Raw genomic sequence first — 56,735 nt, forward strand, 5'->3', positions numbered from 1 at the left:
GGAATGACGCGGGCAGCGAACAGATACTTGCCCGATGCGTGCGTCTTGCCGCGATCGTGGTCGAACAGGACGCCCGGCGAACGGTGCATCTGGCTGACGATGACGCGCTCGGTGCCATTGATGAAGAACGTGCCGTTCTCGGTCATGAGCGGCATGTCGCCCATGTACACGTCCTGCTCCTTGATATCGATGACCGACTTGGCCTCGGTATCGGGATCGACCTCGAACGCGGTCAGACGCAGCGTGACGCGCATTGGCGCGGCATAGGTGATCCCGCGCTGGCGGCATTCCTCGACGTCGAATTTCGGCGGCTCAAGAACGTAATCGTCGAAATCGAGATAGGCCGTGCCGGCGAAATCCTGGATCGGGAACACGCTGCGCAGCGTCTTCTCGAGACCCGAGACATGGCCGATCGACTTGTCGGAGCGCAGGAACTGCTCGTAGCTCTCGCGCTGGACTTCGATCAGGTTCGGCATCTGCACGACTTCGTGGATGTTGCCGAAGACCTTGCGGATGCGACGCTTTGCGGTGCCGCCGTCGCGACGCTGCTTGGCAGCGCCCTCGTTGATCGCCTTGGAAGCCATAGGTTATTTGCCCTCAATAAACTGACGGGTCAGCCGTAAATGCGTGCCCGGGAACCCCCGGACGGGGCGTGCAGTAACGCAAAAAGGCCGCGCGCAATCACATGCGGCGGCTTTCGGCGAATGAAACCCCGGCATCCAATACGATCGACATGCTGCGCGACGGCCTGTCATTTCCCGGATGCTGTGGTGAGTGGCTCATATAGGACGGTGGCCGGCGCTTGTCAAAGCGGTCCGGTCTCGCGCGGTAAATGTCGAAGACGGGATGCCCTCGCGGCCAGGCGAGCGCGGCGCAGCGGCCCGTGGAAAAATATTTGTAATAAAATCACAATGCCACGCAACGGCTTATTGGGCGACGAGCGACCTGGTGCGGGTGCGGCGCTGTTCGCGGGGATGACAGTCCTGATCAGGATTAGTAGATACCAATTGGCTACCGGGATTGAATCCGCCGCACGGCGGGGCCTTGCCGGTGTCGTTCAGCCGTCATTCGTCAGCGTCCACCCTATTGCCGAGTTCACGCCCATGTCGATAGCCGCCCGGTCGGACCCGTCCGCGTGAGCGCCGATCCCAGTCTGGCGCCCCCACCGGGTGCGGCAGCAGGTTTCGGCCTGGGGCTGGCAAGCCCGGCCTCTGCTTGTCTGCCTGTGGCGGGCGCTTGTCTGCCTGTGGCGGGGGAGGCACGCGCGGTTCTGCCGCGACTGCTGTTCGTCCATGCCGCCGACGCGGCATCGTGCCAGGCGCATGCCGAGCTTCGATCGCGGGGCTACTCCGTCGCCTGGATCGGCCATGCGGCGGAGATCGCGGCGGGGACCGCGTTCGCGCCCGACGTCGTGATCGCCGACGCGCAATCGCGGGGCGACGATCTGATCACCGTGCTCGATCAGATCGGGCACGAGGGCCGGATCTGCCCGGTGATCGAGTTGCGGCCGCCGGGCGAATATCCGTCCGCCGTCCTCGGCGAGGCGATGATCGGCGAGCATCCGCTCGTCGGGTCGCTCGAGCGGACCTACAAGATCGGCGCACTCACCGCGATCCTCGCGTCGCTCGCGACCGGAACGGGCCGGTCGGAAGACGCTGCGGGCGACCGGCGCATGATCGCGGCGCTGCTTGCAGGATCGCGGCTGCTGCCCAACCTGCATTACGAGTTCCTGCCCAAAATTGACCTGACCACCGATCAGGTTGTTGGCTATGAAGCGCTCGCCCGGCTGCGCAACATTCCGGGGGTGAATCCCGAATGGCTGTTCGCCGCGATGACCGATGCGGGGATCGAGGCGGCAGCGACGATGAAGGCGGTCACCGCCGCGCTCGACCTCTGGCTTGCGCTGAGCGTCGAGCAACGGTCCGCGCCGGTCGCGATCAACTGCAGCCAGGCGGTGCTGGCCGATCCGCTGTTCCAGGCGGCGCTGGGCGATGAACTGCGCCGACGCGGCGTCGCGTCGAACGGGCCGGGACGGGGCGTCCTGATCATCGAGATCACCGAGGATGCCCGGCCGGTCGATACCCAGCGGCTGGTCCGCGACATGAACGGGTTGCGCGATCTGGGCGTGGTGTTCTCGCTCGACGATTTCGGCAAGGGGGCGACGAATTTCGATCGCGTCTTCACGTTGCCGATCGCCGAGCTGAAGATCGACAAGGACTTTTTCGGCCATTGCGCACGGCACGTGCACGAACTCGGCATCCTGCGCGAGGTCGTCCGGTCCTGCCACGCGCGGGGGCTGAGCACGGTCGTCGAGGGGGTCGAGACCGAAGAGCATCTCGCGATCGCCCGTGACCTGGGCGCTCGCTGTGCACAGGGCTTCTACTGGGGCCGGCCGATGGCGGCGGGGAGCTTCGCGCACGTCCGCGTGATCTGAAGGCCAGCAGTTCGCGATGCGGACGATCATCTGGTCGCCCTCGCGGCGCGGCTCATCGCATGGCGGCTTGCCGCCGCGACCCGTTCGGCCTCCCCGCGCTAGCGTTGCAGGAGGGAATTTTCGACGATGAGCATACAATGGCGCCGCGCGCTTCTGATCGTGCCGGCTGGCCTGGCGCTGGCGCCGCCCGTGGTCGCGCAGGAGGCGGGCCAGACGTCGGACGCCGCGTCGCAGCAGTCGACCCCACCGGCGCCCGCCGGGACGGTTCGCGGGCTCGAGCCGCTTCAGGCCCGCGACACGGGGACGGCAGCGGTTCCCGTACCCGATACGCCGCGACTGGTTCTGCCGGCTCCGACGACTGCAGAGGCGCCGCCGCGCAGCCGTACCCCCGCTCGGGCGCCAGCGACGCGCACTGCAGACCCGGATACGCCGAGGGCCGGCCGGGTCGACGCCGGGACGACGTCCCGACGTGCAGCGGAGGCCGTGCCGTCCGCCGCACCGCGCGACGCGGCGGACGTTCGGCCGGATCCGGCGCCCGCATCGACCGCCACCACCGTGCCGACTGCTCCGGCATCAGCCGTTCCGGCAACCACCGCGAGCCCCGAAGTCGCCCCCGCCGTCGCGCCGTCCTCCGCCCCCGTCGAACGCACGATCGCCGCGCCCGAGCAGGGCAGGGCGATGCCGTTCTGGCTCTGGCTGGCGGTCATTCCGATCGTCGTCATCGCGCTGTGGTTGCTGCGCAGGGGGCCGCGTAAACGGCATGATCGGCTGGACTATCACGAGCCCGAACCGTTGATTGACGCCGAGGCACCGCCGGCAAGACCGCTTCCCCCGCTACCCACGCCGGCGCCGGTCCCGCCGAGCCCCGCGCGGGTGGTGACGCCGACCCCGGCGATCGCACCGCCGTCCCCGCCTGAGCCCGCGACGGCGGCAACCCCGCAATTTCTCGACCGGCGCGCGCGCGAGCCGGAGCGGGCGCGTCTGTCGGTCGAGCTGCGCCCGCTTCGTGCTGGACTGAACCTGCTCAGCGCGACGGCTGAATGTGAGCTCGTGGTGACGAACGTCGGCGCGGGCGTCGCGGAGGCGATCCGCGTCCAGGCGGTCTTGCTGAGCGCGCATGCCGGTCAGGACGCCGATCTGACGGCCGTGAATGCGGGTCAGGTCCCGCGTCCGGCGACCGCGCCGTTCACGCTCGCGCCGGGCGAGTCACGCACGATCCGGACGGTCTCGGCCATGTCGCGCGAGGCAATCCATAGCATGACCGCGGCCGACCGGCCGATGTTCGTGCCGATCGTCGCGGTCAACATCCGCTATGCCAGCGGGGCGATTGCCGGTCAGACCGCGCGTGCCTGGGCGATCGGTGTCGAGCGGGTCGATTCGGCCAAGCTTGCGCCGTTCTGGCTCGATATCCCCGCGCGCATGTATGACGGGATCGCCGCGCGTCCCCATGCGCCCGCGATCGAAGTCTAGGCGGGCTTAGGCGAGGGGCCGGGTATCATCGATCCGGCCCCGTCGTTTTCTATCAGGCACAAAAAAAGGGCGACCCCATCGCTGGGGCCGCCCTTTCTTTAGCTGCGGCCAGCAGGCGAAAGCCCCTGCTTCGTCGGTCGGTGCAAGCACCGCCGGCCGGCCTTGCGGGGAGTGCGCCTCAGCGTGGCTGAAGCGTCTCTCCCGCTGCGGCTTACTTGACCTCGACGGTCGCGCCAGCTGCTTCGAGCTGTGCCTTGATCTTGGCGGCTTCGTCCTTCGACACGCCTTCCTTGACGGCCTTGGGAGCCGACTCGACCAGCGTCTTTGCTTCGGTCAGGCCGAGCGACGTGATCGCGCGGACTTCCTTGATGACGTTGATCTTCTTGCCACCGTCGCCGGTCAGGATGACGTCGAATTCGGTCTGCTCTTCAGCGGCCGGTGCGGCTGCGCCGCCGCCAGCTGCCGGTGCTGCGACCGCTGCTGCGGCCGAAACGCCCCACTTCTCTTCGAGCAGCTTCGAAAGCTCAGCTGCTTCGAGAACGGTCAGTTCGCTCAGGCTCTCAACGAGCGCGTTCAGGTCTGCCATGATAAATCTCCATCTCGGGGCATGTGCCCCATCAGTTCAAAAAGTAACGAAAGAGCCTGCAAGATCAGGCGGCTTCCTTCTCCGCGTAGGCGGAAAGCACGCGCGCGAGCTGCGCTGCCGGAGCCTGCGTGATCGTCGCCAGCTTCGTGGCAGGTGCCACGATGAGGCCGAGGATCTTGGCACGCAGTTCATCCAGCGAGGGCAGCGTTGCGAGCGCCTTCACACCGTCGACGTCGAGGGTCGTCGCGCCCATCGCCCCACCCACGATTTCGAACTTGTCGTTCGTCTTCGCGAATTCCACGGCCACCTTGGCGGCCGCGACGGGATCGATGGAGCTGGCCAGACCGACCGGACCCGTGAGCATGTCGCCCAGCGAGCTGTAGTCGGTGCCGTCCATGGCGATCTTGGCAAGCTTGTTCTTCGAGACCTTGTAGGTCGCGCCGGCGTCGCGCATCTTGTTCCGCAGCACAGTGGACTGTGCGACGGTCAGGCCGAGGTTGCGCGTCACAACGACGACGCCGACCTCGGAGAAGGTGCGGTTCAGCTCGGCTACGGCCGCGGTCTTTTGATCACGATCCATGCCATTCTCCACGTTTTCAGGTTCACCATTTGCACGGTGGACCCGGTTACTAACCGGAGGCGCAGACAAGCCCGCGCTTCCGGGTGTCTCGTCGATGGGGCATGGGAGAGGGCAGGCGCCGGAAGCGCTCCGCAAAATCTCATTCCCCGTCTAGGTGGGAGATTAAGCGCCGGCAAACCCGGTGCACCCACTGTCTCGGACGGAGTTCGGCAGGCGGACCCGCCGAACGAAGCCGCCGCATAGCCGAATCGGTCGCGAAGTCAACCGCCCAGATGCGGTCCGGTGCGTGTCGCGGAACCGTCACGCTACTGACGCGAAGGTGTCTCCGTTCCTTCACCGCACTGCCGCTTTACCCGGCCAAAGCTCAGTCCAGCGGTCAGATCGGCCGATCCCGGGGGGACGTATGAAAATTCCGACGAACATGACGATGGCCTATCACGACGGCGATATCGACACGAACACCAGCGCCAATCCGCATCTGAACGATCTGATCGCGGTGCGCTATTCGCGTCGCCAGACGCTGATGGGCGGCCTGTCCGCCGCGACCGCCGCGGTGTTCGGCGGCATGCTGCTCGCAGGGTGCGACGAGGATGACCCGCGGCGTGCGGTCACCGTGCAGGCCGGTGCATCGGGCGCGACCTCGGCAGGCAAGACGGTCACGCTGACGGGCACGGTAGCGTCGGGCAGCGCGACGGGCGTCGCCTGGGCCCAGACCGGCGGCCCGGCCGTGACGCTCGCCAACGCGAACACCGCGACCGCGACCTTCACCGCACCCAGCGTCGCTGCCGACACCACGCTCACCTTCACCTTCACCGGCACCAGCACCGACGGCATCCGCAGCGAGACCTCGACCAGCGTCACGGTCAGCCCGGCGCGGCTCGACTTCACCGCGGTCCCCAAGAGTCTTGCCGACGTCGTCTCGGTGCCGGCCGGCTACAGCGTCACCGTGCTCTATCGCCTGGGCGATCCGATCGCGAGCGGCGTCGGCGCCTATGCCAATGACGGCAGCGACACGAACTTCGCACGCCGTGCGGGCGATCATCATGACGGCATGAGCTATTTCGGGCTGGCCGCGACCGGCAGCACCCCCGACGCCAACGGCAACACCCGCGGCCTGCTCGTGCTCAACCACGAGAATATCACCCAGGCCTATCTGCACCCCAACGGCGCGACCAGCACTGGCGGCGCGATCGGTGCGGGCGGTGTCCGCCCCGAGTCCGAGGCGCTGAAGGAGATGGAATGCCACGGCGTCTCGGTGATCGAGATCAGCCGGTCGGCCACCGCCTGGAGTTATGTCCCGGCCTCGGCGCTCAACCGCCGTATCACGCCGCTGACGCCGATGAGCTTCAGTGGTCCGGTCCGCGGCAATGCGCTGCTCAGGACGCGCTATTCGACCGACGGCACGGCGGGCCGCGGGACGATCAACAATTGCGCGAACGGCACGATGCCGTGGCACACCTATCTGACCAACGAAGAGAATTGGGCGGGCTATTTCCGCCGCCAGTTCGGTGACGTCGCCGCACGCGGCGGGTCGACCGCCAAGCAGAATGTCTCGCTCGCCCGCTATGGCATCCGCGAGACCGCCAACGCCACCACCTTCAACGGCAATTACGGCTGGGCGTCGGTTGTGCCCGCTGACGCCGCCAACACGCTCTATGCGCGCTGGAACGTCACCACGACCGCCGCGGCCGATGCCACCGGCGATTTCCGCAACGAGGCGTTCCAATATGGCTGGGTGGTCGAGATCGATCCGTTCGATCCCGCCTCGACGCCGCGCAAGCGCACCGCGCTCGGCCGCATGAACCATGAGGGTTGCGAGATCGGCCGCACGATCGCGGGCGTCAAGCCGGCCTTCTACATGGGCGACGATGCGCAGAACGAATATATCTACAAGTTCGTGTCCGCCACGCCCTGGTCGGCTGCAGACGCGACCGCGACCAACCGGCTCGCGATCGGCGACAAATATCTCGACTCGGGCACGCTCTATGTCGCCAAGCTCAACGCCGACGGTTCGGGCCAGTGGCTGCCGCTGGTGTTCGGGCAGGGGCCGCTGACCAGTGCCAACACGACCTATCCGTTTGCGGACCAGGCTGATGTGCTGATCAACGCGCGTCTGGCGGGCGATGTGCTCGGGGCGACCAAGATGGATCGTCCCGAATGGACCGCGGTGAACCCGGCGACGGGCGAGATGTACTGCACGCTGACCAACAACTCGTCGCGCACCGCGGCGAATGTCGATGCGTCGAACCCGCGGGCCTATACCGATCCCAAGACCACCGGTGGCCAGACCACGGGCAACGCCAACGGCCATGTCATCCGTCTGCGCGAGACCGGCGACACGTCGGAGGCGACCGCCTTTACGTGGGACATCTACGCATTCGGTGCGGGTAGCGATCTCGATGCGACCAACATCAACCTGTCGGGGCTCGACGCGACGAACGACTTCTCGTCGCCCGATGGCCTGTGGTTCGGCCTGCCGAGCAATCCGACCGGCAATGTCACCCCGGTGATGTGGATCGAGACCGATGACGGCGCCTATACCGACGTCACCAACTGCATGCTGCTCGCGGCAATCCCGGGCCGGGTCGGCGACGGCGGCACGCGCGCCGTAACGAGCACGCTCGGCGGGACCAGCAACACGGTCACGACGCGGATCGGCAAGGCACCGGCCACGACGCTCCGGCGCTTCCTGGTCGGACCGAAAGAATGCGAGATCACCGGCATCCATTCGACCCCGGATGGCCGCTCGCTGTTCGTCAACATCCAGCATCCCGGCGAGAATGGTGGTCCCACCAACATCACCAGCAGCTGGCCCGCGAACCAGGCCGGCGCGGTTGCGACCCCGTCGCGTCCGCGTTCGTCGACGATCGTCATCACCAAGAACGATGGCGGTATCATCGGGCTGTAAGCAGGGCAGGGGGCGGGTCGCATAACGGACCCGTCCCCGGCTTTCGGCGTTACCTCCTGCGAACGCATATCCAGCGTATCCGGAAAGGTTCGTCCATGACTCTCCCCGCATCGCCCGTCTGGTTCATCACGGGTTGCTCCACCGGCTTCGGCCGCGATCTCGCCAGGCTGGTCCTGGATCGCGGGTGGCGCGCCGTCGTCACCGCGCGGAATGCAGACCGGGTCGCCGACCTTGTCGAGGGGCATGACGACACCGCGCTCGCCCTCGCGCTCGACGTCAACGATCAGGCGCAGGTCGCGGCGGCGGTCGCGGTGGCCAAGGCGAAGTTCGGCCAGATCGACGTGCTCGTGAACAATGCTGGCTATGGCTATCAGGCGACCGCCGAAGAGGGGGGCGAGGCCGAGATTCGTGCCCAGTTCGACACCAATGTGTTCGGGCTGTTCGCGATCACCCGCGCGGTCCTGCCGATCATGCGCGCACAGGGCAGCGGCAACATCGTCAACTTCACCTCGGTCGCCGGGCTCATCGGGTTTCCGGGATCGGGCTATTATGCGGCATCGAAGCATGCGGTCGAGGGCTGGTCCGACGCACTGCTTGCCGAGGTGGGGCCACTCGGCATCGGCGTGACCTGTGTCGAACCGGGCCCGTTCCGCACCGACTGGGCGGGGCGATCACTCCGCCAGACGCCGAGCCAGATTGCCGATTATGCCGATACCGCGGGCGCGCGGATGGCGGGGACGAAGGACGTCAGCGGGACGCAGGCCGGGGATCCGGTCCGGGCGGGCGAGGCGATCATCGCCGCGGTCGGCGAGGACGTGCCGCCGCGCCATCTGGTGCTCGGCGCATTCGGCTATGAAGCCGTGACCGCAAAGCTGCGCGAACGGCTGGCCGCGATTGAGGCGGCGCGCGACATCAGCCTGGGTGCGGACTTTCCAGCCGATGCGACCTGAGCGCACCAGGCGGCCCTGATGCAAAATAGGGCCGGGAGATCGCTCTCCCGGCCCTTTTCCTAACACTCGAAAGCGCGAACGCCGATCAGGCGCCGGCGACTTCCGTCGTGTCGACCTTGATCCCGGCACCCATGGTGCTCGAAACCGCGATCTTGCGGACATACTTGCCCTTCGCGCCCGACGGCTTGGCCTTGACCACGGCGTCAACCAGCGCGTCGAAGTTCGCGCGCAGGTCTTCTGCCGGGAACGACGCCTTGCCGATGCCCGAATGGATGATGCCGGCCTTCTCGACGCGGTATTCGATCTGGCCGCCCTTGGCGTCCTTGACCGCCTGCGCGACGTTCATCGTCACCGTGCCGAGCTTCGGGTTCGGCATCAGGCCCTTGGGGCCCAGAACCTTACCGAGACGACCGACGATGCCCATCATGTCCGGGGTCGCGATGCAGCGATCGAAATCGATCGTGCCACCCTGGATGGTCTCCATCAGGTCTTCCGCACCGACGACGTCTGCGCCTGCTGCGAGAGCCTCTTCAGCCTTCGCGCCGCGGGCGAACACGCCGACGCGAACGGTCTTGCCGGTGCCCTTGGGCAGCGTCACCACGCCGCGGACCATCTGGTCTGCGTGACGCGGATCAACGCCCAGGTTCAGCGCGACTTCGATCGTCTCGTCGAACTTCGACGTGGCGCCGGAGCGTGCGAGCGCGATCGCCTCGTCAATTGCGTGCAGCTTGACGGTGTCGACCGTGACGGCCTTCTGCTTCTTGGTCAGCTTTGCCATGATATCAGCCCTCCACCACTTCGAGGCCCATTGCGCGGGCGCTGCCTTCGATGATCTTCGTCGCAGCGTCGATATCGTTGGCGTTGAGGTCCTTCATCTTCGTCGTGGCGATCTCGCTCAGCTGCGAGCGCTTGATCTTGCCAGCGACGACCTTGCCCGGCTCCTTCGAACCCGACTTGAGACCGGCGGCCTCCTTGATCAGGTACGATGCCGGCGGGGTCTTCGTCTCGAACGAGAACGAGCGATCCGCATAGACCGTGATGACGGTCGGGATCGGCATGCCCTTCTTCAGTTCGCTCGTGCCGGCGTTGAACGCCTTGCAGAACTCCATGATGTTCACGCCGCGCTGACCCAGCGCAGGCCCGATCGGCGGCGCGGGCTTTGCCTCGCCTGCAGGGACCTGCAGCTTGATGTATCCGGTAATCTTTTTAGCCATGTCACTCTCTTGATAGGGGCCGCCCGCATAAGCGCGTACGGCCCGGTTTCGAGTCTAGCGGTACGAACGACGCACGCTCGACGCGCGTCTCCCGCAGGTTCCATCATCAGATGTTGGAAGCTGGCGCGCATAGCCGAGGCGTGCCGCTGGTGCAAGCCTGTGCACTGACCATTGGCGATCGCGGCGCAGGCGCCGGCCATGTCCCGGCGTCGGGATCGCCCGACCGGTCACAGCAACGGCTGGCGCTGAGTATGCAACCGATTGCAGTCCGAAAGTCTTCACCTTCACCGCAATGATCCAGATCAGCAAATTTCAAGTTATTCGTACAAGATGATCTAAATCATGAGCGAAAAGACGGCAAATGTGGCAAGTCCTGCGCAAGGAGAGATTAGGACAGCCATGAGAGCGGCCTTTGATCATGAAAGCGGAACATTGAGATTCCTTACAATGGCGCTCGGGCTTGCGCTTGGTCTAATGATCCCGCTTGGATTCATATTGGCATGCTCGCTTATACTTGACCGACCGGTGACGATACTTGTCGTCGGAATTATCGTTGGAATATCCGCAACCTATGCCCTGTCAGTGATCCTGATGCGGCCGTCGAAGCATGACGAGGAGCATGTCGGGGACGCTGGTCCCAAGGTTTCGCTTGCCATGATCTGCCTCGCGACCGCGCTGATCGTCTGCGGGTTGAGCATCTATGTGTCCGACCGGCCGCATTATCTTCTCTACCGGGATATGCCGCATATCGCCGCGGCGATGCTGTTCCTGCCCGGCATGCTCGTCGGGTCTGGCTGTATCCTGTACCTGATCGCCGGGCGCGCCGTCTCGCGCTAGGCCGCGCGGTTCGTCGTCCGGACCGCGCCAAAAAAGCGCCGATGCGCCCGGGGCACTATGGTGCCGGCCTATAATGGAGGCCGGACGTGTCGTTGCACGCCCGTCACTCCGAGAGTTTCGGCATGGATACGATGATCAACGTCGCGGACGACGGCGGCAGATGGGATATGGCGAACGCCCCGTTCGTCGTCGACGCGCTGGCGCGGTCGATCCCGACGGTGCAATTCTCGATGGAAGGCGAGGTGCTGGCGGTCAATGATCGCTATCTGCGCATCTTCGGTCGCGAGGCGCAGGACCTGATCGGCGGCCATCACAGCAGCTTCGTCCGGCTGACCGCGGCGGGGACGGCGGACTATGCGACCGTCTGGAACACGCTGCGCAAGGGGCGTCTGATCCAGACCGAGTTCGGCAGCGTCGCCAAGGATGGTCGCGAAGTCTGGTTGCAGGCGACCTATATGCCCGTGCTGGACAGCAACGGCGTCCCGCAGCGCGTGTTCAAGCTCGCCAACGATATCACGCATGAGCATCAGCACGCCGCGGACAAAATCAAGATGCTCGAGGCGATCTCGCGATCGACCGCGATGATCGAATTCGCGCTCGACGGGACGATCCTGTCCGCCAATCCGCTCTATCTCGCAATTACCGGCTATACCGAGACCGACATTCGCGGTCGGCATCACCGCATGTTCGTGACCCCCGAGGACGCCTGTGATCCCAGTTATGAGCGGTTCTGGGAACGGCTGCGCGAGGGGGAGTTCATACGCTCCGAATTCCGCCGGATCGGGCGGGACGGGCGGCCGATCTGGCTGCAGGCCAGCTACAACCCCATCCTTGACGCGTGCGGCAAGCCGACACGGATCGTCAAGATCGCGACCGACATCACCGAATCGGTCGAGCTGCGCCTCGAAAACGCGCATCACGCGTTCAGCGACGCGCTGACCCAGCTCGCCAATCGGCGACGGTTCAACCGGACGCTGGCGGAGGAGGTACGCCGCGCGATCCGGTCGGGTGACGACCTGTCGCTGATCCTCATCGACATCGATCATTTCAAGCGGTTCAACGATAATCATGGTCATCAGCAGGGCGATGCGTGCCTGCGGATCGTCGCGACCGCCATCCGGTCAGCGGTGCGGCGCGCCAATGATCTGGTCGCGCGTTTCGGCGGCGAGGAATTCGCGGTGCTGCTGCCCAGTGCCGGTGCCGATGTTGCGGCGACCGCGGCGGAAACGATCCGTGCGGCGGTCGAGACGTTGCGCGTCGACCATCAGGACGGAACACGCCCGGTGCTGACCGTCAGCGTGGGTCACGCATCGCTTAGCCGGGATCACCGCAGCGCCGACGTCCTCGCCGATGATCTCGTCGAGCGCGCGGACCGTGCGCTCTACCGGGCCAAGGAAGCCGGCCGCAACACCGTGTGCGACGACCGCGCCATCCATCCCAGGGGCTCCGTGACGCCGCCGTCCCGCGCGCCATTTTCCCGCTCGATCTCTCCCAAAGGATAACCCGAATGCTATGGTTCAAAGCCGACGCGCCTATCCGCCTGAAACTGTTGATCGCCTTTTCCAGTTTCGTCATTCTGGTCGCCTGCACCGCAATTGCGGGATTGGTCCTTAAGGGCACCGCGCTGATCGGCGCGGGCGTCGCGGCAACGCTGATTGCGGTTGGGCTTGGCTATACGTATCGCGAAATGATCGCGGTGCCCTATGTCACCACCGTCGTTCGCATGGAGGCGCTGGCCGCGGGTGATCTCGAGAGCCCGATCGAGTTCACGAACTTTCGCGACTGCGTCGGCCGCATGACCAAGGCGATGGGAACGTTCCAGGAGAATGCGCGGGTGCAGATTGCGCTGAACGTCGAGGCGTCACGCAACGCCGATGTGGTCAACCGCATGGCGCAGAATTTCAAGCAGGTGGCCGAGGGCAATCTGACTGTCGACATCACCGAGGACTATCCGGCGATCTACGAGGACCTGAAAGCGAACTTCAATATCGCGCTTGCCAGCTTGCGCGACCTGATCCGCTCGGTCGCGCAGGGCGCCTCCAGGATCCAGATCGGCTCGGGCGAGATTGCGCAGGCGTCCGAGGATCTGGCGCGGCGAACCGAGAGCACCGCGGCGAGCCTGGAGGAGACGTCGGCGGCGATCCATCAGATGGACAATCGCCTGAAGGATACCGCGCAGGGCGCGACGCGGTCGGTGGCGACGTCCGAGCAGGCGCTGAGCGCGCTCGATCATGGACGCCACAAGACCGACACGGCGGTCCAGGCGATGGAGCGCGTCAGCGATAGCGCAAAGGGGATCGACAGCGTCATCGAGGGACTCGACAAGATCGCGTTCCAGACCCGCGTCCTGGCGATGAACGCGGCGGTCGAGGCGGGACGCGCGGGCGATGCCGGACGTGGCTTTGCGGTGGTCGCCGATCTGGTGTCCGCGCTGGCGATGCGCGCGGAGGAAGAGGCCAAGCGCGCGCGCAACCAGCTGACCGTGACGCAGGTCGATATCGGTGCGGCGGTCGACGCGGTGCAACTGGTCGATCAGGCGCTGTCGGGGATCGTCGCCTCGGGGCGTGAAGCGGCGGATATTTCGCGGCAGATCGCGACCGACAACCAGGCGCAGGCCCTCGCGATCACCGAGGTGAGCGCCGCGGTCGGCAGCATGGACCAGGCGACGCAGAAGAACGCGGCAATGGTCGAGCAGACGTCCGCCGCGGCGCGGCAGCTCGCGCAGGAGGTCCAGCTGCTCGCACAGCACGCGCAACGCTTCGTCGTCGATGGCGGCGGGGTCCGGCAGGCGGCACCGGCCTCGGCGGCGCAGCCGGCAACGGGCGAACGCGACCATTATACGCTGGCGAGCGATACCCGGCGGCTGCCCGCCTCCGCGATCACCGCGCTGACCCGGCCGAGCTGGTAGGACTGACCAGCCGGGTCGGGTGCGGGTCCTGGTCTAGAAGCGGGCGCGCATGCCGAGCCGGTAGATGCGGCCGAGCGTGTCGTAGAGCGCGGGGTTCACGTCGAGGCCGGTATTGGTCTGCGGCGCGGGTTCGGGATCGTGATCGAACAGGTTGTCGACCTTGAAGAACAGGCTGACCTGCTTGGACAGGTTCACCGACCCGCCGAGATCGACATAGAAGGCGCCCTTCATCGTGTTGTAATCGATCGTCGGGTTATTGGCGGTCGAAGCGGGGCAGGCGGTCGTGCACACGACATACTGGCTGCCGAAATTGCCGTCGGAGAACCAGCGTTCCTGCAACGTCAGGCTGAAGAGGTCATTGTCGTAGCTCTGCGTGGCGAGCCATTTCCAGTCGGGCGTCGCCCCATTGTTGGCGCCCGCCTGGTCGACCGTCGCGACGCCGGCGATGCCCGCCTTCACAAGGAACTCGCGGACATTGGTGCCGAGCGCGCGGAGGGTGAAATTGCCCGGCAGGCCGAGCGGCCGCTTCCACTGGTAGCTCGCTTCGATGTCGAACCCGCTGGTCTTCCACGAGGCGAGGTTGAATGGCTGGACGTTGATGAAATTGCCGCCCTGGGTCGGGCTGTTCAGCACGAAGCCGCCGCAGAACGCCTGATTGCCCTCGAAGCAGAAGCGCACGATCTGGTCGGCCGACAGCGTCGAGATCACGCCGTCGAGCTTGATGCTGTAATAGTCGAACGACAGGCCGAGCCCGGGCAGCCAGGACGGGTGCGACAGGACGATGCCGGCTTCGGTATTGCGCGCGATCTCGGGCTTCAGGTCCGGATTGCCGATGGTGTTCTGGAACGCCTGGACGCCGCCGCCGGGGGGGAAGGGGTTGGTGAAGTTGGGCAGCGTCGTGACGGTCGGTGCGGCGAACAATTCGGACAAATTGGGCGCGCGGACGTCGCGCGACGTCACCGCGCGCAGGCGGATGCCGTCGAGCGGCGTCTCCCAGGTGCCGCCGATCTTCCACGCCCAGATTGTCCCCGACGTGCTGTAATGCGTGACGCGGCCCGCACCGTTCAGGTTCGCGCGACCGATCGCATCGCCCTTGAACAGCGGCAGGTTCAGCTCGAGAAAGCCTTCATAGACCTCGTATTTGCCGCCACCGTTCTTGTAGTTGCCCGCCGCCCAGTTGCTGCCGAGCGTCGAATTCAGCAGCGGGTCCGCGGGATAGTCGGCGCTGTTGGGGCTGAGCGCAGTGACGCCGGCGCCATAGGGATCGCCGTGGACGCGGTAATATTCCCGCCGATATTCGCCGCCGAACGCGACCGCGAGCGGCCCTGCCCAGAGGCCGAGCGGCTCGCCCGAGAAGTTGAGGCTGGCGACGTCCTGCGTCAGCTTGGTCCGCTGCAACGGTCCGTTGACCGGCGTGACATAGGCAAGCGCTGCGGCGGAGGGGGGCGACCCGCCGAAGATGTTGATCGGCTGACACCCTGCAGCGCGCGCGGCGGCGTCGGCGCAGACGATCGCGCCGTTCAGCGTGATCGCGTTGGCAGCCGCGACATAGCGGTTCTGCAACACGGTGTTCTCGACATCGATATGCGCGATCGTGATGCCATGTTCGTAATAGCCGTCATAATTCCAGTCGGTGCCGGCCAGATCGAACCGCCCCTTAAGCCCGCCCACGAACCGGTATTGGCGGCGGTCGGTCTGCACCAGCGGATCGGGGAAATTGCCGTTGCTCGTGCCGAAGCCGAACTGCGTGATCCCGGCGGTCGCACACCGATCGCGGATCAGCTGCGGCAGATACGGATTGGCGCACTGTACGGTCAGACTGGGGCGATTATAGCCTGGGCTCGGCTGGTTGCTGGTCTTCACCTGCGCGAGGTTGACGGTGACATAGGCTTCGTTGTTCTCGGCAAAGTCGAAGCCGACGCGGGTGAAGCCGTTGAGGCGTTCGAGCGAGGATTTGAGCGACGCGCCCGACCCCGGCGCACCCGACAGGTCGCCGCCGACGCAGAAGCTGTTGCCGGGGAAGCAGCCGGTCACGCCACCCGTCCCGGTCGGGCGCCCGTTCGATCCATAGTTGAAGTTGAACGGCGCGCCATTCTGGTCGAACGCGATCCCCTGTAGCGGGCCGTTGTTGATCAGCCCGAACCGCGCATATTGATAGGGCTGGGCATAGTCGCGATAGTTGAACTGCGGCAGGCCGTTATTCGCCTGGCCGGTATTGACCAAAGTCGTCGCGCGGTACCAGTCGCGCCCCTTGGCGAGATCGGTGCCGAAATCGCCGGGCCCGACGCCGTCCTCATGATCATATTCGGCGCTGACGATCAGGTGCAGCCGGTCATTGAACAGCGATTTGCCGAACGCCGCCTGGACCAGTGCCTGCTGATCGTCGCCGTAATTGGTGATGCCGCCCTGGATATTGCCCTTGAACCCGGTGAACCGCGTGTCGGTGATGAAGTTGACCACGCCGCCGACTGCGTCCGAGCCGTAAGAAGCGGACGCACCGCCCGTGACCACGTCGACGCGCTTGACGAGCAGTTGCGGGAACATGCTGATGTCCGGAACGCCCGTCACGTTCGCGCCGACGACGCGTTGCCCGTCGAGCAGGGTCAGCGTCCGGATCGGCCCGAGGCCCCGCAGCGAAAACGAGCTGAGCCCCTGCGTGCCGCTCGACGTGCTGAACGTGCCGGTCGCCGCGCCGGTCGAGCCTTGCAGCGACGGCAATTGCGCGATCGCGTTGAAGATGTTCGGCTGGGCATTTTTGAGGATCTGTTCCTCGCCGATCACGGTCGTCGGCGTCGGCGCGTTGAACCCGCTGGTGGTGATGCGCGTGCCGGTGACGACGATGTCGGCCGCGGACGGCGGTGGCGGGCTGTCCTCGGCGAGCGGCGTCGCCGGCGTCACGGTCGGGGGCGGGGCCGGGGGGGCGGTCTGGGCGAGAACGGGTGTCCCGATCAGCGCGATCGCCGACACCATCATCCCGGTCGCGGTGCCGCCGATGCGTGCGGCAAAATCTCGGTCGTGCCTGGCCTTCGCCATGATCCCATCCCCTTTCGGTCATGGCCCAGGCCGTCTGTCCGGTCCGGGTCCGCAATCCGTTATGCGGCGATCCTATCGTGGACCGGCGGGGGGAACATCTACGACCATCGTCGCAACGTTCGAGGTGCAATCAGGGCATGAGGCGTTTGCGGCCCTGCGACAAATGCCAGCGCATCGCCAGCGCGGCGCCGTCGGCATCCTGCGCCCGGATCGCCTCGACGATCGCGTCATGCTCGTCCATCATCGCGCCGATCACCTCCGGCGCGCGCGACCGCGATATGTCCACGCCGGCGCGCAGGATCCGCATCACCGCATCCTGGAGATGCTCGAACACCGGCAGGAACGCCGCGTTGGCGGTCGCCTCGACGATTGCGCGGTGGAGCAGCCAGTCCTCGTCATGGGCGGGGGCGTTCGAGAGCAGCGCCGCGCGCAACGCCTCGAGCGCCTGCTCGATCGCCGCGAGCTGTTCGTCCGAGCGTCGCTGCGCCGCGAGCCGTGCCGCCTCCGCCTCGAGCACGAAGCGGACCTCATAGGTGCCGAGCGTCGCGGCAAGCGCATCCATTGGCATATGCGTGCCGAGCCGCGCGGACGGCCGCCGCTTGACATAGGAGCCCGCGCCAAGCCGCGCCTGGGTGATGCCGTCCGAGGCGAGCCGGGCCAGCGCCTCGCGAACGATCGTCCGCGACATGCCGAACATCGCCGCGAGCTTCGCCTCCGATGGCAGCCGATCGCCGATCGCGAGTTCCTCGTCGGTGATGATCCGCACGATCGCGGTATAGGCGCGATCCGCCAGCCGCCCCTCGCTCACGGGCACCCGCCCCCTCTCGTCACCGCATCCTGTCCCATCTCAGACGACATAGCTCAGCGCCAGGACGAGGACGAGGCCGACCACCGAGATCGCGGTCTCGAGTAGCGACCAGGTGCGGAAGGTGTCGGCAGTACTCGTGCCGACATAGCTCTTGACCAGCCAGAAGCCGGGATCGTTGACATGGCTGAAGAAGACCGAGCCGGCGCCGATCGCGAGCACGACGAGTTCGGGGGATACGCCCGAATTCGCAACGACGCCGGGCATGATCCCGACCGCGGTGATCGTCGCGACCGTCGCCGACCCCGCCGCGAGCCGGATCGCGACCGCGACGAGCCAGCCCAGCAGCAGCGGGGAGATCGCATACATCAGCACCGTCCGGGCGAGCAGGTCGGACAGCCCGGCGGTCACCAGCACCTGTTTCAGTGCGCCGCCCGCGCCGATCGCCAGCAGGATCGCCCCCGCCGCGCCCATCGTTTCATGCCACACCGCGTCCTGGATCGCCGCCTCGCGCAGCCGTCGCCCGAACAGCAGCGGCAGCGCGACGAGGTTGGTCAGCAGCAGCGCGACGACCGGGTTGCTCGCCGCGACGAGCCAGCCCGCTCCCTTGAGCGCGGGCATCATCTGCCCCAGTTCGCCTGTCGCGATCATCAGCACCGGCAGCAGCACGATCAGCAGCGACCAGAGCCGCGGCGGCGGTGCTATAGCGAGCCCGGCGTCGGTCGCGACCGGTGACGCCAGCCGGACGCCGCGCGTCGTGATCTTCGCCAGCAGCGGACCCGCGATCACCGCGGTGGGGATGGCGATCAGAATGCCGTACAGCATCGTCCGCCCCAGATCCGCGCCCAGCGCCTCGACCGCGAGCAACGGACCCGGATGCGGCGGGACGAGCGCATGGACGACGCCGAGCCCGGCCAGCGCCGGCATGATCAGCCGGAGTTTGGCGGCATCGCGCGCCGGGCCGTCCTCGCCCGTCATTTCCTCCGCGGCGGCGACGACGATCGGCAGCAGCAGGACGAGCCCGGTTTCGAAGAACAGCGGCAGGCCGACGACGATCGCAATGCCCAGCGTTGCCCAGGGGGCGGCGCGTGCGCCGGTCATCTGCAGCGCGCCGCGGGCGAGCGACGCCGCGGCCCCCGACAGATGCAGCATCGCGCCAAGCGACAGGCCGAGCGCGACGACCAGCCCGGTCCCGCCGATGATGTCGCCGACACCCTTCTGCACCGCCTTGGCGACGTCGGGCAGCGGCAGGCCGGCCAGCAGCCCGACGGTGAACGCACCGCACAACAGGCCGATAAAGGGATGCAGCCGGCCGCGGACGATCATCACGACGGCCAGCGCGATGCCCGCCAGCGCCGCGATCACGAGCCTCAGGTCGCCGCCGATCACGGATGGGTGCCGTTCGTTCGCATGCGACCGCGCTGTGACTGCATCATCGACATCACTCCCAATGATCCGACGACGCGTTCGCCTGCCGGTTTTATAACAGCTGTAGGACAGGTTTCTGTCTGACGACACCGAAAAGGCTTGATCACCGCGAAAATGCGGAGGCATAGTGAAGACCTGTCCAACCGACTCCGCAAGAGAGATGGGTGGACGGGCACTGAGAAGCCTTTGACCGCGGCGATCGACCGGGGCGTGAAAAGCCGACAGCAGAGGAGGATGACCATGGACGGGACTGCCCAGACCGCACGGCAAATCCAGCACGCCCCCGCGACTTCGAACGCAATCTCGAACGCGACTACGAACGCGGGCCAGGCGCTTGCCATGCGCGCTCCGCTGCCGCGGCTGACGCCGACGCAGATCAAGGTCCTGCGCGGCGTGCATTCGGGATTGCTCAACAAGCAGATCGCCTTCGATCTCGGCATCGCGGAAGCGACCGTGAAGGCGCACATGACCGCGTTGATGCGCAAGCTCAACGTGCGCAACCGCACGCAGGTCGCGGTGCTCGCGCATACGCTCATGCTGCAGGCGGCCTGACCCGGCTACGACCTTTGTCGCGCCTGAAGCGATCAGCGGCCTTCGTTAGGCCGGCAGCCGGGCGGCACTCACGGAGAGATGAATGATGGACGTGAAATGGCTGGCGGGCACGGCGCTGTTGCTGCTCGCGACCCCGGCGTTCGCCGGGACGACGTCGGTCTATCGCACCGCGCCGGCCGATCCGCGGGCGATCACGGTCCGCGGCGTCGGCGATGGTCGCGCCGATGACAGCGCCGCGATCCAGCAGGCGATCGACGCGGCGGCGGCGGGCGGCAAGGGCGGCGTCGTCTTCCTGCCATCGGGCCGGTACCGGATCAGCCGGACGATCTTCGTCCGCTCCGCGGTCCGCCTGTTCGGGGTAGGGGCGACCCGGCCCGAGATCCTGCTCGCCGATAACAGTGCGGGCTTCGCATCCGGGGTGGCCGTGATGGTCAGCTTCACCGGCGAGGATCAATACCGGGTCGGCAAGGCGCCGGTGCCGCCGCGGACCAGCGTGCCGTTCGATCCGAGCATCTTCGACGCGACGTCGAGCACCTTCTATTCGGCGCTGTCGAACATCGACTTCCGGATCGGCGCGGGCAATGCGGGCGCGGTCGCGGTGCGCTTCCGCGTCGCGCAGCATGGCTATCTGCGGCATGCCGACTTTCACATCGGATCGGGGCTGGCGGGCGTCTATCAGGCGGGCAATGCTTTCGAGAATCTGCGCTTCTTCGGTGGGCGCTATGGCATAATGTCGGAAAAGACGTCGCCCGCATGGCAGTTCACGCTGCTCGACTCCGAGTTTTCCGGGCAGCGCGATGCCGCGATCCGCGAGCATGAGGTCGATCTGACTCTGGTCAACGTCGTCATCCGCGACACGCCGGTCGGTATCGAGATCGATCGCGGCTATTCGGATTCGCTGTGGGGGAAGGACGTCCGGTTCGAGAAGGTCACGCGCGCCGGCGTCGTCGTTTCGAACGAGGGCAGCGTCTTCACGCAGATCGGGTTCGACAATGCGGTGGCGGTCGACACCCCGACCTTCGTGCGGTTTCGCGACAGCGGCAAGACGGTGGCGGGATCGGGCGCGCGCTACCGGGTCAGCGACTTCTCCTATGGCCTGAAGCTGCCGGCGCTGGGTGCGATCGGCGACTATGCGACCGACGTCGCGATGACGCCGCTCACCCGCACGCCCGCGCGGCCCGCGCGCGCGATCCGGGCCATGCCGCCGGTTCAGGACTGGGCCAATGTCCATGATCTCGGCGTCAGGGGCGACGACGAGACCGACGATACCGCCGCATTGCAGCGCGCGGTCGACACGCACCGCGTGCTGTATTTCCCGACCGGGCGCTACCGCGTCACCGACACGATCCGCCTCCGGCCCGACACCGTGCTGATCGCGTTGCATCCCGGGCTCACGCATCTCTATCTGGCCGATTTGACACCGGCTTTCATGGGGGTCGGGGGCCCCAAGGCGCTGATCGAAAGCGCCAAGGGGGGCGATGCGATCGTGTCCGGGCTGGGGCTGTGGACCGGCGGCGTCAATCCGCGCGCGACCGCATTGCTGTGGAAGGCGGGCGAGGCGTCGATGGTCAATGACGTCAAGATCCAGGGCGGCGGCGGCACTGCGCTGACCAAGGGAAGCCCGATCGGCTTCGGTGATCCGCGTGCGCGCTTCGACGGGCAATATCCCAGCATCTGGGTGACGGACGGCGGCGGCGGCACCTTCGCCGCCTTGTGGTCCCCCAACACGCTGGCATCGGCGGGGTTTCACGTGTCGAACACCAGCACGCCGGGCCATGTCTACCAATTGTCGGCCGAGCATCATTATCGCGCCGAAATCGTCCTCGATCATGTCGCGAACTGGGAGTTCCTCGCGCCGCAGACCGAGCAGGAGGTTCGCGACGGCGTCGACGCGATCTCGACCGAGATCCGCCATTCGCGCAACATCCTGTTCGCCAATTATCACGGCTACCGCGTCACCCGCTCGATCAAGCCGATGGATGCGGCGATCAAGCTCTACGAGTCGGGCGATATCCGCTTCCGCAATGTCCATGTGAACGCCGAAAGCGGGTTTGCGAGTTGCGATGCAAAAGGCTGCGGCACCTTCCTGCGGGCGAGCAAATATCCCTTCGAGAACGCGATCAAGGACATCACCGGCGGGCAGGAGGTCCGCGAGCGTGAGTTCGCCCGGCTCGACGTGCCCGCGGCGCCTGCGCCCAAGACCCCGGTTACCGCGGCGGTCGAGAAGCTCGCCGACGGCTTTTATTCGATCGCTGGCGGTGCGGTCGACGCGAACGGCAAGCTTTACTTCATCGACCGCCATTTCCAGCGCATCCATGGCTGGTCGAAGCGCGAAGGTCTGTCGATCGTCGCGGAGGCACCACTCGATCCGGTCAATCTGATGGTCGATCGATCGGGGCGGCTGTTGGTCCTGTCGTCGGCAGGACGCGATGCCACGGTCTACAGCATCGATCCGGCAAAGCCCGCCGACGTCCAGGTCATCGCACCGACCGCGATCGCCGAATCCGGCCCGGCGAACAAGGATGCCGCCATCGTGCTGCCGGTCAACGTCTGGGAAAACGGTGAATTCGCGGACCGGATCGATCCCGTCAGCTATCAGTATCCGACGATGGCGGACCTGTTCGCGGCGAAAATGGGCGAGGCCAAGGCGGCGCAATATGTGTCGCCCGACGGTTCGCTCGCGCTGCCCGCCTTTCGCGTGTGGAATCAGGGGCCGGACGATCATCAGGGATGGCGCTGGTCGGATACGCTGAACGCGAACGGCTTCGTCGCCGCGCGGCCCGGCGAGCGCGTCGTCCTGACCAACGCGTCGGAGAATCGCACCTATAGCGGTCTGGTCGGGGCGCAGGGCAGGGTCACCGACCTGAAGCCGGTGGCCGATCGCGGCGGGGAAAGCGTCGCGCGCGATGCCGCGGGCCGGCTCTACGTCGCCAATGGGCAGGTGTTCGTCTATGATGCCGGGGGGGCGCTGGTCCGGCGGATCGACGTGCCCGACCGTCCGCTGCAGCTGGTGATCGGCGGCCCCGACAACCACACGCTCTTCATCCTCACCCACCATGCGCTGTACGCCACCGCGATCTGAGGACGTGCGCGGTGGTGCGGTCGGGTGGAGGAGTGGTGCCGGTTGCAGGAATCGAACCCGCGACATCCAGTTTACAAAACTGGCGCTCTACCAACTGAGCTAAACCGGCAGCGGGCGCCTCATGCGTCAGGTGACGCCGAACGTCCAGCCTTCGGTTGCAGCAATAAGCGAAGTCATCGCCCGAGGACACCAGAAATCGGCGTTCTTCGCATTGGCGCGGAGCCAGGCCGCGGTCAGGATCGCGTCGGTCGCATGGTCGTCATAGCGCGTGAGGGGGCGGTGCGGTGCGGAGCCGAGCGCGGCGAGCGCGGCGTCGAGCGTCACGCCGTCGCGCATCTTGCTGCGGCCGACGGGGCGCCCCGCGGCGCGCGCGGCGATGCTCGTATAGATTTCGACGATCGCGGCGCCGGATCGCGGCGGCGCGTCGAACGGCCAGACCGGGATCCGCCCGTCGAGACGGTGCAGCAGGCGCATCCCGGCAAAGCTCGCCTTGGCGACCTGCGCCGCGCCGATCGCGTCATACACGGTCGAGGGTTTGCGGCTGCCGTCGTCCGGCATCTCGCACCGACGCCAATGCAGGAAATCGGCCTTGGCCCCGTCCGCCGCGCCGAGATAGAACTGCGTGCCGCGGCGGCGCTCGATGAACGACGCGGCGCCGAGATCGGGATCGTCGCTCTGCGCGTCGACCATTGCCCAGAGCGCGCGGGCATCGGCGGTCGGCGGTTCGCCGGGCAGATGCGCACCACGGGTCACGAAGGGGGCGGAAAAGCTGAAGTCGAAGCCGGCAAGCAATGGCAGGTCGCGGCGAGCGACCAACCAGTCGAGCACCGCCTGGCGTGACCAGATCCCGTCCGGTGCGGGGACAAGCGTCGGGGCAGCGTGATCACGGCCACAGATCGCAACGGCGATCCCTTTGTGCCGCTGTCCTTTCGCGCCGGACCAGTCGATCGCGACGAACTGCGCGAAGTGATCGGGGGTCATCGAAGACGCACGCAGCACACATTGACCCGGCGGGGCGCGGGCCGTCCAGTCGTCTCACAGGCGTTCATGCGCGGCTAGGCGTCCTTGGCCTGCCGGCGTTCGTCCCACCAGGCGAGCCGCTCGGCAATACGCTTCTCGAACCCGCGGTCGGTCGGCGCGTAGAAGGTCTGCGGCGTCATCTCGTCGGGCCAATAGTCCGACCCCGAAAAGGCGTTCTCGGCATCATGGTCATAGGCATAGCCCTTGCCATAGCCGATATCGCGCATGAGCTTGGTGGGGGCGTTGCGGATCGCGGCCGGCGGCATCAGCGACCCCGTCTCGCGCGCCGATTTCCAGGCCGCCTTCTGCGCCTTGTAGACCGCGTTCGATTTAGGCGCGGTGGCGAGATAGACGCAGGCCTGGGCGATCGCGAGTTCGCCTTCGGGACTGCCGAGGAAATCATAGGTGTCCTTGGCGGCGATGCACTGGACCAGCGCCTGGGGATCGGCGAGGCCGATATCCTCGACCGCGGCGCGCGTCAGGCGGCGCAGCAGGAACAGCGGTTCCTCGCCCGCGGTGAGCATCCGCCCGAGATAATAGAGCGCCGCCTGCGGATCGCTGCCGCGGATCGATTTGTGCAGCGCGCTGATGAGGTTGTAATGCCCTTCGCGATCCTTGTCGTACACCGCGACGCGGCGCTGGAGAAAGTTCGACAGCCCCGCCGGATCGAGCGGTTCAGGCAAGTCGACCGAGAACAATGTCTCGGCCTGATTGAGCAGGAACCGGCCATCGCCGTCTGCGCTGGCGATCAGCGCATCGGTCGCCTCGGGCGTGAGCGGGAGCGGACGGTCCATCAGCGTCGCCGCGCGGGTCAGCAGCAGCTCGAGCGCGCCGCGTCCCAGTCGCTCGAGGATCAGGACCTGCGCACGGCTGAGCAGTGCCGCGTTGAGCTCGAAGGACGGGTTCTCCGTCGTCGCGCCGACGAGCGTCACCGTGCCGTCTTCCACATAGGGAAGAAACCCGTCCTGCTGCGCGCGATTGAAGCGGTGGATCTCGTCGACGAACAGCAGCGTACGCTTTCCCAGGCGCGCATGGTCGCGGGCTTCGGCAAACGCCTTTTTCAGATCGGCCACGCCCGAGAACACCGCGGAGATCGCGACGAACCGCAGATCGACTGCGTCAGCAAGCAGGCGCGCGATCGTCGTCTTGCCGGTGCCGGGCGGTCCCCAGAGGATGATCGACGACAGCCGTCCCGCCGCCACCATCCGCCCGATCGCGCCGCCTGCGCCGGTGATGTGATCCTGCCCGACGACCTCGTCGAGCGTCCGCGGGCGCAGGCGATCGGCAAGCGGTGCGTTTTCAGGATGCGCGTCGGGCGGGGGGGCGGGTTCGAAACCCGCGAAAAGGTCGGCCATGCTCGCAATGTAGTCGATACGGACGACTGTGCCACCCTGGGCCTAGCCTCGCGTTCCGCCGTATGAGGACGCGTCTCCTGCCCAAGACATGCAAAAGATATATCTTGAGGGATCTTGCGACGCGCGGCTAAAGATATATCTTGTACGTATCGGGATGCGCTCGACAGGAGATTCGAATGTTCATGCACATGCACGGCCGCGGATGCGGTCATCGTGACGGACACCATGCCGCGATGGGCGGTGGTTATGGCGGCGGCCGGGGCGGCGGACGCTTTGCGTTCGCGTGGGGACCGGGTGAGGGTGAGCGGCCGGGCGGCGGGCGGCAGCGACGGATGTTCGACGGGGGCGAACTGCGCCTCGTCCTGCTCAGGCTGATCGCGGATTCGCCGCGCCACGGCTATGACCTGATCCGCGCGATCGAGGAGCTTACCGGGGGCGCCTATGCGCCGAGTCCGGGGGTGGTCTATCCGACGATCACGCTGCTCGACGAGATGGGGCTGATCGAGGAGCAGCAGTCCGAAGGCGCCAAGAAGCGCTTTGCGATCACGCCGGCCGGCACCGCGCATCTCGACGAGAATGCAGAACAGGTCGCGGGTTTGATGGCGCGGCTGGCGGCGGTCGGCGAGCACCGCGAACGCGCGGATCGGGCTCCGATCCGGCGCGCGATGGGCAATCTGCGCCATGCAGTGCAGGACCGGTTGCTCGGCGACGGCTTTTCGGAAGAGGCGGCGCACCAGGTGGCGGCGCTGATCGACGAGGTCGTCCAGAAGATCGAGCGCGTGAAGTGAGCGTGTCGGTCGCACGCGTGCCGACGCAATCAGCGAGCCGGTATCTTCAGCAGCTCGCCAAGCACTGGAGCCACAAGATGGAGGTGCGCTTCACCGAACAGGAGGGGCGTATCGCGTTTCCGGGTGGCGCGGTGCTCGAGCTGCGCGCGGACAGCCAGACGCTCGACGTCGCGCTGACGATGCCCGAGGGCGGGGATGTCGAACGGATGCGCGACGTGGTGTCGAGCCATCTCGACCGGTTCGCATTTCGCGAGGCGCCGCTGACGTTCGATTGGGTGGACGCGTAACCGGACGGTCGCGCGTCGCATTCAATCACCGGTGCCGGCGCGCCGTCACCGCCAGATAGGTGTCGAGTACCGTCTGGTTGATCGTATCCCAGCGATAGCCCGCGGCATTGGCGTGCCCGGCTTCGCCCATCGACTGCCGGAGCGCGGGATCCGACACGATCCGACCGATCGCATCCGCATAGGCGCTGATATCGGTGGGCGGCACGAGGAAGCCGGTCGTGCCGTCCTCGATCAGGTCGACCGCGCCGGTCGCGCGCGCGGCGACCACGGGCACGCCCGCCGCCATCGCCTCAAGCGTCACGTTGCCAAAGGTCTCGGTGATGCTCGGGTTGAAGAACACGTCCATCGACGCGACCGCGCGACCGAGCGCGTCGCCCGACTGGAAGCCGGCGAACACGGCTTCGGGGACATGGCCCGCGAACCAGTCGCGCGCAGGACCCTGGCCGACGACGACGACACGGTGCGGCACGCCGCGGCGGCGCAATTCAGTGACCACGTCCGCAAAGACGTCGAGGCCCTTTTCCTTCACCAGCCGGCCGAGAAACCCGACCACCATCTCTTCGTCCGCGATGCCGAGCGACCGGCGCCAGGCCGTGTCGCGACGCGCCGGGTTGAACCGCGCGTGATCGATACCGCGCGACCAGATGCCAATCGACGACTTCACGCCCCAGCCGCGGAGCAGCTCGGCCATGCTGGGCCCGGGCACCAGGACCTCTTCCACACGGTTGTAGAAGCGCGTCAGCCGCTTCTTCGCGATCGGCTCGAGGAAGCCGAGCCGGTAATAGCGGAAATAGGTCTCGAACCGGGTGTGGAAGGAGGCGACGGTCGCGATGTCGCGTTTGCGCGCATAGGCGACCGCAGCATGGCCGAGGAATTCGGGTGCCGAGACATGGACGATATTGGGGGCGAACGCGTCAATGTCGCGGCGGACGCGCGGCGTGATCCCGAGTGCGGCGCGATATTCACCGCGTCCGCCGACCAGCGGGATCGCGGGCACGTCGACCAGATCACCGATCGCGGGGAAGGCGGGCTCCGCTACCGTCGGCGAATAGACCCGCACCTTGACGCCGCGCGACAGCAAATGGCCGACGAGCAGGTTCAGCGACTGGTTCGCACCATCGCGGACGTAATTATAGTTGCCGCTAAACAGGGCCACGCGGAGGTCGGTCGGCTGCATCGCTCGGGCGGATAGCGTTGCCCGTCGGTTAGCGCCAGACAATCCTCTGTCGCCGAGGCGGTGGCGTTTCGCGGCGCGGGCGATCGCTGTTCCCTTATCGTTCCTATCTGGCTACACCGCGGCGATGGCGAAAATTCAGAAACGGTATGTGTGTCAGGCGTGCGGTTCGGTCGCATCGCGCTGGGCCGGGCAATGCGCCGACTGCCACGAATGGAACACGCTGGTCGAGGAGGCGAATACCGCCGCGACGCCGTTTCATTCGAAACACAATCTGCAGACCGGCGGCCGCGCGATCCAGCTCGTCGGGCTGGATGCGGAGATCAAGCTGCCCGACCGGATGGCGACCGGTATCGCCGAGCTCGACCGCGCACTGGGCGGGGGCTTCGTCGAGGGGTCGGCCACGCTGATCGGCGGCGATCCCGGGATCGGCAAGTCGACCTTGCTGTTGCAAGCGGCGGCGAAGATGGCGCTTGCGGGCCAGTCGGTGGCCTATGTCTCGGGCGAGGAGGCGGCGGACCAGGTCCGGCTGCGCGCGCGGCGGCTGGGGCTTGGCAACGCGCCGGTGCAGCTCGCGGCGGCAACCTCGACGCGCGACATCCTGACGACGCTCCAGGCAAGTCCACCGGCGATGCTGGTGATCGATTCGATCCAGACGATGCATTCCGACCTGATCGAAGGCGCGCCCGGTACGGTCAGCCAGGTACGGGCATCGGCGCAGGAGCTGATCCGGTTCGCCAAGGAGCGCGGGACCGCGGTCGTGCTGGTCGGCCATGTGACCAAGGACGGCAGCATCGCGGGGCCGCGCGTGCTCGAGCATATGGTCGACACGGTACTGAGCTTTGAAGGCGAGCGTAGTCACCAGTACCGGATCCTGCGCGCGATCAAGAACCGCTTCGGCGGCACCGACGAGATCGGCGTCTTCTCGATGCAGACCGAGGGGCTGGCGGAGGTGGGCAACCCGTCGTCGCTCTTCCTGACGACGCGCGACGACGCGATGACCGGCGCGACGGTGTTCCCGGCGCTGGAGGGGACGCGACCGGTGCTGGTCGAGATCCAGGCGCTGACGGTGCGGCTGGCGAGCGGCGCTACGCCGAGGCGCGCGGTGGTCGGATGGGATTCGGGGCGGCTGGCGATGATCCTCGCAGTGCTAGAGGCGCGGTGCGGGCTGAGCTTCTCGTCGGCCGAGGTCTATCTGAACATTGCCGGCGGGTACCGCGTGCAGGATCCGGCCGCCGATCTCGCGGTCGCTGCGGCGCTGATATCGGCGATGGCGGAGCGTCCCGTACCGGTCGACGCGGTCGCGTTCGGCGAGGTCGCCTTGTCGGGCGAGATCCGGCCGGTCGCGCACGGTCCGCTGCGTCTGAAGGAAGCGAGCAAGCTGGGGTTCGAGCGCGCGCTGGTCCCCGCGTCGATGAGCGACGAGAAGAGCGGCATGCGGCTGTCGGGGTTCAAGACGCTCGCCGCGTTCGTGGACCACATGCTCGGGCGGGGATGAGTCGGGCCGAGGCGTCCGGCGTCGGGGCCGGCGACCACGGGGTGGCGATGAACGGGCGGTTCGCGCGGCTGCACTAGCGGTTCGCGGCACTCGTCCCTATTCCAGACATCATGAACCTCACCGCCCTCGATGTCATCGTCCTGCTCGCGGTTGCCGGCGCCGCCGTGCTCGGCTTGATTCGCGGATTCGTGACCGAGGTGCTCTCGATGTTCGCCTGGGTCGCGATGGTCGCGATGCTCAAGTTGTTTCACATCCCCGTCGCGGCGGCGCTGACGCCGGTCATCGGGACCGTCAGCGGTGCGGCCGTGCTCGCCTTCGCGCTCATCACCGGGCTTACCTATATCGGCGGGAGGCTCGTCGCCAACGCGATCGGTGCGCGGACGCGGACGTCGATCCTGGGACCGGTCGACCGCGCGCTCGGATTCGGGTTCGGGGCGCTGAAGGGACTGATCCTCGCAAGCCTCGTCTTCCTGCTGGCGACGCTGGTGATCGACACGATGAGCGGCGGTGCGGCGCGGCGGCCCGAATGGATGACCCGCTCGCGCACCTATCCGCTGCTCAATGCGACAAGCGCGAGCATCGCCGATTTCGTCGATCGCCGCCGTCGCGGCAAACCGGTGTTCGGCACGAAGCCGAACGTTTCCCGATCCGATACCGCAAGTGAGCCGACCCCATGAACGCCCCCCTCTACAATGCCGAGATCCTGCGTCTTGCCGCGTCGATCCCGTATCATGAGCGCCTGACCGCGCCGATGGCGACTGCGGAACGCCGCTCGCCGATCTGTGGCAGCCGCGTGACGGTGGACGTCGATATGGGCGCGGATGGGCGCGTCGCCGCGGTTGGGCTGCTGGTGCGCGCCTGTGCGCTGGGTCAGGCGTCCTCGTCGTTGCTCGCCTCGAGCATCGTCGGGCGGACGCCTGCGGAGCTGGCGGCGGCACGCGATGCGATCACCGCCTGGCTCGCGCGCACCGGCGACGCACCCGACTGGCCCGGGATGGATGTCTTCGCACCCGCACTCGACTATACCGCGCGGCATCCGTCGATCCGTCTCGCTTTCGAAGCGGCGGCGGAGGCGGCCGAGGCCGCGGCGAACAGCGCGTCGGGTCATGCGGAGGTGTCGGTCACGGCCCCCGCGAGCGCAGCTGCCGGGACCGATGTCTGATGCATGACGGCACGCCGACGTCGCTGTTGCGGGACGGGGTGGTCCTGCTCGGCTTCGGGCTGGTGTTCGTACTGCTGTTCCGAAGGATCGGCCTCGGCGCGACGCTGGGCTATCTCGTCGCAGGGGCGGTCGTCGGGCCGCATGTCCTGGGGCTGGTGGGTGACGCGGAGGCCAAGCTCGGGTTTGCGGAACTCGGTATCACGTTGCTGCTGTTCATCGTCGGGCTCGAACTCAACCCGACCCGACTGTGGCGGATGAAGCATGAAATCTTCGGGCTGGGCCTGATGCAGGTGGTCGCCTGCGGTCTCGCGATCACCGCGATCGTGTGGCTCGGTGCGCGCTTCTCGCTCCCCGCCGCGCTCGCGTTGGGGCTGCCGCTCGCGCTGTCGTCGACTGCGCAGGTGTTGCCGATGCTGCAATCCTCGGGGCGGATGCGGACGCCCTTTGGCGAGCGTGCCTTCTCGATCCTGCTGTTCCAGGATCTGTCGATCGTCCCGCTGATCACGATCGTCGCGGCGATGAGCCGTAATCCCGCCGATGCGAATGCGCCCCCCGGATGGCTGCTCGCGCTCTACACGGTCGCCGCGGTCGTCGGGCTGATCATCGCCGGGCGGTTTCTGTTGCGGCCGTTCTTCCGGCTGATCGGCAATATGGGCGAGCGCGAGATGTTTGTGTTCGCCGGCCTGTTCACGGTCATCGCCAGCGCCGCAGTGATGGAATGGCTCGGCCTGTCGACGGCGCTCGGCGCGTTCATCGCCGGCGTGATGCTCGCGGACAGTCCGTATCGGCATGAGCTGGAGGCGGATGTCGAGCCGTTCCGGTCGATCCTGCTCGGACTGTTCTTCCTCGCGGTCGGCATGCTGCTCGATCTCGGCGCGATCGCCGAACGGCCGCTGTTCGTGCTGGCGATGGCCGCGGCGCTGATCGCGACGAAGACCGGCGTGATCATGGCGATCGGCATGGCGTTCAAGATGACCTGGCGGCAGGCCTTCGCGCTCGGCCTGTTGCTGAGCCAGGGCGGCGAATTCGGGTTCGTGCTGTTCGCACAGGCGCAGGCGGGGCTGCTGATCGATCCGGAAGCGGCGAGCCTGTTCGGCGCGATCATCACGCTGTCGATGGCGACGACGCCGTTCCTGATGGGGATCACCCGCCGGTTCCGGACCGAGCCGATTGCACCGGGCACCGATCGCGAGGGCCCGGTCGCCGATGGCGCCAATGCGATCATCGTCGGCTATGGCCGGTTCGGGCAGACGGTTGGTCAGATGCTGCTGGCACAGGGCATCCCGGTCACGCTGATCGATACCGATATCGAGATGATCGACATTGCAGGCGAGTTCGGGGCCAAGGTCTATTACGGCGACGGCACCCGGCTTGACCTGTTGCGCCAGGCGGGGGCGGCGGACGCCGAACTCATCTGCATGTGCATCGACGGCGATCAGATCGAACCCGAGACGATCGCGGCGATCCACGAGGCGTTTCCCAAGGCCGAGATCTATGTCCGCGCGTTCGATCGCCGCACGCTCGTCAAGCTGAAGAACGGCCCGGCGACCTATGTCGTTCGCGAGGTTCTCGAATCGGCGGTCAAGATGGCGCGGCTTGCGCTGCGCGGGCTCGGCGTTGCGCCGGCCGAGATCGATCGCGCGGAGGAAGCGTACCGGGCGCGCGACAAGGAGCGGTTGCGCATCCAGATCGCCGCCGGCGACATTCGTGCGGCGCGCACCGAAACCGCGCAGCGCTTTCCATGGGGGAATGATCCACAATGATGCTCGTGGTTCTGGCGGCGTTGTCGGGCGCCATCGCGGTCGCGGCGGGGGCGTTCGGTGCGCATGGCGCAAGCGGTCCCGCGGTGGAGTGGCTGAAGACGGGCGCGCAGTACCAGCTTATCCATGTCGTCGCGGCGCTGGTCGCGGTGCGGATGGAGGCGCGGGGGCCTGCCTGGCTGTTCGTCATCGGCGCGGCGATCTTCGCGCTGACGCTCTACGCCATGTCGCTCGGGGCGCCGCGCTGGTTCGGTGCGATCACGCCGATCGGCGGCGCGTTGCTGATTGGCGGCTGGCTGTGGCTGGCGTGGAGCGCAGCGCGCAGCTGACGGTGCTGCTGGGCTAGCGTTTCTTGCGGCACGCGTCCGAGCAGTAGATCACCGAATCCCAGTCTCGCGCCCATTTCTTGCGCCAGGTGAAGGGCCGTTCGCAGGCGGGGCAAATCTTCGTCGGCAGGTTCTGCTTGGCGACGCCATTGGGCATTAGCGGGGCTCCGCGTCGAGGAAGGCGGCGACGTCGGCGAGGTCGACGGTCGTGTCGAGATAGGTCCGGCCGATCCCGCGGGCGAGCAGGAAGGGCAGGGTGCCCGCCGCCATCTTCTTGTCGTGGCGCATGTGATCGACGAGCGTCGCGCCATCCGCGGCGACATGCGCGCCGGCCAGTCCGTCGGGGAGCTGAACCGCACGCCAATGGGCCGCCACCCGATCGGCCTCGTCGCGCGAACAGAGCCCGTGGGCCGCCGAATAGCGGAACGCCAGCGCACAGCCCGCGGCGACGCCCTCGCCGTGGATCAGCGTCTGCGAGAACCCGGTCTCGGCCTCGAGTGCATGGCCGAAGGTGTGCCCAAGATTGAGCAGCGCGCGCGTGCCGGTCGTCTCATGCTCGTCCGCCGCGACGATTCGGGCCTTGGCCGAGACGCTGTGGATGATGGCGTATTCGCGCAGCGCGATGTCGCCGGCGAGCAACGCCGCACCGTTCGTCTCGCACCAGGCGAAGAAGGCGGGGTCGTCGATCAGCCCGTATTTCACCACCTCGGCATAGCCGGCGCGTAACTCGCGGATCGGCAGCGTGTCGAGCACCTGCGGGTCGATCAGGACCATCGCCGGTTGGTGGAAGGCGCCGATCAGGTTCTTGCCCGCACGCGTGTTGATCGCGGTCTTGCCGCCGACCGAACTGTCGACCTGTGCGAGCAATGTGGTCGGGATCTGGACGAAGCGGCAGCCGCGCTTGAGGATGGCGCAGGCAAAGCCGACAAGATCGCCGATCACGCCGCCGCCAAGCGCGACGACGTGATCGCCGCGCTCGATGCCGATGTCGAGCAGCCGGTCGCACAGCCGTTCCAGCGTCGCCCAGCTCTTCGATCCCTCGCCGGGCGAAAGCACGATCGCCTCGCTGGCGACGCCGTGCGCCGTGAGTGACGCCTGTAGTGTCGCCAGATGGCCGCTCAGATTCTCGTCGGTGACGATCGCCATCGTCCGACCGCGCGCGAGCGGCGCCAGATGGTCGCCGGCCTTCTCGAGCAGCCCTGCCTGGATGTGGATCGGATAGGTCCGTGCGCCCAGATTCACGGTGATGACGGTCATAGGCCGATGGCTTTCAGGATGGAGGCGACGGTCGCCTCGTGCGGCGCCTTGTTGCTGGCGATATGGATATGCGCCTTGGCGTAGATCGGGTTGCGGACACGCGCGAGCTCGGCAAGTACCTGGCCCGCGTCGCGGTTGCGCAGCAGGGGGCGGGTGTTGCGACGCCCGACGCGTTCGACGAGGATCTCGGGCGGTGCGCTGAGCCAGATCGCGGTGGCTTCGGCGAGGATCAGGCTGCGCGTCTCGTCGTTGATGAACGCGCCGCCGCCGGTCGCGATGACCTTCGGCGTGCCGTCAATCAGCCGCGCGATCACGCGGCGCTCGCCATCGCGGAAATAGGCCTCGCCATATTTGGCGAAGATCTCGCTCACGCTCATGCCGGACGCCGCCTCGATCTCGTGATCGGCGTCGACAAAGGGCAGCCGCAAGCGGTGCGCGAGGCGGCGGCCGACGGTGGTCTTGCCCACGCCCATCAGGCCGACGAGCACGATCGGGGGGCCGCTCCAGGGGGCAATCGGGTTGTGGCTTTGCAACATCGCGGTCCGCGCTATACAGCGGCACTGCGCGGGGGGAAACGGCATCCGCATGCCTATTCGCATCCGTCAGCAATGTCCTATCAGTCATTACAAGGTTTTGCGTATGTCCCGCCTGATAGTCTCGGTCGTCGTTATCCTGGTCGTCGTCGTCGGTGGGTTGTTCCTGCTCGCCGGTCGCGCAACCGAGCGCCCGCAGACGCAAGTCGAGAAGGCCGTGACGCTTGCGAACCTGTCCTAAGGTCACGCTGGCGGCGCTCGCCGCCGCCTGCAGCTTGGCCGCGCTTGCGCCGGCAATCGGGCAGGACCGACCGGAATCACTCCTGCCGCCCGGTTTCGGTGACACGACGCCAACACCGGCGCCTGCACCGCGGCGGACTCCCCCGTCCGCCAACCCGACGCAGTCCCAGCCGCCCGGACAGGCACCAGCCCGGTCCGCACCGTCGACCCCGTCTTCGGGCCCGACCGCGTCCCCCGGCGCTCCCGTTCCGGCGCCGCCGGCCGGGATGGCGACGATCCAGCCGCTGCCCGCACCCGATGGCAGCATTCCGCCACTAACGGCGACGCCTGCCGCTGACACGCCGCCACCGATCGATCCGGCGGTGCTCGCGCAATATGAAATGCCGGCCTCGGCCCGCCGTTCGCTCGACCGTGTGGGGCCGATCGGCCCCGGCGAGGGCGGTCTTGCGGCCGACGCGTTTGGCGATGCCGAGGGCCCGTATCTCGAGACGCTGATGCGGCGGTTGAGCGCGCCGCTCCCGTCACGTTGGATGTCGATCCTGTTGCGACGGGCGCTTGTGTCGCGGGTCGAGACCCCGGTCGGCGTCAACGGCGCGGATTTCGCCGCCGAGCGCGCCTGGCTGTTGCTGCGCATGGGCGAGTCCGTCGCCGCGCGTGCGGTGGTGCAGGGCGTCGATACCGGCAATTACACACCCAAACTCTATCAGATAGCGATGAACGCCGGTCTCGCCGCGGGCGATCCAGGCGCGCTGTGCCCGCTCGTCGAGGGCGCGATGCAACGCGCACCGGCGCGTGGTTGGACGATGGCGCAGGCGATGTGCGCGGGGCTGTCGGGATCGCCGACCCAGGCCGGCACGCTGATCACCGCGGCACGGCGCCGCAACGTCGCGTCGGGCGTCGACATGCTGCTCGCGCAGAAGGTCGTCGGCGCGGGCGGGCAGGGGCGTCAGGCGGTCACGATCGAATGGGATTCGGTCGACCAGCTGACCTCGTGGCGGTTCGGCCTGGCGATGGCGACCGGCGTCGCCGTTCCCGATGCGCTGTACCGGACCGTCGGCGTGCAGGCGACCTATTGGCGGGCGCTGTCGCCTGCGATGACGATCGCCGACCGCCTGCCCGCCGCGGACGCCGCCGCGGCGCAAGGCGTGCTGTCGAGCGCAGCACTGGTCGATCTCTATGCGGCGGCGGAGGCGGACGACAGCGTGCAGAGCGCGGAGGCCGCGACCGTGCAGGATCTGCGTACCGCCTATGCCGACCGCAATGCCGAAGGCCGGATGACCGCGCTGCGATCGATCTGGGGCAAGGCGGACGATGCTTGGCCGTCCTATGCCCGGATGGTGCTGACCGCGCGGGCGGCGGCACGGATCCCGCCTGCAAATGGCGAGCGCGATGCCGACCGGATGGTCGCCGCGATGCTGTCCGCGGGGCTCGACCGGACCGCGGCCCGCTGGCGCGGCACGGTTGCCAAGGGTGGCGATGGCTGGGCGATGATCGCGCTGACGGATCCCGATGCGACCGGTCGCCTGAGCTATGGCGATCTGGCTGCCTATAGCGGTGGCCGCGGCGATTCAGCCCTGAAGCAGCGCCTGCTGTTCGCCGGACTGGCGGGTCTCGGCCGCCTGAGCGCGGGCGATATCGAACGGGCCGCGCAGGCGCTGGCGGTTCCGATCGGCACCGAAAATGGCTGGACGCGTGCGCTCGACAAGGCAGCGCGAGCGGGCCAGCCGGGGACGGTCGCGCTGCTCGCGGCGACGGGCATGCAGACCGCCAGCTGGCACGGCATGCCGCCCGAGGCCTTGTACCGGATCGTCGCGGCCCTGCGCGCCGTGGGTCTCGAGGGCGAAGCGCGGATGATCGCGGCCGAGGCGATCGCGCGCGCGTGACGCGGTCGCGATCATGACCGATGTGGTCGCCGGGGCGGATGCGGTCGAGCGCGCGCCGCCGGCGGCGAGCGACCGGGCGCTGATCGAGCGGTTCCTCGAGATGATGGCGGCGGAATCGGGCGCTGCGCCGAACACGATTGCGGCGTATCGCAGCGATCTCATGCTCGCATCACGCGTTGCCGAGGGCGCGCTGGCCCGCGCGGACGGCGATGCGCTGGGGCGGCTGGCGGACAGCTGGAGCAGCCTGTCGCGCGCGACGGTCGGCCGCAAGTCTGCGGCCTTGCGCCGGTTCTTCGGATTTCTCGCCGACGAAGGGCATCGCAGTGACGATCCGGGCAAGGCACTGCCGCGGCCGGGCACGGCACGGCCCTTGCCGAAGATCCTCAGCCACGCCGATGTCGACCGGTTGTTCGCCGCGATCGTCGAGCGCGTCGCGCGCGATCCGATGGATCCGGTCGACCTGCGGCTCTCCGCGCTGATCGAACTTCTTTACGGATCGGGGCTGCGCGCGACCGAGCTCGTCAGCCTGCCACGGGCCGCGGTGCATCCCGACCGGCCGTTCCTGATCCTGCGCGGCAAGGGCGGGCGCGAGCGGCTCGTGCCGATTTCCGACCGGGCGCGTGCCGCCGTCGCGCTGTGGCGCACGCATGTCGCGGCGGATCAGCCCTGGCTGTTCCCCTCCGGCAAGGGGCATTTGTCACGGATTCGCCTGTACCAGATCGTCAAGGCGCTGGCCGCAGAGGCGGGGGTGCCCCCCGACCGCGTCAGCCCGCATGTGCTGCGCCACGCCTTCGCGACGCATCTGCTCGCGGGGGGCGCCGATCTGAGGGCGTTGCAGGCGATGCTCGGGCATGCTGATATCGCGACGACGGAGATCTATACGCATGTCGAGGCGAGCAAACTGATCGAGCTCGTCAACACCCGCCACCCCCTCACCGATCCGGAGCACGCGACCTCACGTTGACGTTCCGCCGCGCGCCCCGTAACCGACGCGGATGCCAAGCTTCCTCGACTTTGAGAAACCCATCGCCGAACTGCAGGGGCGGATCGACGAACTTCGTGAGACCGCCAGCGATGGCAATCTCGATCTGTCCGCCGATATCATGCGGTTGCAGGCGAAATCCGACAAGCTGCTGAAGGACACATTCGCCCGGTTGACGCCGTGGCAGAAGACGCAGGTCGCGCGCCATCCCGAGCGGCCGCACTTCAAGGATTATGCGGCCGCGCTGTTCGAGGAATTCGTGCCGCTCGCCGGTGACCGGGCGTTCGGCGACGACCAGGCGATCCTGGGAGGCTTTGCGACGTTCCGCGGCCGCAAGATCATGGTGCTCGGCCATGAGAAGGGCGACGATACTGCGAGCCGGCTGCGGCACAATTTCGGCATGGGCAAGCCCGAGGGCTATCGCAAGGCGATCCGCCTCGTCGAGCTGGCCGACCGCTTCGGCCTGCCGATCGTGACGCTGGTCGACACATCGGGGGCGTTTCCCGGCATCCAGGCTGAAGAGCGCGGACAGGCGGAGGCGATCGCCCGGTCGACCGAAGCCTGCCTGAACGCAGGCGTGCCGATCGTCTCGGCGATCGTCGGCGAGGGCGGATCGGGCGGCGCGGTCGCGCTGGCAGCGGGCAACCGCGTGCTGATGTTCGAACATGCCATCTATTCGGTGATCAGCCCCGAAGGCTGTGCGTCGATCCTGTGGCGTACCGCGGACAAGGCGGCCGAGGCGGCGGAGGCAATGCGCATCACCGCGCAGGATCTGAAGGCGTTCGGCGTGATCGACACGATCGTCCCCGAACCGCTGGGTGGCGCGCACCGTGACCGCGCGGTGGCGATCGACGCGTTGGGCGACGCGCTGACGGATGCACTAGACTCGCTCATTCCGTTGTCGCCGGTCGAGCTGCGCAAGGAACGCCAGGCCAAGTTCCTCAAGATGGGTCGTCTCTGACCCCCATAGCAAAAGGGCGGCGAACCCGGAGGTTCGCCGCCCTGTGCCGACCGTTTCGATCCGAGGATCGTCGAGATCAGCTCGAAGCGTTCAGCTTGGTCGAGACGTTGTTGAACGTCTTGTTCAGGCTGCCACCCAGGCCCTGCATCGCGGCGATGGCTGCGACGGCGATCAGCGCGGCGATCAGGCCGTACTCGATTGCGGTTGCGCCCTTGGTGTTCTTGAAAATCTTCCGAAGCGTCTGCATTCCGGTCTCCATCGTTAAAAGCATCAGTCACCCGGCCGCCCGGGGCTACACCGGATCAGCAATTCCGTGACTAGACGTGACCCATTGAGAAAAGCTTAAACGGGCGGATTTTTGCTATGGTTAGCGCGCGTTAGCCACTCGGTTGTGCAGCATGCCCCAAAGCGCGGTAGTGCCATCAGCAAGATAGACGAGTCCGGCAATCATGCCGAGAACGACGAGCGCAAGAATAAGCCCGTATTCAACTGCGGTAGCGCCGCGCCGGTCGGTGATGAGCGCGGCCGCAGCGGCGCGGATCTTGCGACGCATGGTCTTTACGACGATCAGCTTCGGCCTCATGGCGTGCCCTATACAGCGCGGAGATTAACGAATGACCAAAGCCGCTTACTTATTGCCGGTCGTCGCCGCGGCGCTGGTCGATGCGGATGGCCGCGTCCTGCTGCAGCAGCGCCCCGAGGGCCGCTCGCTGGCCGGGCTGTGGGAGTTTCCGGGCGGCAAGGTCGAACCAGGCGAAACACCCGAAGCCGCCTTGATCCGCGAGCTTGAAGAGGAACTGGCGATCACCGTGCCGCAGGCCTGCCTTGCCCCCGCCGCGTTTGCCAGCGCGCCGCTCGACGACCGGCATCTGCTCCTGCTGCTCTATATCACGCGCAAATGGACCGGCGTGCCGCGCGCGCTCGAGGCATCTGCGTTGCGCTGGGTCCGCCCGGCGGACATGCACGACCTGCCGATGCCACCTGCCGACCGGCCGTTGATCGGACTGCTCGACGCCTTGCTGTAAGCGCACCCTCGGCGTTTCGGCGCCAAAGGGCACATTGCGTCAGTCGATCCGGTACTGGATCGGCTTGAACGCGCCGCCATTGGACTGGAGCGCGGAACAGGCGGTCAAGCCGATGATCAGGTCCATCTCCGCGCGGAACGTGACGGTGTCGCCGGCGCGGCTGAGCGGTGGTTCGACCGTGAACGCTCCCGTCGTGCCATCGATCGGCACGTTCATGAAGCAGTTGAACGCGACCGGGATCGCATCCGGCTCGATACCATAGGGCGCGAGCGCCGCTGCAAGGTTGCCGAAGCATCCCCGGTGTGGATCGGTGTCGCCGTAGATGATGGCGAAGGTTTCCTTCGAACACGGCGTGAGCAGGAAATCATGCCGGCCGACATCATCGGCGATGATGTCGAGCATCACGGTGCTGCGGTTCGAATAGAGCCGGTCGCCGGTGGTGAGATACAGCCGGCTGGCATAGTCCAGCGTCCGCCCCGACGAAATCACCTCGCGCGTGTCGGCGCGGCTATAAGCCAGAAGATCGGCGACCTGCCGACCCTCGGGATCGATCACGGTCAGCGTCTGGCCACGATCGAGCGTGAAGGCGGTCCCGGACCGGGGACTGATCGTCTCAACCATGCGCACTGCTCCGCTTGAACGGACATTTCCAAGAATCGTCGACGGCCCGCCCGCTATACTGGCGTGCCTCGCTCGATTCGCCGTGCCGCGCAAGCATCGGGTTCATCGACCCCGCCAGCTCGAGATCGCGCGCCAGGATCGACGTGCGCAACTTGTCATAACGCTGTTGCGTCCGCAGCACCTCGAACTGATCGTGGAGGTTGAACACCATCGCCGGCGCCTCGAAACGACGCGCGGGGCGGCTGGCCTGCGGATGCAGGCCGACGACGAAAAACGCCTCGCCGGAAAAGCTCAGCGAAAAATGCGGATCATCGGGATCGGCGCTGACCGAGGGATCGGGACGATGACCAAGCCACGCATCCTTGTCGCTCAGCGACTGGGCACGAGCCCAGAGGTGCGCTTCAAATTCCTCTTCGCTCAGGTGCGTGGCACTGTCGGCCGGGCCTTCGAACAACACCACGAGCGTCCGGAAGATCGCGCGATCCTGGTGATACTTGCGGACCGTGTCGCCCAGCATCGGCAGGATGCGCAGGTCGTCCCATGCCGATCGAAGGTCGCGCGCGACGATGATGTCCATCTGCCCCTTCGCCAGCGCCGACTTGGCGCCGACACACGGGAAGGCCGTGTCCTTGATCGTCGCGATGAACGCGCGTGCGAGCGGATGGTCGTTTTGGGATTGCGGCTGATACATGGTCGACGAGGAACAGATGGCCGGCGGCTTTGTTTCGCCTTCGACGCGATTGACTCATCTCGATCAATATGAATCCGCTGATGAGCGCGTCACGTGCGCGGTATTGCGGTGGGGAAACAGGCATGCTGACGGAAAAATTTTTGCTGGGCCGAGGCCGCGAGGACCTGAGCGCACAGGAAAAGCAGATCCTGGAGGACAGCGTCGCCGAGGTAAGGTCGCTGCCGCCGCGCCATCGCCTCGTGCGTGCCGGCCAGCCCGTCCAGACGAGCACCCTGCTGCTCGAAGGGTTCATCTGCCGTTACATGGATGATCGGGATGGTCTGCGGCAGCTCGTCGCCGTCCATATCCCGGGGGATTTTGTCGATCTTCACGCCTTCCCGATGAAGCGGCTGGATCATGACGTCGCCACATTGGGGCCGGTAAAGGTCGCGACGTTCGACCATGCGACGCTGAAGACGATTACGGAACGGCATCCGCATCTGACGCAGCGGCTCTGGTTCAGCACGCTGCTGGATGCAGCGATGCACCGCGAATGGATTTTCCGGATGGGGCGGCTCGGCGCCGAGGGCCGCGTGGCGCATCTGTTCTGCGAGATCTACGCACGACTGGCGATGGTCGGCTTGGCGAAGGACGGCTGCTACACGCTGCCGATGACCCAGCCCGATCTGGCGGAGGCCTGCGGCATCACCGGCGTCCATGTCAATCGCGTGCTGCGCTTGCTGCGAGAGCGCAAGCTGGTGACATTCCGGGCAAATACCGTCGAGATCATGGATCCAGCCGGGCTGGCGAGTGTTGGTGAATTTCAGCCCGACTATCTTTACGGGACGAGCGCCACCCCCGCCGGAGCCTTTGCATGAACGACAGGTTGAAGCCGGAGGATGAGCCGGGCGTAGCGGCGGCCGAGCAGGGGCAGGTGACGCTCGATGGTCCCAATGGCCTGGCGATCGCGATGACGCCCGCGGCGGCGGCCGAAACGGGCCGCCGGCTGATCGAGGCGGCACGTTTGGCTGAACAGCAGACCCCGCCTTCAAACGCTATGGATGGGCATTCAGAGGCGTCTGACGACGTCTAGTCCCGGGCAGCCTGACCGGTCCTTCGGCGCCTTGGACACGGCCTGCCAGCGCGGGCCGGGGGGTGCCGCCGCGGCACGCGGGGTTCCGCATCTGCACATTGTCTCTATGATGGCGTCAACATCGTCCGGGAGAACCATGTGCATTTTCTACCCCTCGCAATCAGTGCAGCCGCATTGATGGCGTCAGCATCTACCATGGCGCAGACCGCGGTCGCGCCCTCCGCCAATCCGCTGCTTGCCGACTGGACCGGCCCCGCCGGCGGGGTACCGCCCTGGGACAAGGTCCGCCCCGAACTGTTCCCGCAGGCGTTCGAGACGACGCTCGCCGAGCGCACCGCCGAATATCGCAAGATCGCCGATAACCCGGCCAAGCCGACCTTCGCGAACACGATCGTGCCGATGCAGCTTGCGGGCAAGCGCTACGGGCAGGTGATGACGCTGTTCGGCGTGATGACGGGCAACATGAACACGCCCGCCTATCAGAAGCTCGACCGCGAATGGTCGCCCAAATTCTCCGCCGCGTCGGATGCCATCACGTTCGACAAGCCGCTGTTTGCGCGGATCCAGTCGATCTACGACGCGCGCAACTCGAGTGGGCTGGACGCGCAGCAGATCCGGCTCGTGACGCGGATCTATGACAGCTATGTGCGCCAGGGCGCGAAACTGAACGATGCCCAGAAGGCGCAGCTTTCTCAGTATAACCAGCAGCTCGCGACGCAGTTCTCAACCTTTGGCGAGAAGTTGCTTGCCGACGAGAGCAAGGCGATCTCGGTCACCGACGAGGCGCAGCTGGCCGGGCTTCCCGACAGCGTGAAGGCGGTCGCCAAGGCCGCGGCGGCCGAGCGCAAGCTGCCGGGCTTCGCGATCGTCAACACGCGCTCGGCGGTCGATCCGGTGTTGACCTACGCCACCGACCGCGCCCTGCGCGAGAAGGTGTGGCGCGCGTTCGTCAATCGCGGCGATAACGGCGATGCCAACGACACGAACGCGACGATCGCGCAGATCGTCAAGCTGCGTGCCGACCGCGCGCATCTGCTCGGGTTCAAGACGCATGCCGACTGGCGGATGCAGGACACGATGGCCAAGACGCCCGCCGCGGCGATGGACCTGATGATGCGTGTCTGGCCCGCCGCCAAGGGGCGCGTCGCCGAAGAGGTCGCCGACATGCAGAAGGTCGCCGGCGCGTCGCTGACGATCGAGCCTTGGGATTACCGCTTCTATCAGGAGAAGGTCCGCAAGAGCCGCTACGATCTCGACCAGGCGCAGCTCAAGCCGTATTTCGAGCTCGGCAACATCATCCAGGGATCGCTCTACGCCGCCAACCGGCTGTACGGGCTGAACTTCAAGGAGATCACCGGTACCGTTCCGGTGTTCGAGCCGAACATGCGCGTGTGGAGCGTGACGGACAAGGCCGGCAAGGATGTCGGGCTGTTCTACCGCGACGATTTCGCGCGGACCGGCAAGCGCTCGGGCGCCTGGGCGAACACCTATCGCGGGCAGCGCGGGCTGGCCCCGGCGCAGCTGGTGCTGTCGTCGAACAACAACAATTTCGCCAAGGGCGCACCTGGCGAGCCGATCCTGATCAGCCTTGACGATGCGCAGACGCTGTTCCACGAATTCGGCCATGCGATCCATGCGATGCTGCAGAACGTCCAGTATCCGGGCCTTGCAGGGACGCCGCGCGACTTCGTCGAATATCCGAGCCAGGTGAACGAGCATTGGCTGCTCACTCGCGACGTGCTCGACAAATATGCGCGGCATTACCAGACCAAGGCGGCGATGCCGCAGGACCTGCTCGACAAGATCGAGAAGTCCCGGACGTTCAACCAGGGCTTTGCCACCGCGGAATATCTGTCGTCGGCAATCGTCGACATGAAGATCCACACCGTGGCCAATGGCGTGATCGACCCGGACAAATTCGAGGCTGCGACGCTCGCCGAGATCGGCATGCCGAAGCAGCTGGTGATGCGGCACCGCGTGCCGCAGTTCCAGCATCTGTTCTCGTCCGACAGCTATTCGGCGGGCTATTACAGCTATCTCTGGTCCGAGACGATGGACGCGGACACGTTCGCTGCGTTCGAGGAGGCGGGCAGCCCCTGGGACAGGCCGACCGCGGACAAGTTCGCCAGGCTGCTGCTGTCGACGGGTAACGAGACCGATCGTGCCGAGGCGTATCGCGCCTTTCGCGGTCGCGACCCGGATGTGAACGCGTTGCTCAAGAAGCGCGGCTTTGCCCCAACTCAAGCCGCACAGGACGCGAAATAATGGCCCCCGATCAGAAAACTCGCCTGAAAGCGATCATCGGCGGATCGACCGGCAATCTCGTCGAGTGGTTCGACTGGTACGTCTATTCCGCCTTCACGCTCTACTTCGCACCGCATTTCTTCCCGTCGACGGATCGCACCGCGCAGCTGCTGAGCGCGGCGGCGATCTTCGCCGTCGGCTTCCTGATGCGGCCGATCGGCGCGTGGATCATGGGGGTCTATTCGGATCGCCACGGCCGCAAGGCGGGGCTGACCGTCGCGGTCACGCTGATGTGCGCAGGCTCGCTGATCATAGCCTGCACGCCGGGATACGAGACGATCGGCGTGTTCGCGCCGATCATGCTGGTGATCGCACGCCTGATGCAGGGGCTGTCAGTCGGCGGTGAATATGGCGCGTCGGCGACGTATCTGACCGAAATGGCAGGCAAGGATCGCCGCGGCTTCTTCTCGTCGTTCCAGTATGTCACGCTGATCTCCGGACAGTTGCTCGCGATCTGCGTGCTGCTGGTGCTGCAGTCGACGATGAGCGAGGCGGCACTCGATTCCTGGGGCTGGCGCATTCCGTTCGCGATCGGTGCGGTCCTGGCCGTGGTCGTGTTCTATATTCGTCGCGGGCTGGCCGAAACGCAGAGCTTCGAGAATGCCAAGTCCGAGGCGGGCGACGGCAAGCCCAAGTCGGGCTTCCTCCAGCTGATCACCAAGCATCCGCGCGAGACGATGACGGTGATGCTGCTGACCGCAGGCGGTACGCTCGCCTTCTATGCCTACTCGATCTACATGCAGAAGTTCCTGGTGAACACGAGCGGCTTCAGCCGTGAGGTGGCGAGCCAGATCAATGCCGCGACGCTGTTCGTGTTCATGCTGCTGCAGCCGATTGCGGGTGGTCTTTCGGACCGGGTCGGGCGCAAGCCGCTGATGATCGCGTTCGGCATTGCGGGCGTGCTGTTCACCTATCCGATCTTCACCGCGCTCGAGACCGCGACCAACCCGGTCTATGCCGGGTTGCTCGTCATGGCGGCGCTGCTGATCGTGACGGGCTACACCTCGATCAACGCGGTCGTGAAGGCCGAGCTGTTCCCTGCGCATATCCGTGCGCTGGGCGTCGCGTTGCCCTATGCGCTCGCGAACACGCTGTTCGGCGGGACCGCCGAATATGTCGCGCTCAAGTTCAAGGATTCCGGGTTCGAGCGCGGCTTCTACTGGTATGTGACCGGGATGATCGCGGTGTCGCTGATCGTGTATCTGCGGATGAAGGATACGCGGACCAACAGCCAGATCGTCGAGGACTAGGCGAGCATTGTCCCCCTCTCCGGTGGGGAGGGGGAAGACCGGTCAGCGCGGGAGTTCGATGATCGCGTCCAGGCCGCCGCCCGTGCGGTTGACGAGGCGGATCTCGCCGCCGGCCTCGCGGATGATGGCGCGGGCGAGCGCAAGGCCCAGTCCGATACCACCGGTTTCGCGATTGCGTGACGTTTCAAGCCGGGTGAACGCGTCGAAGACGTCGCCCATGCGATCCTCGGGGATCCCGGGTCCCTGATCGGCGACGATGATCGCGACGCGACGCGCGTCCGCCTCGACGCGGACCTCCGCCGACACGCCATATTTGACCGCATTCTCGATCAGATTGCGAACCGCACGCCGGATCAGCGAGGGCCGCAGGTGCATCCGCAGTCGGCCCGCCTCGACGAACGTCACGTTGTCACCGATATCGCGGAAATCCTCGACCACCGCGTCGACCAGCGCCGCCAGATCGACATCGGTCGGTGGCTCGCTCGGGCGGCCGAGCCGGGCGAGCGAAAGGATGTCGTCGAGCGTGCGGTTCATCTCGGCAATCGTGTCTGCCATCCGGGTGCGATCGGTGTCGTCCTCGACAGACTCGATGCGGACACGCAGTGCTGCCAGCGGCGTGCGCAGGTCATGGCCGATCGCACCGAGCATCCGATCCTTCTCGTCGAGCATCGCGGTGACGCGCAGCCGCAGCGCGTTGAATGCGGCGACCAGCGCGGCGACGTCGTCGGGGCCGCGAACCGACAGCGCGATGCCCGGCTCACCCGGCCGGAACGCCTCCGCCGCAGCGCGCAGATCGCGCAACGGGCGCGACATCCGCCGGACGATCCACAGCACTGGCAATAGCACGATGACGTACAGGATCGCGGTCTGGCTCAACAGTGCGAACAGCAGCCGCCAGCCCGGCTGCGGCCACGGCGCGGTGATCGCCAGCCACCCGCGGCCCGGCTGTTCGACCGCGATCACCAGCGTTCCGCCCTGCCGGTCGCCCTGTCGATCACCCTGCCGGTTGGTGTTGCGAAGACCCTTCCGCCGCCGGGGCTCTGCATCGTCGTCGGAAACCGGGCGCAGACCGGTATCGATCCGGCCCACCGTCAGCCCTTGGTCGGCAAGCTGGCGACGGAGTTCCGCCGCGACCTCCGGATGCCGTTGATAGGCGAACGGGGCGATCGGGTTGGTCGCCAGTCGACGGACCCGGCCGCGGTCGGCGGTCAGCGGTCGCCCGGCATGCGCCTCGCGTTCGAGCGCATCGGCAATCCGCGTCGCCACCGGTCGCGTCGCCTGGGCGAGACGAAATTCGGTCCTGTCGCGAAGGATGAGCCCGAAATTGATCGCCTGCGCGACGAACAGAGCGAGTGCGATCAGCAGCGCCATCTGCCCTGCCAGACTGCGCGGCCAGGGTCGGGACGCCGTCACGGGTGCGTGATCACAGGCGGATGACCTCTGCCGCCAGCGTATAGCCGCCGCCCCAGACCGTCTTGATCAGTTCGGGCGTCTTCGCATCCGCCTCGATCTTGCGGCGCAGCCGGCTGACCTGATTGTCGATCGCGCGATCGAACGCGGCGGCCTCGCGCCCCTGGGTCAGATCGAGCAGCTGGTCGCGGGTCAGGACCTGGCGCGGTCGCGTGACGAGCGCGAGCAGCAGGTTGTACTCGCCGGTCGACAACGGCACCGACACGCCTTCACGGTCGACCAGCGCGCGTTCGCCCGATTTCAGCACCCAGCCGGCAAAGGCGTAGGAATTGGCCTCGGGCGCATGCTGACGTGCGCCGCCCGCGGTGGCGCGGCGCAGGACGACCTTCACGCGCGTCGCGAGTTCGCGCGGCGAGAAGGGCTTCACGACATAGTCGTCCGCGCCCATTTCCAGCCCGACGATCCGGTCGGTTTCCTCGGCGCGCGCGGTCAGCAGGATGACCGGCACGTCGCTGGTCGCGGCGATGTGGCGGCACAGGCTCAGCCCGTCCTCGCCCGGCATCATGATGTCGAGAATGACGAGGTCAATCGCATAGGCGGTCAGCCGCGTCCGCGCGGCCTCCGCGTCGCCCGCCTGCGTGACGCGAAATCCCTGCTTGGTCAGATAGGCGGCCAGCGGCTCGCGGATCGAACGCTCGTCATCGACGAGCAACAGATGCGGCATGTCTCCCATGGGGGCGACGTCTAGCATGGTGCGTGTCCAAAGGAAGCGCCGGACGATCGCAGACCGTCCGGCACGCAGGGGCAGGGGGGCGGATTACTGATCGGTATCGCCGCCCGGCCGGTCCATCCGGTGCCCGCGACCATGGCGCATCGCACGGCGATCCGGCCGCTCGCTCGCGTCGAGCCGTCCGTCACGATTGGCGTCCATCCGGTCGAAACGCTGCCCGGCACGGTCGATGAATTCGGCCCGCGTGAGCACGCCGTCACCGCCGCCGCGCTTGCCGCGCATCATCTGGCCCTTCCTGCCGTCCGCCATGCCGGCACGCTCGGGCGGGAGCGTCTTGCCGCGTGCCGCCATCCGGGCCTCGCGACGGTCGCGCATCGCTTCGCGTGCCGCCTGACGTTCGGCCGCGGTCACGATGCCGTCGCCGTCGGCGTCCAACCGGGCGAACTGGGTCTCGGCCTGCGCGACGACTTCGGCGCGGGTGAGGACACCGTCGCGATCGGTGTCAGCCTGCATCATCGGCCCGCCGCGCATCCGGCCTGCGCGCTGCGGGCCGGGACCGCGCGGGCGAGATTCGGGCGCCGCCTGCGTCTGGCCGGCGATGGTCGTCTGCAGCGCGGCGCGGTTGGCGGCGCTGGTGGCGGCGGCGTCGGCGCGGTCGGCGGGGGCGGACTGTGCGCCGCATGCCGTGGCGGCAAAGCTGCTGGCAGTCAGCGCCAGCGTGAGCAGGGTCTTGCGCATCGCGTATCTCCGGTCGGACGGGGCTGATCCCCATCGAATGTCCCGGTTATGACGATCGGCTGTCGCGACGCTTTGTCAGGTGACGGATAAACTGTCGCAATCTGTATCGTGCACGTCACATTCGCGCGCGGCCGACCTGACGTGGCCGTCAGGCGAAGATCGCGACGCTCTGCATCTGTTCGGCGATCGGCAGGCCTTGCGCGTTCCAGATCGCCATCGTCTGGCTCGAACTGCCGTCGCGGACATAGTCGGTCGTCGCGCGCAGCAGCCACCAGCCATCCTGCGTCACCGGTTGCGGGCCGAGAATGTTGAGCAGCCAGGTCATCGAACTGAGCGGTGCCGGCCCGCCGAGCAGCTTGAGCGCGGAGGGAGGCAGGCAGTCGGCGACCGCGATCAGCTCGACCATCGGATCGAGCCCGTCGCGATCCGCCAGCCGGACCCAGCGCAGCCATTCGGCGGGGCCGACGCTGTCGTCGCGGCGGTCGAGCAGATCGAAATTGCGCGAGAAGGCGACCGCGCTGTGGCCGCGATAGGTCGCGGTGTCGGCGTCGGGTACCGCGAAGGCGGGCGCGGTGCCGGTGTGGTGGTCGACGCGCGAGGCGATCGGCCCCATGAAGACGAAGGTCGCGCGCAGCCCGAGCCCCGCCGCGCTTTCGACGTCCGCCTGGACGAACGCGGCATTGCGGCCGCGCCGCAACCGCGTCGCGCGGATCGTTATGTCGCCCGAGAGCGGGCCGATGAACGCGACCTGCGCCGAGCGGAGCGGTGGCAGGTCGGTGTCCGACATTTGCGCGGCATGCAGCGCGAGCGCGGCCGAGAACCCGCCATAGGCGGTGCGCCCCTGCAGCCAATTGTCCGGCACGGTCCCGCGCCAGCCGCCCTCGATCGGCTGCAGCGCCTCGATCGCCTGTCGCAGACTGGTCATGCCGCCGTCCCCGTCAGGGAATCGCGCAGTTCGCGTTTGAGCACCTTGCCGATCGCGCTGCGGGGGAGTTCGCTGGTCGAATGGATGCCCGACAGGCGCTGGGTCTTGCCGAGCTGCGCGTTGGTCCACGCCATGATATCCGCCGGGTTAGCCTCGGGCGAGCGCGGGACGATGACCGCGACCGGAGTCTCGCCCCATGCCTCGGACGGCATGCCGATGACCGCGCAATCGGCGACGTCGGGATGTGTGGCAAGCACCGCCTCGAGATCGGACGGGTAGATGTTGAACCCGCCCGAGATGATCAGGTCCTTCTTGCGGTCCATCAGGATAAGAAAGCCGTCCTCGTCGAACCGCCCGACATCGCCGTGGCGGATATAGCGGTTGCCCTCGGCATCATACCATTCGGCGTCGCGCGTCGCAGCGCTGCGGCCGTGATAGCCGTTCATCATCGCAGGCGAGCGGCCGACAACCTCGCCCATTTCGCCCGGCGGCACCTCGACACCTTCATCGTCGATCAGCCGGATCTCGTGCCCCGGCATCGGCTGACCCACGCTGTGCAGCTTGGTCGGATGCGCGGTCGCGTTGAGCGCGCAGCTCGCTCCGCCTTCGGTCATGCCGTAGAACTCGACGAGCAGCCCTGGCCAGCGTGCGACGACGTCGGCCTTCAGCGCGGCGGAGAAGGGCGCGCTTGTGCTCGTCTTGAAGCGGAAGGCGGACAGGTCGAACGCGTCGAAATCGGGGAGCGCCATGATCCGCTGATACTGGACCGGGACGAGCATCGTGTGCGTTACGCGGTAGCGCTCTGCGAGCGTCAGATAGCCGGGCGCATCGAACTTGCCCATCAGCACGACGCTGCCGCCCCAGCCGAGCGTCGGCAGGACGCTGACCAGCGTGGTGTTCGAATAAAGCGGCGTCGCGATCATCGTGATGGCGGTGTCGAACCCCGCGGCGCTGTTGCGGGCGATATGCGCCCAGCGCATCGCATGGCTCTGGACGATCCCCTTGGGCGTGCCGGTCGTGCCCGACGAGTAGATGATGTTGAACGCATCGCCAGGCGCGATCGCCACGGGCGTGGGGCGTGCGCCATCGGGCGCGAGCCAGCGCTCCAACAGCTCGGCGTCGCCGGACGGCCCCTGGGGCGGCAGGTGGGCATCCGATATCAGCAGGGTCCGCGCGGTGATGCGTTCGTCCGCCAGAGCCTGCGCCATGGCCTCGTCGAGAACGACGATCGGCGCGCCGCTGTCCGCGATCATCGCCGCGATCGCCGCGGGGGTTGCCGACGGCGCGATTGGCGTCGCGACACAGCCGGCCCGTACCGCGCCAAGGAAAACAGAAAGATAGCTGGTCGACGGCGCGGCGACGATCGCGATCGCCTGTCCCGCGGCGATGCCGTCTCGTTGCAGCGCCGCCGCGACGCGGTCCATCGTCCGATCGAGCCTCGCATAGTCGATATTGCCCTGCGAATCCGCGATGGCGGTCGATGATCCGCGTTCTTGGGCATGGGCGCGGATGAGATCCGGCAGAGTCGCGAAGCCGGTAGCGAGCAAATCGGAGGCGATCGTCATATCCGCGTGGCTAGGCGAAGTGTGCGGCGAATGCCATACGCGATATTCGAAAAGACGACTCGCGAAAGGATCAGCCGATGTTGTTCTACGACAGTGCCTCGCCGGCGCCCAACCCGCGCCGCGTTCGGATCTTCCTCGCCGAAAAGCAGGTGCGCATCCCGATGGTGCAGGTGTCGATACCCAAGGCGGAGCACAAGGCGGCGCCGTTCCTCGCGGTGAATCCCTATGGCCAGACGCCTGCGCTGGCGTTCGACGATGGTCGCGTGCTGACCGAAAGCGTCGCGATCTGTCGATATTTCGAGGCGCTGCATCCGGAGCCCCCGCTGTTCGGGCACGGCGCGCACAATATCGCCGAGGTGGACATGTGGACGCGGCGGGTCGAATTGCGGCTGATGACGCCGCTGTCGCTGGTGTGGCAGCATACGCATCCCTGGACGGCGCGGATCGTGAAGCCGCAATATACCGAATTTGGCGAAACCCAGCGGCCGCGTGTCCGGGCGGCCATGGCCGAGTTCGACGCTGCGCTGGCGCACACCGAATGGCTCGACGGGGTGCGCTATACCATTGCCGACATCGTTCTGCTGACGACGATCGATTTCGCCGCGTTCGTCGGCATTCCCATCCCGGACGAGCTGGGGCATCTCAGGGCCTGGCACGATCGTGCGTCAGGCCGCCCCAGCGCGCAGGCCTAGCGCCGCTGGCGTCCCAGGTCCTAGCCCCAAGCCAAGGCGCCAGGCGCGTGCCCCGGACCGGCCGGACGTGGTCGGAGGGCTCTCAGGCCGGCATCCCCGACTTTAGTCCGCCATCCGCGACGGCGCCCGAACTTCCCTTTGCATCCCCCGGCGAATCATGCCAATAGCTGCCCATACCTGATGTTCAGTTTCGGAAAGAGACGGACTTAGGGTGGCTGTGCCTCGAAGCACTCGCGCAGTGCTCGGCATCATCAGGCAGGCAGTCCAACAGGTCGCCGCCTCGACGAGTTTGGAGAGGGGATAAGGCGGAAGGACGGCGAGGCCGTACCTTCCGCCGTCCTTCCTGAAACCCCAGCATCAGCGAGCATTGTGCGACCTGACCTGACGTCGCGTGCGCTGGCCCGTTTTGCGTCATCATCTGGCGTGATCTGATTGCGGCGCTTGAAGGCCGGCGGCGGCTGGTTTCCTTAGGGTCGGACCGCTGCAGCAAAGGCCCTCTCCCCGGGGTCATTATCGCAAGATCGAAAAATGGTTCTGGCCGATCCGGAACTGGCGAAAGCCGTCTACATGACAGTATTGGCAGGGATTAGTAGCAATATGCTACGATTTTCTTGCTTGACGCGTAAGGCGTAGAAGAATCTATTCGATGATGCGGTACGGGCCAAAGTGCTTCGGCCGAACAGGGGAGAGTGATGTGGCCAAGCAGCGCTATTTCGTCGCGTCCGCGTTTTTCGTACTTGCATGGGCCCTTGCCGTTCCGGCGGCAGCGCAGATCGGGGGTGATCCACAACCATTGGGAACGACGGGAGCGGGGCAGGTCACAGCGACCCCCGCGCAGTCTGCCGCCGCCCAGTCCGAGAATGCCGACATCATCGTCACCGGCTCGCTGATCCGCGGGTCGTCCGAGGATGCCGCCGCACCCGTCGACGTGATTTCGGGCGACGAACTCGCGAAGCAGGGCGCGCCGACCGCGGTCGAACTGCTCAAGAACCTGCCGACCTCGAACGGCGTGACCGGCGACGCGAACCAGTTCGACAGCCGCAGTCAGGGCAATGAGGGTGTCGCGTCGGTTAATCTGCGCGGGCTGGGGCCGCAACGCACGCTCGTGCTGCTCAACGGCAAGCGGCTGGTCCCGGTCGGGGGCGGTATTCCGATCGTCGACATCAACCTGATCCCCTCGGCCGCGATCGGCCGTGTCGAGGTGCTCAAGGACGGCGCCGCCGCGACCTATGGCTCGGACGCGATCGCGGGCGTGGTCAATTTCATCACGCGTACCGACCAGCAGGGTTTCCTGGTGTCGGGCGACTACCGCTATATCGACGGGTCGAAGGGCGATTACGGCACGGCCATGAGCTATGGCCACAGCGGCAACGGCGTGCGGATGCTGGCGTCGTTCGGCTATCAGCATCGGTCGGAGCTCCGAACGACCGATCGGGACTTCACGATCCAGCCCTATGCCAATAACCCGCAAGGCGGCTGGACCGGCGGCGGCAATCCCGGCAACCTCGATTTCAACGCGACCGTCCCCTTTCTCGACCCGGTCAGCGGGCGTCTGTTCACCGGCTATGGCGCGAACGGCGTGTCGAACGGGGTGAATTTCGTTCGCGATCTGGGGTGTGAATCGCTCGGCGGATTCCGCAGCGTCGCGGGCTCGACGACACCGACGCCGACCGCGGTCGGGACGATCGCGGTGCCGACCGATCGATGCTTCAACAATTACGGTCAGTTCGGCAATCTCGTCGAGCCGGAGGACCGGTATCAGGCCTATGCCGAGGTCGCGATCGACCTCACCAGTTCGCTGCAGTTCACCGCGACCGCGCTTTATGGAGCGACCTCGACCCGGATCACGACGTCGCCGACCTATCTGCCGACGTTGCCGCCATCGGCGAATGCGGCGGGCGGCGGTGCGGGCTTCTTCCAGGTGCCGACCTATGCACCGGCACTGCGCGACTATTGCCAGGTCTATGGTGCGGCGGCGGGCTGCCTGACCGCGAACGGCACGCCGCTCGCACCCGCGCTCGCCTTCCCCGTGCTCTTCCGTCCGGCACTGCTCGGTGGCAATCCGGTCATGCGGGGCGGGGACAATGACCGCGGATCGGCATTCTCCAAGCGCCAGTCCGAGGAAATGCGCTTCACCGCGGACCTGTCGTGGGAGGTCACCGATCGGATCAACCTGACCGCGAGCGGGACCTATTCGCAATATGTCCGCGAGAATGAGGGGACCGACACGTTCGGTGACCTGCTGCAGAACGCGATCGCGGGCTTTGGTGGCCCCAATTGCGCCTATGCGACCACCGCGTCGCGCGCCGGGCTGACCGCCGCGCAGGTCGCTTCGCTTGCCGGAACGAATGGCTGCACCTTCTTCAACCCGTTCTCGACCGCGGTGGCGGCCAATCCGGTCACGGGTCAGGTGAACCCCAATTATGCCGGGTCGCGCGGCACCAACGGGCTCAGCACCGCGCCCGGTGCGGGGCTGGTCAACGACATTGCGACGGTCGACAATTTCTTCCGCACGACGCGCACCGTCTACAACACGCAATTGTTCGTCGGCGACCTCGTGCTCGGTGGGCGGACCGGGCTGCGACTGCCCGGTGGCGATGTCGGTTTTGCGATCGGCGGCCAGTATCGGCGCAATTACTATGCCGTGAACTATAATGCCGACAGCAATCTGGCGGTGAATCCCTGCCCGGGGACCCCGCTCAATCCGCGTGCGACCTGTACGCCGCAGACGGGTGCGCTGGGCTTCCTCGGCACCAACCGGAACGCGTCCTCGGTGGGCGACGTGAAGGCGCTGTTCGCCGAGTTGCAATTGCCGATCCTCGAGGCGATCAACGCCCAGCTGTCCGCGCGGTATGAGGATTATGGCGGCAATGTCGGGTCGACCTTCAATCCGCAGGGACGGTTGCGCATCCAGGTGGCGCCGTGGCTGGCGCTGCGCGGCGGGGCCGGAACGACGTTTCGTGGACCGCCCGCGCAGCAGCTCGAAGGCAATCTGACCGCGCTGCAGATCATCGGCACCTCGTTCCGCGCGGTCGACATCAACGGCAATCCGGACCTTGAGCCTGAAAAGGCGACGACCTATAGCGGGGGCGTGATCCTCGACGCGGGCGGGTTCAACGCGAGCGTCGATTATTTCCGGTACGACCTGAAGGGGCCGATCGAGCAGGAGCCGACACAGGGCATCGTCAACGCATTGTTCGGTGCGAGCGGCGCGGCGAATTGCGGCAATGCCGCCTTTGCCGCGCTCCAGCAGCGCTTCACCTTCACCGGTGCGGGCTGCGGTGTCGGCAATGTCCAGCGGTTGCGCACCGTCTATGTCAACAGCGCCAATGTCACGACTTCCGGTCTCGACGTCCAGGCGAGCTTCCGAGGCGAGCTCGGGCTGGCGACCGTCACCGTTGGTGCGACCGGCACCTATGTCATCGACTACAAGACCAAGGACGTGACGGTCGAGGGGATCGTCGTGCAGCCCGCATTCGACGGTGTCGGCCTGCTCAACTACCAGACGACCGCCTATCCGGTGCCCGAGATCAAGGGCAACTGGTATGTGCAGGGTGATTACGACGTCGCCAGCCTGCGCGTGCAGTTCAACTATATCGATGGCTATACCGATCAGCGCGGCGCGGCGATCTTCGGGCCGAACTTCGGTGCACTGGCCGGCGGATCGGTGACGGGCGGCAAGGAGATCGGCGCGTTCAAGACGATGGATGCCACGTTGAGGATCGCGCTGCCGACAGGATCGACGGTGTCGCTGTCCGCGCTCAACATCTTCGACCGCGCGCCGCCCTTCGCGCGGCTGGATCAGAATTACGATCCGTTCACCGCCTCGCCGCTCGGGTTCACCGCAAAACTCGGTTTGTCGCAAAAATTCTGATTGCTCTCGGCGCTGGCCTTGCTTTCAACGATTGGGTACGGTCCCAACAGGGTCGCAAGGCCAGCAACGATACGAGAGGATGACCATGGCGACAGCGTTGAAGACGCATTCCGACATCGCCGATTCCCTGGCCATGAAGCGCCGCGGCCTGACGCTCACCCTGCTCACGCTCACCTATTTCTTCAGCTATATGGATCGGCAGATCCTCGCGATCCTGCTCGAACGCATCAAGGCGGACCTCGTGCTGACCGACACGCAGCTCGGGCTGCTTTCGGGACTGGTGTTCGCGATCTTCTACGCCACGCTCGGCATCCCGGTCGCGCGACTGGCCGATCGGACGAGCCGCCGCAACATCATCGCGGTGAGCCTGACGATCTGGAGCGCGATGACCGCGATGTGCGGTCTGGCGCAAAACTTCACCCAACTCATGCTGTTCCGCATCGGCGTCGGGATCGGCGAGGCCGGATCCAGCCCGCCCAGCCATTCGATCATCGCCGATCTCTATCCCCCCGAAAAGCGCGCGGGTGCGATGGCGGTCTATTCGCTCGGCGTGGTGCTGGGGGCGGGGTTCGGGACGCTGATCGGTGGCGTCGTCGCACACAGCTATGGCTGGCGGGTGGCGATGATGACCGTCGGGCTGCCCGGTATCGCGCTGGCGGTGCTCGTCCGGCTGTTCATGGTCGAACCGCGTCGCGGCCTGTCCGACGCCGGCCCGGTCGCCGCGCCGGCGCCGATGCCGAGCGTCGCGCAGGGCTTTGCCTCGATGTGGGCGAGCGCGCCCGCGCGGCACCTTGTCGTCGGCGTGACCCTGACCTCGATGATCGGGTACGCGCTGACGGGGTGGGGGCCGAGCTTCATGCAGCGATCGCTGGGCATCTCGATGCTCGACGTGTCGCGCTACATCGCGCTGCCGGGGGCGCTGTTCGGGGCAATCTCGGCGCTCGCCGGCGGCAAGATCGCCGACGTCCTGGCCAAGCGCCACGGCCTTCACGTGCAGAGCTGGGTCGTGCTCGTCATGAAGGGGCTGTCACTGCCCTTCGCGCTGGCCTTCTACCTGATCGACGTGCCCGCAATCGCGATCGGCAGCTATTTCGTCTATCTGATCTTCGCCAATTCGTACCTGGGGCCGAGCTTCGCGCTCATCCAGCATCTCGCGCCGCTGAAGACCCGTGCGATGTGGGCGGCGATCACGTTGCTGGTCATCAACCTCGTCGGCCTCGGCCTTGGTCCGACGATGGTCGGGTGGCTGAGCGACCTCTTGAAGCCGACCTTTGGCGAGGAATCACTACGCTATGCGCTGGTCATCATCGTGATGATGACGCCCTGGGCGCTCTATCATTATTGGCGTGCGGGCGTGCTGCTCAAGCGCGCCGAGGATCAGGCGGCGCTCGCGGCGGCCTGAGACGTCGGGGGCGGGGAGCGGCGCGGCAGTCAGCCTGTGCCGGTCCCCGCCGATCCTCTGCCGATCAATCGTCGAACAGGCCGTACATCAGCGTCGAGGCATACATCGCCACAGCCCGCTCGCGCGGCATGGTCGACGCCCATTTGCGCATGTCGAAGGCGGCATTCTGGACCGCCATCAGCGCCTGTGCGGCGATCAGCGCATCGACCGCGCGGATCGAGCCTTCGCCGATCCCGTCCATCATCATCCCCGCATAGCGCCGCGCGATCCCGTTCGACCGCTCGACCATCGCGTCGCGGACGCTCGGCGGCAGGCCGCTGAGCGCGGTCGTGCGGAGCAGCGGACCGCGCTCGGCGAACTGGACGTCGAGCAAAGTCGCGACGGTGCTCGACAGCTTGTGCCAATAGCTACCGCCCTCGGCCT

Annotated in this window: 52 protein-coding genes and 1 tRNA gene (2 of these 53 running past the window's edge); 28 read left to right on the top strand and 25 right to left on the bottom strand. The window is 66.8% G+C overall.

All coding sequences use genetic code 11. The features are described 5' to 3' along the window. Positions 1-584, bottom strand: the beginning of a protein-coding gene (rpoB, locus tag J3A66_RS15740; protein WP_192097684.1) for a DNA-directed RNA polymerase subunit beta. The gene continues 3,598 nt to the left of window position 1, outside the view; 584 of the gene's 4,182 nt are visible here — the first part of the coding sequence; it begins with the start codon at positions 582-584; its stop codon lies off the left edge, out of view. A 662-nt stretch (positions 585-1,246) separates the two neighbouring features. Here rpoB and J3A66_RS19555 point away from each other — a divergent pair. Further along, positions 1,247-2,434, top strand: a complete 1,188-nt coding sequence (locus J3A66_RS19555) for an EAL domain-containing protein (protein WP_209569912.1) — start codon at positions 1,247-1,249, stop codon at positions 2,432-2,434. A 126-nt stretch (positions 2,435-2,560) separates the two neighbouring features. Continuing rightward, positions 2,561-3,904: a hypothetical protein gene (locus J3A66_RS15750; protein WP_209569914.1), complete on the top strand. Its 1,344-nt coding sequence runs from the start codon at positions 2,561-2,563 to the stop codon at positions 3,902-3,904. A gap of 211 nt (positions 3,905-4,115) precedes the next feature. On the opposite strand, the gene rplL is transcribed toward J3A66_RS15750, so the two are convergent. Both rplL and rplJ read right to left on the bottom strand, forming a co-directional pair. Next, positions 4,116-4,490 carry a 50S ribosomal protein L7/L12 gene (gene rplL, locus J3A66_RS15755; RefSeq protein WP_031392842.1) on the bottom strand — a complete coding sequence of 125 codons (375 nt, stop codon included), beginning with the start codon at positions 4,488-4,490 and terminating at the stop codon, positions 4,116-4,118. Positions 4,491-4,554: 64 nt separating this feature from the next. Next, positions 4,555-5,070, bottom strand: a complete 516-nt coding sequence (gene rplJ / locus J3A66_RS15760) for a 50S ribosomal protein L10 (protein WP_031392843.1) — start codon at positions 5,068-5,070, stop codon at positions 4,555-4,557. Between the two features lie 403 nt (positions 5,071-5,473). Between rplJ and J3A66_RS15765 the strand changes: the two genes are divergently transcribed. Next, the gene (locus J3A66_RS15765; RefSeq protein ID WP_209569916.1) at positions 5,474-7,978 is read left to right on the top strand and encodes a PhoX family phosphatase; all 2,505 of its coding nucleotides are present in this window, start codon (positions 5,474-5,476) and stop codon (positions 7,976-7,978) included. A 95-nt stretch (positions 7,979-8,073) separates the two neighbouring features. Further along, a complete protein-coding gene (locus tag J3A66_RS15770; protein ID WP_209569918.1) occupies positions 8,074-8,928 on the top strand; it encodes an oxidoreductase in 855 nt (284 codons plus the stop codon). Positions 8,929-9,013: 85 nt separating this feature from the next. Here J3A66_RS15770 and rplA read toward each other — a convergent pair whose 3' ends face one another. Together rplA and rplK are read right to left on the bottom strand one after the other, a co-directional pair. Further along, a complete protein-coding gene (rplA, locus tag J3A66_RS15775; RefSeq protein WP_031439626.1) occupies positions 9,014-9,706 on the bottom strand; it encodes a 50S ribosomal protein L1 in 693 nt (230 codons plus the stop codon). 4 nt (positions 9,707-9,710) lie between these two features. Further along, positions 9,711-10,142, bottom strand: a complete 432-nt coding sequence (gene rplK, locus J3A66_RS15780) for a 50S ribosomal protein L11 (protein WP_031392847.1) — start codon at positions 10,140-10,142, stop codon at positions 9,711-9,713. 525 nt (positions 10,143-10,667) lie between these two features. Here rplK and J3A66_RS15785 point away from each other — a divergent pair. The 3 genes from J3A66_RS15785 to J3A66_RS15795 all read left to right on the top strand — a co-directional run bounded on the left by J3A66_RS15785 (position 10,668) and on the right by J3A66_RS15795 (position 13,887). After that, positions 10,668-10,979: a hypothetical protein gene (locus J3A66_RS15785; RefSeq protein ID WP_152555395.1), complete on the top strand. Its 312-nt coding sequence runs from the start codon at positions 10,668-10,670 to the stop codon at positions 10,977-10,979. 122 nt (positions 10,980-11,101) lie between these two features. Further along, positions 11,102-12,481: a diguanylate cyclase gene (locus tag J3A66_RS15790; protein WP_209569920.1), complete on the top strand. Its 1,380-nt coding sequence runs from the start codon at positions 11,102-11,104 to the stop codon at positions 12,479-12,481. A 5-nt stretch (positions 12,482-12,486) separates the two neighbouring features. Beyond that, positions 12,487-13,887 (top strand): methyl-accepting chemotaxis protein, encoded by a 1,401-nt coding sequence (locus J3A66_RS15795; protein ID WP_081874137.1) that lies wholly within the window; start codon positions 12,487-12,489, stop codon positions 13,885-13,887. Between the two features lie 33 nt (positions 13,888-13,920). On the opposite strand, the gene J3A66_RS15800 is transcribed toward J3A66_RS15795, so the two are convergent. From J3A66_RS15800 to J3A66_RS15810, 3 genes are all read right to left on the bottom strand, one after another. Further along, positions 13,921-16,920 (bottom strand): TonB-dependent receptor, encoded by a 3,000-nt coding sequence (locus J3A66_RS15800; RefSeq protein WP_245336841.1) that lies wholly within the window; start codon positions 16,918-16,920, stop codon positions 13,921-13,923. A gap of 130 nt (positions 16,921-17,050) precedes the next feature. Further along, the gene (locus tag J3A66_RS15805) at positions 17,051-17,728 is read right to left on the bottom strand and encodes an FCD domain-containing protein (RefSeq protein WP_037529848.1); all 678 of its coding nucleotides are present in this window, start codon (positions 17,726-17,728) and stop codon (positions 17,051-17,053) included. Between the two features lie 39 nt (positions 17,729-17,767). Next, positions 17,768-19,114, bottom strand: coding sequence for a gluconate:H+ symporter (locus tag J3A66_RS15810; protein WP_348634067.1), 1,347 nt, complete (start codon positions 19,112-19,114; stop codon positions 17,768-17,770). Between the two features lie 378 nt (positions 19,115-19,492). Between J3A66_RS15810 and J3A66_RS15815 the strand changes: the two genes are divergently transcribed. Both J3A66_RS15815 and J3A66_RS15820 read left to right on the top strand, forming a co-directional pair. After that, complete coding sequence (locus tag J3A66_RS15815; RefSeq protein WP_037529849.1) at positions 19,493-19,705, top strand: LuxR C-terminal-related transcriptional regulator; 213 nt, start codon at positions 19,493-19,495, stop codon at positions 19,703-19,705. Between the two features lie 85 nt (positions 19,706-19,790). Then, entirely contained in the window at positions 19,791-22,787 is a 2,997-nt protein-coding gene (locus tag J3A66_RS15820) for a glycosyl hydrolase family 28-related protein (RefSeq protein ID WP_209570542.1), read from the top strand. Positions 22,788-22,820: 33 nt separating this feature from the next. Here J3A66_RS15820 and J3A66_RS15825 read toward each other — a convergent pair. From J3A66_RS15825 to J3A66_RS15835, 3 genes are all read right to left on the bottom strand, one after another. Further along, positions 22,821-22,896: transfer RNA gene (locus J3A66_RS15825), tRNA-Thr, on the bottom strand. 17 nt (positions 22,897-22,913) lie between these two features. Beyond that, complete coding sequence (locus J3A66_RS15830; protein ID WP_209569923.1) at positions 22,914-23,768, bottom strand: hypothetical protein; 855 nt, start codon at positions 23,766-23,768, stop codon at positions 22,914-22,916. 74 nt (positions 23,769-23,842) lie between these two features. Continuing rightward, positions 23,843-25,162 carry a replication-associated recombination protein A gene (locus tag J3A66_RS15835; RefSeq protein WP_056406173.1) on the bottom strand — a complete coding sequence of 440 codons (1,320 nt, stop codon included), beginning with the start codon at positions 25,160-25,162 and terminating at the stop codon, positions 23,843-23,845. Positions 25,163-25,395: 233 nt separating this feature from the next. Between J3A66_RS15835 and J3A66_RS15840 the strand changes: the two genes are divergently transcribed. Beyond that, complete coding sequence (locus J3A66_RS15840; RefSeq protein ID WP_245337109.1) at positions 25,396-25,950, top strand: PadR family transcriptional regulator; 555 nt, start codon at positions 25,396-25,398, stop codon at positions 25,948-25,950. After that, the gene (locus J3A66_RS15845; protein ID WP_209569925.1) at positions 25,947-26,237 is read left to right on the top strand and encodes a DUF2218 domain-containing protein; all 291 of its coding nucleotides are present in this window, start codon (positions 25,947-25,949) and stop codon (positions 26,235-26,237) included. The genes J3A66_RS15840 and J3A66_RS15845 overlap by 4 nt, the downstream gene beginning before the upstream one ends. A 25-nt stretch (positions 26,238-26,262) precedes the next feature. Here J3A66_RS15845 and J3A66_RS15850 read toward each other — a convergent pair whose 3' ends face one another. Further along, positions 26,263-27,414, bottom strand: a complete 1,152-nt coding sequence (locus tag J3A66_RS15850) for a glycosyltransferase family 1 protein (RefSeq protein WP_209569927.1) — start codon at positions 27,412-27,414, stop codon at positions 26,263-26,265. Between the two features lie 124 nt (positions 27,415-27,538). Here J3A66_RS15850 and radA point away from each other — a divergent pair, with 124 nt between their 5' ends. From radA to J3A66_RS15875, 5 genes are all read left to right on the top strand, one after another. Beyond that, positions 27,539-28,909, top strand: coding sequence for a DNA repair protein RadA (gene radA, locus J3A66_RS15855; RefSeq protein WP_209569929.1), 1,371 nt, complete (start codon positions 27,539-27,541; stop codon positions 28,907-28,909). Positions 28,910-29,019: 110 nt separating this feature from the next. Then, positions 29,020-29,586, top strand: coding sequence for a CvpA family protein (locus tag J3A66_RS15860; RefSeq protein ID WP_031439610.1), 567 nt, complete (start codon positions 29,020-29,022; stop codon positions 29,584-29,586). After that, on the top strand, positions 29,583-30,071 hold the full coding sequence (locus tag J3A66_RS15865; RefSeq protein WP_209569931.1) for an iron-sulfur cluster assembly scaffold protein: 489 nt from the start codon (positions 29,583-29,585) through the stop codon (positions 30,069-30,071). The genes J3A66_RS15860 and J3A66_RS15865 overlap by 4 nt, the downstream gene beginning before the upstream one ends. Beyond that, complete coding sequence (locus J3A66_RS15870; RefSeq protein ID WP_209569933.1) at positions 30,071-31,834, top strand: cation:proton antiporter; 1,764 nt, start codon at positions 30,071-30,073, stop codon at positions 31,832-31,834. Before J3A66_RS15865 ends, J3A66_RS15870 begins: the two co-directional genes overlap by 1 nt. After that, positions 31,831-32,160, top strand: a complete 330-nt coding sequence (locus J3A66_RS15875; protein WP_209569936.1) for a DUF423 domain-containing protein — start codon at positions 31,831-31,833, stop codon at positions 32,158-32,160. Before J3A66_RS15870 ends, J3A66_RS15875 begins: the two co-directional genes overlap by 4 nt. A gap of 13 nt (positions 32,161-32,173) precedes the next feature. Here the strand turns inward: J3A66_RS15875 and J3A66_RS15880 are convergent, their stop codons facing one another. Genes J3A66_RS15880 through J3A66_RS15890 form a run of 3 tightly spaced genes read right to left on the bottom strand, consistent with a single transcriptional unit; the run spans position 32,174 to position 33,950 of the window. Continuing rightward, the gene (locus J3A66_RS15880; protein WP_081874135.1) at positions 32,174-32,314 is read right to left on the bottom strand and encodes a DUF2256 domain-containing protein; all 141 of its coding nucleotides are present in this window, start codon (positions 32,312-32,314) and stop codon (positions 32,174-32,176) included. Beyond that, on the bottom strand, positions 32,314-33,414 hold the full coding sequence (gene aroB / locus J3A66_RS15885; protein WP_056674726.1) for a 3-dehydroquinate synthase: 1,101 nt from the start codon (positions 33,412-33,414) through the stop codon (positions 32,314-32,316). The genes J3A66_RS15880 and aroB overlap by 1 nt, the downstream gene beginning before the upstream one ends. Next, positions 33,411-33,950 carry a shikimate kinase gene (locus tag J3A66_RS15890; protein ID WP_031395245.1) on the bottom strand — a complete coding sequence of 180 codons (540 nt, stop codon included), beginning with the start codon at positions 33,948-33,950 and terminating at the stop codon, positions 33,411-33,413. The genes aroB and J3A66_RS15890 overlap by 4 nt, the downstream gene beginning before the upstream one ends. 103 nt (positions 33,951-34,053) lie before the next feature. Between J3A66_RS15890 and J3A66_RS19480 the strand changes: the two genes are divergently transcribed. From J3A66_RS19480 to J3A66_RS15905, 4 genes are all read left to right on the top strand, one after another. Then, positions 34,054-34,188: a hypothetical protein gene (locus tag J3A66_RS19480; protein ID WP_260171443.1), complete on the top strand. Its 135-nt coding sequence runs from the start codon at positions 34,054-34,056 to the stop codon at positions 34,186-34,188. A gap of 265 nt (positions 34,189-34,453) precedes the next feature. Beyond that, positions 34,454-36,070 carry a hypothetical protein gene (locus tag J3A66_RS15895; protein WP_245336842.1) on the top strand — a complete coding sequence of 539 codons (1,617 nt, stop codon included), beginning with the start codon at positions 34,454-34,456 and terminating at the stop codon, positions 36,068-36,070. A 13-nt stretch (positions 36,071-36,083) separates the two neighbouring features. Then, positions 36,084-37,034: a tyrosine-type recombinase/integrase gene (locus tag J3A66_RS15900; protein WP_209569940.1), complete on the top strand. Its 951-nt coding sequence runs from the start codon at positions 36,084-36,086 to the stop codon at positions 37,032-37,034. A 31-nt stretch (positions 37,035-37,065) separates the two neighbouring features. Next, entirely contained in the window at positions 37,066-38,013 is a 948-nt protein-coding gene (locus J3A66_RS15905) for an acetyl-CoA carboxylase carboxyltransferase subunit alpha (protein ID WP_209569943.1), read from the top strand. Between the two features lie 76 nt (positions 38,014-38,089). On the opposite strand, the gene J3A66_RS15910 is transcribed toward J3A66_RS15905, so the two are convergent. Then, a complete protein-coding gene (locus tag J3A66_RS15910; RefSeq protein ID WP_183936360.1) occupies positions 38,090-38,260 on the bottom strand; it encodes a Flp family type IVb pilin in 171 nt (56 codons plus the stop codon). A 120-nt stretch (positions 38,261-38,380) separates the two neighbouring features. Next, on the bottom strand, positions 38,381-38,566 hold the full coding sequence (locus J3A66_RS15915) for a Flp family type IVb pilin (RefSeq protein ID WP_031396230.1): 186 nt from the start codon (positions 38,564-38,566) through the stop codon (positions 38,381-38,383). A 61-nt stretch (positions 38,567-38,627) separates the two neighbouring features. On the opposite strand from J3A66_RS15915, the gene J3A66_RS15920 reads away from it, so the two are divergent. Then, on the top strand, positions 38,628-39,038 hold the full coding sequence (locus tag J3A66_RS15920; protein ID WP_107929786.1) for a (deoxy)nucleoside triphosphate pyrophosphohydrolase: 411 nt from the start codon (positions 38,628-38,630) through the stop codon (positions 39,036-39,038). A gap of 39 nt (positions 39,039-39,077) precedes the next feature. Here the strand turns inward: J3A66_RS15920 and J3A66_RS15925 are convergent, their stop codons facing one another. Together J3A66_RS15925 and gntA are read right to left on the bottom strand one after the other, a co-directional pair. Continuing rightward, entirely contained in the window at positions 39,078-39,659 is a 582-nt protein-coding gene (locus J3A66_RS15925) for an urea carboxylase-associated family protein (protein WP_031439601.1), read from the bottom strand. Next, positions 39,652-40,350: a guanitoxin biosynthesis heme-dependent pre-guanitoxin N-hydroxylase GntA gene (gene gntA, locus J3A66_RS15930; protein ID WP_209569945.1), complete on the bottom strand. Its 699-nt coding sequence runs from the start codon at positions 40,348-40,350 to the stop codon at positions 39,652-39,654. The genes J3A66_RS15925 and gntA overlap by 8 nt, the downstream gene beginning before the upstream one ends. A 122-nt stretch (positions 40,351-40,472) precedes the next feature. On the opposite strand from gntA, the gene J3A66_RS15935 reads away from it, so the two are divergent. The 4 genes from J3A66_RS15935 (at position 40,473) to J3A66_RS15950 (ending at position 44,976) form a co-directional block, all read left to right on the top strand. Further along, positions 40,473-41,207 carry a Crp/Fnr family transcriptional regulator gene (locus J3A66_RS15935; protein WP_031394876.1) on the top strand — a complete coding sequence of 245 codons (735 nt, stop codon included), beginning with the start codon at positions 40,473-40,475 and terminating at the stop codon, positions 41,205-41,207. After that, positions 41,204-41,422, top strand: coding sequence for a hypothetical protein (locus J3A66_RS15940; protein ID WP_159512369.1), 219 nt, complete (start codon positions 41,204-41,206; stop codon positions 41,420-41,422). The genes J3A66_RS15935 and J3A66_RS15940 overlap by 4 nt, the downstream gene beginning before the upstream one ends. 195 nt (positions 41,423-41,617) lie before the next feature. After that, complete coding sequence (locus tag J3A66_RS15945) at positions 41,618-43,687, top strand: M3 family metallopeptidase (protein ID WP_245336843.1); 2,070 nt, start codon at positions 41,618-41,620, stop codon at positions 43,685-43,687. Continuing rightward, entirely contained in the window at positions 43,687-44,976 is a 1,290-nt protein-coding gene (locus tag J3A66_RS15950; protein WP_031395035.1) for an MFS transporter, read from the top strand. The genes J3A66_RS15945 and J3A66_RS15950 overlap by 1 nt, the downstream gene beginning before the upstream one ends. Positions 44,977-45,018: 42 nt before the next feature. On the opposite strand, the gene J3A66_RS15955 is transcribed toward J3A66_RS15950, so the two are convergent. From J3A66_RS15955 to J3A66_RS15975, 5 genes are all read right to left on the bottom strand, one after another. Beyond that, positions 45,019-46,347, bottom strand: a complete 1,329-nt coding sequence (locus tag J3A66_RS15955) for a HAMP domain-containing sensor histidine kinase (protein ID WP_192141761.1) — start codon at positions 46,345-46,347, stop codon at positions 45,019-45,021. A 52-nt stretch (positions 46,348-46,399) separates the two neighbouring features. Next, positions 46,400-47,119: a response regulator gene (locus J3A66_RS15960; protein WP_031395033.1), complete on the bottom strand. Its 720-nt coding sequence runs from the start codon at positions 47,117-47,119 to the stop codon at positions 46,400-46,402. A gap of 84 nt (positions 47,120-47,203) precedes the next feature. Further along, entirely contained in the window at positions 47,204-47,854 is a 651-nt protein-coding gene (locus J3A66_RS15965; protein WP_209569949.1) for a hypothetical protein, read from the bottom strand. A gap of 148 nt (positions 47,855-48,002) precedes the next feature. Continuing rightward, a complete protein-coding gene (locus J3A66_RS15970) occupies positions 48,003-48,779 on the bottom strand; it encodes a thioesterase family protein (RefSeq protein WP_209569951.1) in 777 nt (258 codons plus the stop codon). Continuing rightward, the gene (locus tag J3A66_RS15975) at positions 48,776-50,344 is read right to left on the bottom strand and encodes a class I adenylate-forming enzyme family protein (protein ID WP_209569953.1); all 1,569 of its coding nucleotides are present in this window, start codon (positions 50,342-50,344) and stop codon (positions 48,776-48,778) included. Before J3A66_RS15975 ends, J3A66_RS15970 begins: the two co-directional genes overlap by 4 nt. A gap of 77 nt (positions 50,345-50,421) precedes the next feature. On the opposite strand from J3A66_RS15975, the gene J3A66_RS15980 reads away from it, so the two are divergent. From J3A66_RS15980 to J3A66_RS15990, 3 genes are all read left to right on the top strand, one after another. Next, on the top strand, positions 50,422-51,036 hold the full coding sequence (locus tag J3A66_RS15980; RefSeq protein ID WP_209569956.1) for a glutathione S-transferase family protein: 615 nt from the start codon (positions 50,422-50,424) through the stop codon (positions 51,034-51,036). 694 nt (positions 51,037-51,730) lie between these two features. Next, positions 51,731-54,910 (top strand): TonB-dependent receptor, encoded by a 3,180-nt coding sequence (locus J3A66_RS15985; protein ID WP_209569958.1) that lies wholly within the window; start codon positions 51,731-51,733, stop codon positions 54,908-54,910. 79 nt (positions 54,911-54,989) lie between these two features. Next, on the top strand, positions 54,990-56,312 hold the full coding sequence (locus J3A66_RS15990) for an MFS transporter (RefSeq protein ID WP_243845553.1): 1,323 nt from the start codon (positions 54,990-54,992) through the stop codon (positions 56,310-56,312). Positions 56,313-56,376: 64 nt separating this feature from the next. Here J3A66_RS15990 and J3A66_RS15995 read toward each other — a convergent pair whose 3' ends face one another. Beyond that, positions 56,377-56,735: the end of a TetR/AcrR family transcriptional regulator gene (locus tag J3A66_RS15995; protein WP_056674755.1), read on the bottom strand. Its footprint extends 871 nt past the window's final position; the window shows 359 of its 1,230 coding nt (coding positions 872-1,230); the start codon falls outside the window, past its right edge; the stop codon is at positions 56,377-56,379.

The organism is Sphingomonas sp. PvP018, from assembly GCF_017876865.1.
In the GTDB taxonomy this organism is placed as follows: domain Bacteria; phylum Pseudomonadota; class Alphaproteobacteria; order Sphingomonadales; family Sphingomonadaceae; genus Sphingomonas; species Sphingomonas aerolata.

Coding starts and splice junctions, on each gene's coding strand:
- J3A66_RS15750 (WP_209569914.1), top strand. CDS start 2,561: ATGAGCATACAATGGCGCCGCGCGCTTCTGATCGTGCCGGCTGGCCTG.
- rplL (WP_031392842.1), bottom strand. CDS start 4,490: ATGGCAGACCTGAACGCGCTCGTTGAGAGCCTGAGCGAACTGACCGTT.
- rplJ (WP_031392843.1), bottom strand. CDS start 5,070: ATGGATCGTGATCAAAAGACCGCGGCCGTAGCCGAGCTGAACCGCACC.
- J3A66_RS15765 (WP_209569916.1), top strand. CDS start 5,474: ATGAAAATTCCGACGAACATGACGATGGCCTATCACGACGGCGATATC.
- J3A66_RS15770 (WP_209569918.1), top strand. CDS start 8,074: ATGACTCTCCCCGCATCGCCCGTCTGGTTCATCACGGGTTGCTCCACC.
- rplA (WP_031439626.1), bottom strand. CDS start 9,706: ATGGCAAAGCTGACCAAGAAGCAGAAGGCCGTCACGGTCGACACCGTC.
- rplK (WP_031392847.1), bottom strand. CDS start 10,142: ATGGCTAAAAAGATTACCGGATACATCAAGCTGCAGGTCCCTGCAGGC.
- J3A66_RS15790 (WP_209569920.1), top strand. CDS start 11,102: ATGGATACGATGATCAACGTCGCGGACGACGGCGGCAGATGGGATATG.
- J3A66_RS15795 (WP_081874137.1), top strand. CDS start 12,487: ATGCTATGGTTCAAAGCCGACGCGCCTATCCGCCTGAAACTGTTGATC.
- J3A66_RS15800 (WP_245336841.1), bottom strand. CDS start 16,920: ATGGCGAAGGCCAGGCACGACCGAGATTTTGCCGCACGCATCGGCGGC.
- J3A66_RS15815 (WP_037529849.1), top strand. CDS start 19,493: ATGCGCGCTCCGCTGCCGCGGCTGACGCCGACGCAGATCAAGGTCCTG.
- J3A66_RS15820 (WP_209570542.1), top strand. CDS start 19,791: ATGGACGTGAAATGGCTGGCGGGCACGGCGCTGTTGCTGCTCGCGACC.
- J3A66_RS15830 (WP_209569923.1), bottom strand. CDS start 23,768: ATGACCCCCGATCACTTCGCGCAGTTCGTCGCGATCGACTGGTCCGGC.
- J3A66_RS15835 (WP_056406173.1), bottom strand. CDS start 25,162: ATGGCCGACCTTTTCGCGGGTTTCGAACCCGCCCCCCCGCCCGACGCG.
- J3A66_RS15840 (WP_245337109.1), top strand. CDS start 25,396: ATGGGCGGTGGTTATGGCGGCGGCCGGGGCGGCGGACGCTTTGCGTTC.
- J3A66_RS15850 (WP_209569927.1), bottom strand. CDS start 27,414: ATGCAGCCGACCGACCTCCGCGTGGCCCTGTTTAGCGGCAACTATAAT.
- radA (WP_209569929.1), top strand. CDS start 27,539: ATGGCGAAAATTCAGAAACGGTATGTGTGTCAGGCGTGCGGTTCGGTC.
- J3A66_RS15860 (WP_031439610.1), top strand. CDS start 29,020: ATGAACCTCACCGCCCTCGATGTCATCGTCCTGCTCGCGGTTGCCGGC.
- J3A66_RS15865 (WP_209569931.1), top strand. CDS start 29,583: ATGAACGCCCCCCTCTACAATGCCGAGATCCTGCGTCTTGCCGCGTCG.
- J3A66_RS15870 (WP_209569933.1), top strand. CDS start 30,071: ATGCATGACGGCACGCCGACGTCGCTGTTGCGGGACGGGGTGGTCCTG.
- J3A66_RS15875 (WP_209569936.1), top strand. CDS start 31,831: ATGATGCTCGTGGTTCTGGCGGCGTTGTCGGGCGCCATCGCGGTCGCG.
- J3A66_RS15880 (WP_081874135.1), bottom strand. CDS start 32,314: ATGCCCAATGGCGTCGCCAAGCAGAACCTGCCGACGAAGATTTGCCCC.
- aroB (WP_056674726.1), bottom strand. CDS start 33,414: ATGACCGTCATCACCGTGAATCTGGGCGCACGGACCTATCCGATCCAC.
- J3A66_RS15890 (WP_031395245.1), bottom strand. CDS start 33,950: ATGTTGCAAAGCCACAACCCGATTGCCCCCTGGAGCGGCCCCCCGATC.
- J3A66_RS19480 (WP_260171443.1), top strand. CDS start 34,054: ATGTCCCGCCTGATAGTCTCGGTCGTCGTTATCCTGGTCGTCGTCGTC.
- J3A66_RS15895 (WP_245336842.1), top strand. CDS start 34,454: ATGGCGACGATCCAGCCGCTGCCCGCACCCGATGGCAGCATTCCGCCA.
- J3A66_RS15900 (WP_209569940.1), top strand. CDS start 36,084: ATGACCGATGTGGTCGCCGGGGCGGATGCGGTCGAGCGCGCGCCGCCG.
- J3A66_RS15905 (WP_209569943.1), top strand. CDS start 37,066: ATGCCAAGCTTCCTCGACTTTGAGAAACCCATCGCCGAACTGCAGGGG.
- J3A66_RS15910 (WP_183936360.1), bottom strand. CDS start 38,260: ATGCAGACGCTTCGGAAGATTTTCAAGAACACCAAGGGCGCAACCGCA.
- J3A66_RS15915 (WP_031396230.1), bottom strand. CDS start 38,566: ATGCGTCGCAAGATCCGCGCCGCTGCGGCCGCGCTCATCACCGACCGG.
- J3A66_RS15920 (WP_107929786.1), top strand. CDS start 38,628: ATGACCAAAGCCGCTTACTTATTGCCGGTCGTCGCCGCGGCGCTGGTC.
- J3A66_RS15925 (WP_031439601.1), bottom strand. CDS start 39,659: ATGGTTGAGACGATCAGTCCCCGGTCCGGGACCGCCTTCACGCTCGAT.
- gntA (WP_209569945.1), bottom strand. CDS start 40,350: ATGTATCAGCCGCAATCCCAAAACGACCATCCGCTCGCACGCGCGTTC.
- J3A66_RS15935 (WP_031394876.1), top strand. CDS start 40,473: ATGCTGACGGAAAAATTTTTGCTGGGCCGAGGCCGCGAGGACCTGAGC.
- J3A66_RS15940 (WP_159512369.1), top strand. CDS start 41,204: ATGAACGACAGGTTGAAGCCGGAGGATGAGCCGGGCGTAGCGGCGGCC.
- J3A66_RS15945 (WP_245336843.1), top strand. CDS start 41,618: ATGGCGCAGACCGCGGTCGCGCCCTCCGCCAATCCGCTGCTTGCCGAC.
- J3A66_RS15950 (WP_031395035.1), top strand. CDS start 43,687: ATGGCCCCCGATCAGAAAACTCGCCTGAAAGCGATCATCGGCGGATCG.
- J3A66_RS15955 (WP_192141761.1), bottom strand. CDS start 46,347: ATGGCGCTGCTGATCGCACTCGCTCTGTTCGTCGCGCAGGCGATCAAT.
- J3A66_RS15960 (WP_031395033.1), bottom strand. CDS start 47,119: ATGGGAGACATGCCGCATCTGTTGCTCGTCGATGACGAGCGTTCGATC.
- J3A66_RS15965 (WP_209569949.1), bottom strand. CDS start 47,854: ATGCGCAAGACCCTGCTCACGCTGGCGCTGACTGCCAGCAGCTTTGCC.
- J3A66_RS15970 (WP_209569951.1), bottom strand. CDS start 48,779: ATGACCAGTCTGCGACAGGCGATCGAGGCGCTGCAGCCGATCGAGGGC.
- J3A66_RS15975 (WP_209569953.1), bottom strand. CDS start 50,344: ATGACGATCGCCTCCGATTTGCTCGCTACCGGCTTCGCGACTCTGCCG.
- J3A66_RS15980 (WP_209569956.1), top strand. CDS start 50,422: ATGTTGTTCTACGACAGTGCCTCGCCGGCGCCCAACCCGCGCCGCGTT.
- J3A66_RS15990 (WP_243845553.1), top strand. CDS start 54,990: ATGACCATGGCGACAGCGTTGAAGACGCATTCCGACATCGCCGATTCC.